Source organism: Sphingobium sp. SYK-6 (genome assembly GCF_000283515.1).
GTDB lineage: Bacteria > Pseudomonadota > Alphaproteobacteria > Sphingomonadales > Sphingomonadaceae > Sphingobium > Sphingobium lignivorans.
Genome location: NC_015976.1, coordinates 1,479,908 through 1,535,798 on the forward strand (window position 1 = coordinate 1,479,908; position 55,891 = coordinate 1,535,798).

General features: G+C 67.3%; 56 protein-coding genes (1 of these 56 only partly in view). 23 read left to right on the forward strand and 33 right to left on the reverse strand.

The window, feature by feature from the left end:
* Positions 1 to 24: 24 nt before the first annotated feature.
* Complete coding sequence (gene rsmD / locus SLG_RS06685; RefSeq protein ID WP_014075686.1) at positions 25 to 564, reverse strand: 16S rRNA (guanine(966)-N(2))-methyltransferase RsmD; 540 nt, start codon at positions 562 to 564, stop codon at positions 25 to 27.
* Between the two features lie 16 nt (positions 565 to 580).
* On the reverse strand, positions 581 to 1,720 hold the full coding sequence (locus SLG_RS06690) for a pseudouridine synthase (protein WP_014075687.1): 1,140 nt from the start codon (positions 1,718 to 1,720) through the stop codon (positions 581 to 583).
* A 131-nt stretch (positions 1,721 to 1,851) separates the two neighbouring features.
* Between SLG_RS06690 and SLG_RS06695 the strand changes: the two genes are divergently transcribed.
* Positions 1,852 to 2,289 (forward strand): response regulator, encoded by a 438-nt coding sequence (locus SLG_RS06695; protein ID WP_014075688.1) that lies wholly within the window; start codon positions 1,852 to 1,854, stop codon positions 2,287 to 2,289.
* Positions 2,290 to 2,407: 118 nt separating this feature from the next.
* Entirely contained in the window at positions 2,408 to 3,766 is a 1,359-nt protein-coding gene (locus SLG_RS06700; protein ID WP_014075689.1) for an AmpG family muropeptide MFS transporter, read from the forward strand.
* A 33-nt stretch (positions 3,767 to 3,799) separates the two neighbouring features.
* Here SLG_RS06700 and SLG_RS06705 read toward each other — a convergent pair whose 3' ends face one another.
* Both SLG_RS06705 and SLG_RS06710 read right to left on the reverse strand, forming a co-directional pair.
* Entirely contained in the window at positions 3,800 to 5,269 is a 1,470-nt protein-coding gene (locus SLG_RS06705) for a serine hydrolase domain-containing protein (protein WP_051003708.1), read from the reverse strand.
* Positions 5,270 to 5,421: 152 nt separating this feature from the next.
* A complete protein-coding gene (locus SLG_RS06710; RefSeq protein WP_083853454.1) occupies positions 5,422 to 5,622 on the reverse strand; it encodes a hypothetical protein in 201 nt (66 codons plus the stop codon).
* 157 nt (positions 5,623 to 5,779) lie between these two features.
* Here SLG_RS06710 and SLG_RS06715 point away from each other — a divergent pair, with 157 nt between their 5' ends.
* Positions 5,780 to 6,367, forward strand: coding sequence for a hypothetical protein (locus tag SLG_RS06715; RefSeq protein ID WP_158512690.1), 588 nt, complete (start codon positions 5,780 to 5,782; stop codon positions 6,365 to 6,367).
* 49 nt (positions 6,368 to 6,416) lie between these two features.
* Here the strand turns inward: SLG_RS06715 and SLG_RS06720 are convergent, their stop codons facing one another.
* From SLG_RS06720 to SLG_RS06750, 8 genes are all read right to left on the reverse strand, one after another.
* Complete coding sequence (locus SLG_RS06720) at positions 6,417 to 7,760, reverse strand: bifunctional folylpolyglutamate synthase/dihydrofolate synthase (RefSeq protein ID WP_014075693.1); 1,344 nt, start codon at positions 7,758 to 7,760, stop codon at positions 6,417 to 6,419.
* A gap of 270 nt (positions 7,761 to 8,030) precedes the next feature.
* Positions 8,031 to 8,885, reverse strand: coding sequence for an acetyl-CoA carboxylase, carboxyltransferase subunit beta (accD, locus tag SLG_RS06725; protein ID WP_014075694.1), 855 nt, complete (start codon positions 8,883 to 8,885; stop codon positions 8,031 to 8,033).
* Positions 8,882 to 9,691, reverse strand: coding sequence for a tryptophan synthase subunit alpha (gene trpA / locus SLG_RS06730; protein WP_014075695.1), 810 nt, complete (start codon positions 9,689 to 9,691; stop codon positions 8,882 to 8,884). Before trpA ends, accD begins: the two co-directional genes overlap by 4 nt.
* Positions 9,688 to 10,077: an endonuclease domain-containing protein gene (locus SLG_RS06735; RefSeq protein WP_014075696.1), complete on the reverse strand. Its 390-nt coding sequence runs from the start codon at positions 10,075 to 10,077 to the stop codon at positions 9,688 to 9,690. Before SLG_RS06735 ends, trpA begins: the two co-directional genes overlap by 4 nt.
* A 72-nt stretch (positions 10,078 to 10,149) precedes the next feature.
* On the reverse strand, positions 10,150 to 11,406 hold the full coding sequence (gene trpB, locus SLG_RS06740) for a tryptophan synthase subunit beta (protein ID WP_014075697.1): 1,257 nt from the start codon (positions 11,404 to 11,406) through the stop codon (positions 10,150 to 10,152).
* Between the two features lie 101 nt (positions 11,407 to 11,507).
* Positions 11,508 to 12,152: a phosphoribosylanthranilate isomerase gene (locus SLG_RS06745; protein WP_014075698.1), complete on the reverse strand. Its 645-nt coding sequence runs from the start codon at positions 12,150 to 12,152 to the stop codon at positions 11,508 to 11,510.
* A 263-nt stretch (positions 12,153 to 12,415) separates the two neighbouring features.
* Positions 12,416 to 12,883, reverse strand: a complete 468-nt coding sequence (locus SLG_RS21265) for a hypothetical protein (protein ID WP_148276473.1) — start codon at positions 12,881 to 12,883, stop codon at positions 12,416 to 12,418.
* Positions 12,884 to 13,440: 557 nt separating this feature from the next.
* On the reverse strand, positions 13,441 to 14,067 hold the full coding sequence (locus tag SLG_RS06750) for a prolyl hydroxylase family protein (RefSeq protein WP_014075699.1): 627 nt from the start codon (positions 14,065 to 14,067) through the stop codon (positions 13,441 to 13,443).
* A gap of 201 nt (positions 14,068 to 14,268) precedes the next feature.
* Between SLG_RS06750 and SLG_RS06755 the strand changes: the two genes are divergently transcribed.
* The 13 genes from SLG_RS06755 (at position 14,269) to SLG_RS06815 (ending at position 26,296) form a co-directional block, all read left to right on the forward strand.
* Entirely contained in the window at positions 14,269 to 15,138 is an 870-nt protein-coding gene (locus SLG_RS06755; RefSeq protein ID WP_014075700.1) for a type II secretion system protein N, read from the forward strand.
* Entirely contained in the window at positions 15,135 to 17,318 is a 2,184-nt protein-coding gene (gene gspD / locus SLG_RS06760) for a type II secretion system secretin GspD (RefSeq protein ID WP_014075701.1), read from the forward strand. Before SLG_RS06755 ends, gspD begins: the two co-directional genes overlap by 4 nt.
* Complete coding sequence (locus tag SLG_RS06765; RefSeq protein ID WP_014075702.1) at positions 17,315 to 18,868, forward strand: GspE/PulE family protein; 1,554 nt, start codon at positions 17,315 to 17,317, stop codon at positions 18,866 to 18,868. Before gspD ends, SLG_RS06765 begins: the two co-directional genes overlap by 4 nt.
* Positions 18,861 to 20,117 (forward strand): type II secretion system inner membrane protein GspF, encoded by a 1,257-nt coding sequence (gene gspF, locus SLG_RS06770; protein ID WP_014075703.1) that lies wholly within the window; start codon positions 18,861 to 18,863, stop codon positions 20,115 to 20,117. The genes SLG_RS06765 and gspF overlap by 8 nt, the downstream gene beginning before the upstream one ends.
* 79 nt (positions 20,118 to 20,196) lie before the next feature.
* A complete protein-coding gene (gspG, locus tag SLG_RS06775) occupies positions 20,197 to 20,649 on the forward strand; it encodes a type II secretion system major pseudopilin GspG (protein WP_041392819.1) in 453 nt (150 codons plus the stop codon).
* Between the two features lie 43 nt (positions 20,650 to 20,692).
* Complete coding sequence (gspI, locus tag SLG_RS06780; protein WP_014075705.1) at positions 20,693 to 21,055, forward strand: type II secretion system minor pseudopilin GspI; 363 nt, start codon at positions 20,693 to 20,695, stop codon at positions 21,053 to 21,055.
* Positions 21,052 to 21,549 carry a GspH/FimT family pseudopilin gene (locus tag SLG_RS20660; RefSeq protein ID WP_014075706.1) on the forward strand — a complete coding sequence of 166 codons (498 nt, stop codon included), beginning with the start codon at positions 21,052 to 21,054 and terminating at the stop codon, positions 21,547 to 21,549. Before gspI ends, SLG_RS20660 begins: the two co-directional genes overlap by 4 nt.
* Positions 21,539 to 22,216, forward strand: a complete 678-nt coding sequence (gene gspJ, locus SLG_RS06790; RefSeq protein WP_014075707.1) for a type II secretion system minor pseudopilin GspJ — start codon at positions 21,539 to 21,541, stop codon at positions 22,214 to 22,216. Before SLG_RS20660 ends, gspJ begins: the two co-directional genes overlap by 11 nt.
* A complete protein-coding gene (gene gspK / locus SLG_RS06795) occupies positions 22,206 to 23,222 on the forward strand; it encodes a type II secretion system minor pseudopilin GspK (protein WP_014075708.1) in 1,017 nt (338 codons plus the stop codon). The genes gspJ and gspK overlap by 11 nt, the downstream gene beginning before the upstream one ends.
* On the forward strand, positions 23,219 to 24,334 hold the full coding sequence (gspL, locus tag SLG_RS06800) for a type II secretion system protein GspL (RefSeq protein WP_041391790.1): 1,116 nt from the start codon (positions 23,219 to 23,221) through the stop codon (positions 24,332 to 24,334). Before gspK ends, gspL begins: the two co-directional genes overlap by 4 nt.
* Positions 24,334 to 24,816 carry a type II secretion system protein GspM gene (gene gspM / locus SLG_RS06805; protein WP_014075710.1) on the forward strand — a complete coding sequence of 161 codons (483 nt, stop codon included), beginning with the start codon at positions 24,334 to 24,336 and terminating at the stop codon, positions 24,814 to 24,816. The genes gspL and gspM overlap by 1 nt, the downstream gene beginning before the upstream one ends.
* Entirely contained in the window at positions 24,813 to 25,535 is a 723-nt protein-coding gene (gene gspN / locus SLG_RS06810; protein ID WP_014075711.1) for a type II secretion system protein N, read from the forward strand. Before gspM ends, gspN begins: the two co-directional genes overlap by 4 nt.
* Before the next feature lie 8 nt (positions 25,536 to 25,543).
* A complete protein-coding gene (locus SLG_RS06815) occupies positions 25,544 to 26,296 on the forward strand; it encodes a prepilin peptidase (RefSeq protein ID WP_041392823.1) in 753 nt (250 codons plus the stop codon).
* A gap of 22 nt (positions 26,297 to 26,318) precedes the next feature.
* Here SLG_RS06815 and trxC read toward each other — a convergent pair whose 3' ends face one another.
* Both trxC and SLG_RS20830 read right to left on the reverse strand, forming a co-directional pair.
* Positions 26,319 to 26,762: a thioredoxin TrxC gene (gene trxC / locus SLG_RS06820; protein WP_014075713.1), complete on the reverse strand. Its 444-nt coding sequence runs from the start codon at positions 26,760 to 26,762 to the stop codon at positions 26,319 to 26,321.
* A gap of 118 nt (positions 26,763 to 26,880) precedes the next feature.
* The gene (locus SLG_RS20830; RefSeq protein ID WP_158512691.1) at positions 26,881 to 27,477 is read right to left on the reverse strand and encodes a TonB family protein; all 597 of its coding nucleotides are present in this window, start codon (positions 27,475 to 27,477) and stop codon (positions 26,881 to 26,883) included.
* 225 nt (positions 27,478 to 27,702) lie between these two features.
* Between SLG_RS20830 and SLG_RS06825 the strand changes: the two genes are divergently transcribed.
* Both SLG_RS06825 and SLG_RS06830 read left to right on the forward strand, forming a co-directional pair.
* A complete protein-coding gene (locus tag SLG_RS06825; RefSeq protein ID WP_014075714.1) occupies positions 27,703 to 28,371 on the forward strand; it encodes a peroxiredoxin in 669 nt (222 codons plus the stop codon).
* Positions 28,368 to 28,745 carry an ArsR/SmtB family transcription factor gene (locus SLG_RS06830; RefSeq protein ID WP_014075715.1) on the forward strand — a complete coding sequence of 126 codons (378 nt, stop codon included), beginning with the start codon at positions 28,368 to 28,370 and terminating at the stop codon, positions 28,743 to 28,745. Before SLG_RS06825 ends, SLG_RS06830 begins: the two co-directional genes overlap by 4 nt.
* A 53-nt stretch (positions 28,746 to 28,798) precedes the next feature.
* Here SLG_RS06830 and SLG_RS06835 read toward each other — a convergent pair whose 3' ends face one another.
* The 17 genes from SLG_RS06835 to SLG_RS06920 all read right to left on the reverse strand — a co-directional run bounded on the left by SLG_RS06835 (position 28,799) and on the right by SLG_RS06920 (position 48,584).
* A complete protein-coding gene (locus tag SLG_RS06835) occupies positions 28,799 to 30,733 on the reverse strand; it encodes a hybrid sensor histidine kinase/response regulator (RefSeq protein ID WP_014075716.1) in 1,935 nt (644 codons plus the stop codon).
* A 4-nt stretch (positions 30,734 to 30,737) separates the two neighbouring features.
* Positions 30,738 to 31,373, reverse strand: a complete 636-nt coding sequence (locus tag SLG_RS06840; protein ID WP_014075717.1) for a chemotaxis protein CheX — start codon at positions 31,371 to 31,373, stop codon at positions 30,738 to 30,740.
* Positions 31,370 to 31,753 carry a response regulator gene (locus SLG_RS06845; protein ID WP_014075718.1) on the reverse strand — a complete coding sequence of 128 codons (384 nt, stop codon included), beginning with the start codon at positions 31,751 to 31,753 and terminating at the stop codon, positions 31,370 to 31,372. The genes SLG_RS06840 and SLG_RS06845 overlap by 4 nt, the downstream gene beginning before the upstream one ends.
* A gap of 83 nt (positions 31,754 to 31,836) precedes the next feature.
* Positions 31,837 to 32,082, reverse strand: coding sequence for a hypothetical protein (locus SLG_RS06850; protein ID WP_014075719.1), 246 nt, complete (start codon positions 32,080 to 32,082; stop codon positions 31,837 to 31,839).
* Entirely contained in the window at positions 32,079 to 33,977 is a 1,899-nt protein-coding gene (locus tag SLG_RS06855) for a chemotaxis protein CheA (protein ID WP_014075720.1), read from the reverse strand. The genes SLG_RS06850 and SLG_RS06855 overlap by 4 nt, the downstream gene beginning before the upstream one ends.
* Positions 33,977 to 34,813: a CheR family methyltransferase gene (locus tag SLG_RS06860; protein WP_014075721.1), complete on the reverse strand. Its 837-nt coding sequence runs from the start codon at positions 34,811 to 34,813 to the stop codon at positions 33,977 to 33,979. Before SLG_RS06860 ends, SLG_RS06855 begins: the two co-directional genes overlap by 1 nt.
* On the reverse strand, positions 34,810 to 35,892 hold the full coding sequence (gene cheB / locus SLG_RS06865) for a chemotaxis-specific protein-glutamate methyltransferase CheB (RefSeq protein ID WP_014075722.1): 1,083 nt from the start codon (positions 35,890 to 35,892) through the stop codon (positions 34,810 to 34,812). Before cheB ends, SLG_RS06860 begins: the two co-directional genes overlap by 4 nt.
* Positions 35,889 to 37,259 (reverse strand): chemotaxis protein CheW, encoded by a 1,371-nt coding sequence (locus SLG_RS06870; RefSeq protein ID WP_014075723.1) that lies wholly within the window; start codon positions 37,257 to 37,259, stop codon positions 35,889 to 35,891. Before SLG_RS06870 ends, cheB begins: the two co-directional genes overlap by 4 nt.
* Complete coding sequence (locus SLG_RS06875) at positions 37,259 to 39,175, reverse strand: methyl-accepting chemotaxis protein (protein WP_014075724.1); 1,917 nt, start codon at positions 39,173 to 39,175, stop codon at positions 37,259 to 37,261. Before SLG_RS06875 ends, SLG_RS06870 begins: the two co-directional genes overlap by 1 nt.
* Before the next feature lie 390 nt (positions 39,176 to 39,565).
* The gene (locus SLG_RS06880) at positions 39,566 to 41,905 is read right to left on the reverse strand and encodes a S9 family peptidase (protein WP_014075725.1); all 2,340 of its coding nucleotides are present in this window, start codon (positions 41,903 to 41,905) and stop codon (positions 39,566 to 39,568) included.
* A 184-nt stretch (positions 41,906 to 42,089) separates the two neighbouring features.
* Positions 42,090 to 42,437, reverse strand: a complete 348-nt coding sequence (gene mnhG, locus SLG_RS06885; protein ID WP_014075726.1) for a monovalent cation/H(+) antiporter subunit G — start codon at positions 42,435 to 42,437, stop codon at positions 42,090 to 42,092.
* Positions 42,434 to 42,709, reverse strand: coding sequence for a monovalent cation/H+ antiporter complex subunit F (locus tag SLG_RS06890; RefSeq protein ID WP_014075727.1), 276 nt, complete (start codon positions 42,707 to 42,709; stop codon positions 42,434 to 42,436). Before SLG_RS06890 ends, mnhG begins: the two co-directional genes overlap by 4 nt.
* On the reverse strand, positions 42,706 to 43,041 hold the full coding sequence (locus SLG_RS06895; protein WP_014075728.1) for a Na+/H+ antiporter subunit E: 336 nt from the start codon (positions 43,039 to 43,041) through the stop codon (positions 42,706 to 42,708). Before SLG_RS06895 ends, SLG_RS06890 begins: the two co-directional genes overlap by 4 nt.
* A complete protein-coding gene (locus SLG_RS06900) occupies positions 43,038 to 44,522 on the reverse strand; it encodes a proton-conducting transporter transmembrane domain-containing protein (protein WP_014075729.1) in 1,485 nt (494 codons plus the stop codon). The genes SLG_RS06895 and SLG_RS06900 overlap by 4 nt, the downstream gene beginning before the upstream one ends.
* Entirely contained in the window at positions 44,515 to 44,889 is a 375-nt protein-coding gene (locus SLG_RS06905) for a sodium:proton antiporter (RefSeq protein ID WP_014075730.1), read from the reverse strand. Before SLG_RS06905 ends, SLG_RS06900 begins: the two co-directional genes overlap by 8 nt.
* 2 nt (positions 44,890 to 44,891) lie before the next feature.
* Positions 44,892 to 47,621: a hydrogen gas-evolving membrane-bound hydrogenase subunit E gene (gene mbhE, locus SLG_RS06910; RefSeq protein ID WP_014075731.1), complete on the reverse strand. Its 2,730-nt coding sequence runs from the start codon at positions 47,619 to 47,621 to the stop codon at positions 44,892 to 44,894.
* Between the two features lie 324 nt (positions 47,622 to 47,945).
* Entirely contained in the window at positions 47,946 to 48,584 is a 639-nt protein-coding gene (locus SLG_RS06920; protein WP_158512692.1) for a TetR/AcrR family transcriptional regulator, read from the reverse strand.
* 95 nt (positions 48,585 to 48,679) lie between these two features.
* Between SLG_RS06920 and SLG_RS06925 the strand changes: the two genes are divergently transcribed.
* Positions 48,680 to 49,435 carry an SDR family oxidoreductase gene (locus SLG_RS06925; RefSeq protein ID WP_014075733.1) on the forward strand — a complete coding sequence of 252 codons (756 nt, stop codon included), beginning with the start codon at positions 48,680 to 48,682 and terminating at the stop codon, positions 49,433 to 49,435.
* Positions 49,436 to 49,490: 55 nt separating this feature from the next.
* Here SLG_RS06925 and SLG_RS06930 read toward each other — a convergent pair whose 3' ends face one another.
* Entirely contained in the window at positions 49,491 to 50,492 is a 1,002-nt protein-coding gene (locus SLG_RS06930; RefSeq protein WP_014075734.1) for a sensor histidine kinase, read from the reverse strand.
* 374 nt (positions 50,493 to 50,866) lie between these two features.
* On the opposite strand from SLG_RS06930, the gene SLG_RS06935 reads away from it, so the two are divergent.
* Both SLG_RS06935 and SLG_RS06940 read left to right on the forward strand, forming a co-directional pair.
* Positions 50,867 to 52,015: a cupin domain-containing protein gene (locus SLG_RS06935; RefSeq protein WP_014075735.1), complete on the forward strand. Its 1,149-nt coding sequence runs from the start codon at positions 50,867 to 50,869 to the stop codon at positions 52,013 to 52,015.
* A 6-nt stretch (positions 52,016 to 52,021) separates the two neighbouring features.
* Complete coding sequence (locus SLG_RS06940) at positions 52,022 to 52,561, forward strand: rRNA large subunit pseudouridine synthase E (protein ID WP_014075736.1); 540 nt, start codon at positions 52,022 to 52,024, stop codon at positions 52,559 to 52,561.
* Between the two features lie 97 nt (positions 52,562 to 52,658).
* Here the strand turns inward: SLG_RS06940 and SLG_RS06945 are convergent, their stop codons facing one another.
* Positions 52,659 to 54,524 carry an ABC-F family ATP-binding cassette domain-containing protein gene (locus SLG_RS06945; RefSeq protein WP_014075737.1) on the reverse strand — a complete coding sequence of 622 codons (1,866 nt, stop codon included), beginning with the start codon at positions 54,522 to 54,524 and terminating at the stop codon, positions 52,659 to 52,661.
* A 479-nt stretch (positions 54,525 to 55,003) separates the two neighbouring features.
* On the opposite strand from SLG_RS06945, the gene SLG_RS06950 reads away from it, so the two are divergent.
* Both SLG_RS06950 and SLG_RS06955 read left to right on the forward strand, forming a co-directional pair.
* Positions 55,004 to 55,657 carry an ABC transporter ATP-binding protein gene (locus SLG_RS06950; RefSeq protein ID WP_014075738.1) on the forward strand — a complete coding sequence of 218 codons (654 nt, stop codon included), beginning with the start codon at positions 55,004 to 55,006 and terminating at the stop codon, positions 55,655 to 55,657.
* Positions 55,654 to 55,891 carry the 5' portion of an ABC transporter permease gene (locus tag SLG_RS06955; protein ID WP_014075739.1) on the forward strand. Its footprint extends 1,025 nt past the window's final position, so 238 of the gene's 1,263 nt are visible here — the first part of the coding sequence; its start codon is at positions 55,654 to 55,656; the stop codon falls past the right edge of the window. The genes SLG_RS06950 and SLG_RS06955 overlap by 4 nt, the downstream gene beginning before the upstream one ends.

Here is a 55,891-nt window from a genome sequence, read left to right on the forward strand (position 1 = left end):
ATGCCGGACAGGCTCACGCTCCCCTCACGCCGCCCGCAGCAGGTGCAGCTTTGCCTTGCCGACGACGCGTTCGGCGTCGATGTCGAAGCCTTTGACGTCGAGCGTTTCGTCGCGGGCGGTTTCGATGCTGATCCAGGTGCCGGGGCCGGTCCAGCCGAAGCGGGAGAGCTTGTCGAGCGCGACGGCGCCGGCGCCGGTGCCGTAGGGCGGGTCCATGAAGATGACGTCCAGCGGCGCGGGGGCGGGGCCGAGGGCGAGGACGTCGCCCTGGCGGATATCCGGCCGGGGGAGGCCGAGCTTCGCCGCGTTGGCACGGATCGCGTCGATCGCCGCGCGGTCCCGCTCCACGAACAGGCAGGCGGCGGCGCCGCGCGAGAGCGCTTCCAGCCCGAGCGCGCCGGAGCCGGCGAAGAAATCCCCCACGCGCAGCTCCTCGAAACTGCCGAGGCGGCTGGTGAGCATGGAGAATAATGTCTCGCGGGTGCGGTCCGCGGTGGGGCGCGTGGCCTCGCCGGCGGGGGCGACGAGCGGCCGCCCGCGCCATTGCCCGGAAATGATCCTCATGTGCGGGGCTCCCTGCTCAGTCCAGTGTCTTGCGGAACTTGACGAGATCGACCCGCCGCACTTCCACCACCTCGCCCGGCTGGGAATCGCCGAGGACGAAGGGGCCGTAGCGCGTGCGGATGAGGCGGCTGACGCGCAGCCCGAGATGCTCCAGCACGCGGCGCACCTCGCGGTTCTTGCCCTCGGTCAGCGTCATCTCGACCCACTGGTTGCGGCCGGTGCGCCGCTCCAGATTGGCATCGATGCGCCCGTAGCGCATGCCTTCGATCTCCACGCCCTCGATGAGATCCTCAAGCTGCGCCTGGCTGACCTCGCCGAAGACGCGGGCGCGATAGGTGCGCTCGACGCCGGTGGCGGGCAGCTCCAGCTGGCGCTTGAGCTCGCCATCGGTGGTGAGGAGCAGCAGCCCCTCCGTGTTAAGATCGAGCCGGCCGACGGGCATGACGCGCGGCAGATCCTTCGGCAGCCGGTCGTAGATGGTCGGGCGGCCTGCCGGGTCCTTCGCAGTGGTGAGCAGGCCGGTGGGCTTGTGGAACAGGAAGAGGCGGGCGGGAGTCGGCTCCTGCACCGGATTGCCGTCCACGGTGACGCCGCGCAGCGAGGTGAGGATGGTGGCGGGCGTGGTGAGCACCGCGCCATCGAGCGCGATGCGGCCCTCGCCGATCATGCGCTCGATATCCCGGCGGCTGGCGATGCCGGCGCGGGCAAGCAGCTTGGCGATGCGATCGCCCTTGTGATCGGCCTTGTGATCGCCGGCGCGAGTCTCGGCGCGATCCCCTTCCGGAGCGCCGTCGCGGGGCTTGCGCGCCCCCGGCTTGCCTGCGGGCCGGGCAGCGCCGCGCGGCGGGCGCGCGGGGCGGGACGAGGAGAAAGCAGGCTTGTCGGTCGCGGGACGTGCGCCCGGCTTGCGAGTGGCGGGGCGCTGGCCGGGCTTTCCGGTGGCGGGGCGCGCGTCAGCCTTTCCGGCCGGTGAGCGCGTGTCCGGTCCGGCAGGCGGACGGGCGCCGGAGCGGGCGTCCGAGCGGGGCTTGTCCGACCGGGCGGGCTTGCGCGCGTCCGGGCCATCGGCGGATGGGCGGCGCCGTCCCCCTGCGGGTCCGGTCGCGCCATTGCGCGGCGGGCGCCGGGGCCCTCTTGGTCCAGTGGCGTTGGCCATGCCTTGTCCTTTTTCGATCTGCTGTGTCGCTCTTGCACTGGCGAATCGCGGGGCGCCATCCTAGCGCCGAAAGGCGCCGGCGATCCTGTGCGGGTCGGCCTGGGTAGTGGCGCAACCGGGATGAGGCGGCAATGTTTTTCTCGAAGAGCGCGCAGCAGATACGCCGCATCCTCCTCGTCGAGGATGAGCCGCTGCTGGCCTTCGATGCCGAGCATGCGCTGCAGCAGGCGGGCTATGAGGTCGTCGCCACGGTGGACCGTTTCCGCGACGCGACAAAGGTCATCCTGGGCCAGGGCGGCATCGATCTGGTGATTACCGACATTCGCCTGCGCGGCGTGCGCTCCGGGGTGGAGCTGGCCCGGCATGCGCGCGAGCTGGGCATCGCGGTGCTCTTCGCTACCGCCACCTGCCCGGAGGAAGCGGCGGGGCAGGGCATCGCGTTCGGCTGCCTCGCCAAGCCCTTCCAGCCGCAGGATCTGGTGCGCGCCATCGCGGTCTGCGAGCGGCTGGTCGGCGGCCTGCCGCCGGGACGCCTGCCGCCGGGGCTGCGGCTTTTCCCGCGCGATTGAACGCGCGATCGCGCCGGTCCGGGCCGTCCGTGCGGATCATCGCCCGGCAACGGGGGCTGGCGAAACCCGCGCGGGGCGCTAAGCAGGACGGCCGGATCGCACAAAGGGGCAGGCAAGCATGTCGCAGACGCTGATTTTCGCACTCATCGTGGGTGCCGTGATTGCCGTGGGCTTCGTGGTGCCCGCCTTCCGGCCCTATCTGCGGCCGATGCCGTTCGTCGCCTTCCTGCTCGGCATTTCCAGCGGCTTCCCGCTCACCCTGCTGCTCGCGACGATGACCTTCTGGCTCTCGAAAGTGGGCATCGACAAGTCGACCATCGGCTTCGCGATCGGCCTCACCACGCCCTATACGCTCAAGTTCCTGTGGGCGCCGCTGGTCGACAAGCTGCCGCTGCCGGTGCTTTCCCGACTGTTCGGGCAGCGGCGGGCATGGCTGTTCTTCATCCAGGCGCTGCTCTTCGTCGCGATCTGGCAGCTCGGCGCGAGCGACCCCGCCAACGACCTCGCGCGGTTCGCGATCTGCGCCATCGCCGTCGCGTTCCTCTCGGCGACGCAGGACATCGTGATCGATGCCTATCGCATCGAGATCCTGAGCGAGGAGGAATTGCCGCACGGCACCGCGATGAACCAGTTCGGCTATCGCACGGGCAATCTGCTGGCGGGCGCGGGCACCATCTTCCTTGCCTCGAGCGAAGGCGCGGGGCTCGGCTGGGCCGTGGCCTATGGCATCACGGCCTTCTGCGTGCTCCCCGCCGCGATCGGTGCGCTGATCGCGGGGCCGGGGCGCTATGTGGCGCATGCGGCCGTGCGGCGGGGCGGCTCGATCGGCAACTGGATGACCGAGACGATCGTCAATCCCTTCCGCGAATTCCTCACGCGTCACGGCGCCTTTCTCGTCCTGGGCTTCGTGCTGACCTACAAGATCGGCGATGCCATGGGGCAGACGATGCTCGCCCCGATGATCGTGGAGCTGGGCTTCACCGACACGGAATATGTCACGGTGAACAAGTTCGTCGGCTTCGCGGCGCTCATCGCCGGCTCGGCGCTGGGTGCGCCCTTCATCGCCTGGCTCGGCATGGGGCGCGCGCTGTTCGTCTCGGGCCTCCTGATGATGTTCTCCAACCTGCTCTTCTGCCTGCTGGCGCTCGCCGGCCATTCCACGCCCATGCTCGCGCTGGCGGTGGGGACCGAGAATTTCACCAGCGGTATCGGGCTCACGGTGTTCGTGACCTATCTCTCCGGCCTTTCGAGCCTCGCCTACACAGCCACGCAGTTCGCGCTGCTTTCCTCCTTCGCGGCGGTCGGGCGGACATGGCTCTCGACACCCTCGGGCTATCTCGCCGAGGCCTTCGGCTGGGTCGGCTTCTGGGCCTTCACGGTGGTGGTGGCGGTACCCGGCATGCTGCTGCTCTGGATCATGTGGGCGAAGGGCTTCGTCGTGGAATCGGTGCGACAATCCAGCACCACGGACGACTGAGGCGGTCGCTGCAGGGCGCGCCCGGTTTGAAGGCTAGGGCGCGGCCGATTTCATGCGGCGCAGTTTCGCGAGGCCCCTGACCGCATAGTCATTGGCTGGATCGAGCTTCAACGAATGTTCGAAAAAGCCGATCGCGGCGGGTCGATCGCCGCGTGCGCTGGCGCTGTCCGCCAGGCCGTCCCATGCGTAGACCAGGTCGGGAAAGCGCTGGAGGCCGGCCCGGAAGATGGCATCGGCTTCCGCAAGTCGACGGCCATCGACCAGATCATAGCCGAGGTCCAGCAGCGTATCGCCATTTGCATCCGCCAATGGCGGGATCTGCTGCCGGGCCTGGTCGAAGCGGGCGAGGGCTGCAGGCACGCCGTCCTGAATCACGACGTCCCAGAGCGCATCGCGAAGCTGCGGTGCCGGCATCTTGTAGGGCGCGCCCAGAGTGATCGCCGAAAGGTTGACCGCCGCCTTTGCCGCCGACATCCTGTCGCCATTGCCGAGGACGATGACCGTCAACCGGTCGTCCGGAAAGCGCAGGATATAGGACGAGAAGCCCCCATCGCTGCCCGAATGGGCGACCGTCCTGCGGCCGAACCGCGTGCCGATCTCCCAGCCATAACCATAGCCGTTCCGGTAAGGCGTGAAGATCTCGTCCAGCGACTGGCGGGAAACGAGCTTTTCCGTATAGAGGGCCTGATCCCAGCGCAGCAGATCGCCGGTCGTCGACACGATGCCGGTGTCGCCCAGCCTCGTCGACGGATCGACGTAGGTCGCAGTGATGAAATCCGTGCCCCTGGAATAATAGCCTGTCGCGGCGCCCGGAATGACGGCCCGGTTGTCGTCATAGCCGCTGTGCGTCATGCCGAGCGGCGTGAAGATATTGGCCTTCAGGAATTGATCGAAGGCTGAACCCGATACGCGCTCGATGATGAGCCCGAGCAGGAAATAACCAGAGTTCGAATAGGAATATTTCTCTCCCGGCGTGAATTCCAGGGGGAGCGCGCGAAACAGATCGACGAATTCCGCCCTGGTGTAGCGCTTGAGGCTCAGCTCGTCGTCCCAGTCGGGGAGGCTGGACACATTCGGGATGCCCGAGCTGTGGGTCAGAAGATGGCGGATCGTGATGGGCTTCCAGGCCGCGGGGCAATCGGCGAGATAGGTGCAGATCGGATCGCCGACTTCCAGCTTTCCGCGATCGCGCAACTGGATGATCACCATGGCGGTGAACTGCTTGGTCAGGGAGGCGACGTGGTACACGGTCTCCGGCGTGTTCGGCACGCCCAGCTCATGGCTCGCCATGCCATAAGCGGTGTCGATGAGCGGCACGCCGTCCCGCGCGACGAGAACCGCGCCGGTGAACTGATCATGGGCAACCGCGGCGCGCATATAGCCATCGGCCCGGGCGCGCAGCTCATCCTGCGACGGCGCCGCCACGCTCGTCGGTGCCGGCGTTTGCGCCATGCCGGGCATCCCCATCATCAGGCCGCCGATCACGGCAGCCGCGCATGTCATTGAAACTCGCTGCATCGAAGGCCCTTTGCCTATCCGGTATCTCTGTCCGTGGAGGAAGCTATAGCGGGATTGAAGGCCTGCGGAATAGCCGCAGCGCGGCGCGTGGACCGGGCCCGAGGCCGGCACCCGCATCGGGCGGCGAACCGATGCCGTCAGCTCTTGAGCGTGACCCAGACCTCCACGGGCGCGACGAACTTGCCCGGGGCGGGCTTGCCGACATGCACGCGATCGGCCGTCACCAGCTCACCCGTGGCGAGATTGAAGCTGGTCCATGGCTTGGGCATACGGCCGAACGTCATTTTCTGGATGGGCTGGCCCGTGGCGGAATTCATGATGGTTGCGATGACACTCATGCGCGTGCCGATAGCCATCGGAGCATGGATCGGTCCAGAAGGAAAGAGGATGGCGCGCCGGTGTTTGTCGTGAGCCTGCCGATGCCCCGGCGGAGCGCTGCTGGTGTTGAGCGAGCGACGTGATTGAACGGAATGGCGGGAAATGGGTTTGGTGTTCATGAGGATGTTTTCGCCTTGCCTGATGGTCTTGTCCTGCCTTGCGCTGGCGGCCTGTGAGCAGAAGAATGGAGAGGGCGCGACAGGTGCGAGCGCGCCCGAGGCTGCATCTGCCCCGGAAACGGCGCGTCCTTTGCCCGAGGGCGATGTCGCGGGAGCGACGAACGATGCCGATGACGGAGCGCCGGACCTGCGGCCCCCTCCGCTGACGCCCGAGGCCGAACGCGGCGTGAAGGGCGCGCGCAATGTCCTTCTCTCCTTCGCGCGGGCGATAGAGCTCGGGGACTATGGACAGGCCTGGGCCATGCTGGGGCCCGCCGACCGGGAGAAATGGACGAAAGCGGCCTTCGCCGCGATCTTCAGCGATCTGGACGATATCGTCGTCGCGATGCCGGACGGCAGCATGGAAGGCGCCGCGGGCTCAAGCTATTACAGCGCGCCGATCAGCGTGACGGGCAAGGACGCTGAGGGTCGCCCCGTGCGCATCGAAGGGGAGGCCATCCTTCGCCGCGTCAACGATATCGAGGGGGCAAGCCCCGAACAGCTGCGCTGGCATTTCGAGACGGTCACGCTTTCCGCGACGCATTGAGGACGGGCCGTGCGGCACCGATAATCCCGGGCCTTTCGCGGATCGCCGCTCAGGCCGGGACCTGATCGTTTGCCACCAGCACCTGGCCGGCGAGATAGAGCGTGCCGGCGATGAGCACCGTGCGGTGCCGGTCCGGCGCGGCGGCGATGTCCGCAAAGGCTTCGCGGATCGTGAGGAAGGCGCTGTGCGGCACATCCCAGTCGGCGGCGACGGCGGCGAAGACCTCCGGCCCGTGATGCTCATGGCCCGGCACGGGCAGCGAGCGGATGGAGCGGACGAGCGGCCGCAGGGGCTCCAGGAAGCCGCGCACATCCTTGTTGGACAGCATGCCGGTGACGAGATCGATGCCATCCGGCGCGAGGCCGCCATCGCTCAGCGCCTTCGCCAGGGCCTGCCCGGCATCGGGATTGTGCCCGCCATCCAGGATGAGCGTGCGATCGGGCAGCATGGCATTGAGCGGGCCGCCCTCCAGCCGCTGCATGCGCGCGGGCCATTGCGCCCAGAGCGGCGCGGCGCGCAGCGCGGCATCGCTGACCGGCAGCACGTCCCGGCTGCGCAGCATGGCGATGGCGAGGCCGAGATTGGCGATCTGGTGCGCGCCGCCGAGGCGGGGCGGGGGCAGTTCCAGCCGCCCTTCCTGATCGCGATAATGGAGCTGGCCCTGATATTCCGCCACGTCCCAACTTTCGCCGCGCGGCATGAAGCGCGTGCCGGCATGGCCCGCGACCCGGGCAATGGTAGCCATCATCGGGCCGGGATAACGCTGGGTGACGAGCGGGGCGCCGGGCTTGGCGATGCCCGCCTTCTCGAACGCGATGCGGCAGAGCGGATCGGCCGGCACGCCTTCTTCCGGCGCCAGCAGGAAGGATTCATGATCGATGGCGAGCGAGGCGATGCCGCAGGCCACGGGCGCCTGCAGCACGTTGGTCGCGTCCAGCCGCCCGCCAAGGCCGACCTCGATGATGCAGGCATCGGCGGGGATGGTGGCGAACAGCATGAAGGCGGCGGCGGTGGTGATCTCGAAGAAGCTCGCGTTCAGATCGCCGCCGATGTCCAGCACTTCCTCCAGCGCGCGGGCCAGCGTCGCATCGTCGATCAGCGTGCCGGCAAGGCGGATGCGCTCGTTGAAGCGCACCAGATGCGGCGACGTGAAGACATGGACGCTCCGCCCGTCCGCCTCCAGCGCGGCGCGCAGATAAGCGCAGGTCGATCCCTTGCCGTTCGTGCCCGCGACATGGAACACCGGCGGCAGCGCCAGATGCGGATCGCCGAGCCGCCGGACCAGCTCGCTGATCCGCTCCAGCCCGAGCACGTCGCGGCCCGGGGAAAGGGCCATGAGCCGATCGAGCTGGGTCTGCACGGCGGGGTCGTCTGAAACGGCGTGGTCAGCCATTGAGGGCTCCGTCAATCCTCCTCCCGCCTGCGGAAGGGGTCAGGGTGGGCATTGCTGCGCAGCGAGGGCCGGCGCCGGATGTGCTTGCCCATCCCGAGGCTTCTCGCAAGCGGGAAAGGACAAGACCTAGGGCGGATCGACATTCAGCGCTGGCGGCCTGCAAAAGGCGGTTTCCCGGGCTTCCGGTGCTCACGTACCTTGAGTACGCTGCGCTCCGGGTCCCGAGAAACCACCATTTTCGCCACGCCATCATCTGAATGTCGATCAGCCCTAGGCGGCGCGCGCCGCCGTCAGATAGCCGATGGTCCTGGCCAGCGTGGCGCGCAGATCCTTGCGGTGCGTCACCATGTCGATCATGCCGTGATCCAGCAGATATTCGGCGCGCTGGAACCCCTCGGGCAGCTTCTCGCGGATCGTGTTCTCGATCACGCGCGCGCCGGCAAAGGCGATGAGCGCGCCGGGCTCGGCGATCTGGATATCGCCCAGCATGGCGTAGCTGGCCGTGACGCCGCCGGTGGTGGGGTCGGTCAGCACCACGATATAGGGCTGGCCCGCCGCGCGGAGCTGCTGGATCGCCACGGTCGCGCGCGGCATCTGCATGAGCGAGAGAATGCCCTCCTGCATGCGGGCGCCGCCGGCGGCGGTGAAGATGACATAAGGGCAACGCCGCTTGACCGCTTCCCGGACGCCCGCGACGAAGGCCGCGCCGACCGCCGTGCCCATCGACCCGCCCATGAAGGCGAAATCCTGCACGCCGACCACGGCCTGATGGCCCTCGATCGTGCCGCTGGCGTTTAGCAGCGCATCCTGCTCGCCGGTCTGCGCGCGAGCGGCCTTGATGCGATCCGTATAACGCTTGGAATCGCGGAATTTCAGCGGGTCTTCCCTGACCTGCGGCGCGGGCAGCAGCTTCATCGTGCCCTCGTCGAAGACCTGGGCGAAGCGCAGCCTGGGGCCAATGCGGCCATGATGATCACAGCGCGGGCAGACGGAGAGATTCTCCTCCCATTCCTTCTGGAAGATCATCTGCCCGCAGCCGGTGCATTTGTGCCAGAGATTGTCCGGCGTATCCGCCTTCCGGGCAATGAAGGGAATGGCGTTGCGGACGCGGTTGAGCCAGCTCATGCGACCTGTTCCTTTGCGTTGAGAGCCGCGCGCAGCGACGCGACGAAATCGCGCACATGCGGCGCGGCCTGTGATCCATGGTTGCCGACGAGCTCGACAATGGCCGAGCCGACCACGACGCCATCGGCATGCGCGCCGAACGCGGCGGCCTGCTCTGGCGTGCGCACGCCGAAGCCGACAGCCACCGGCAGATCAGTCGCCGCCTTGAGCTTGGCAACGGCAGCGCCGACGCTGGCCTGCGCGGCCTGCTGGAGCCCGGTGATGCCGGCAACCGAGACATAATAAAGGAAGCCCGATGCGCCCGCGAGCACGGCCGGCAGGCGCGCCGCATCCGTGGTCGGCGTGGCGAGGCGGATGAGGCTGACGCCGGCCGCGCGCAGGGCAGGGCCAAGCTCGGCATCTTCCTCGGGCGGGATGTCGACGCAGATGACGCCATCGACACCGGCCCTGGCGCATTCGCTCGCGAACCAGTCCGCGCCGCGAATGGTCATGGGATTGGCATAGCCCATCAGGACCAGCGGGACTTGCGGATGGCGGGCGCGGAAGGCGGCGGCGATCTCGAAGATCCTTGCCGTGCTGATCCCCGCAGCCATGGCGCGCAGGTTCGCGGCCTGGATGGCGGGGCCGTCCGCCATGGGATCGGTGAAGGGCATGCCCAGCTCGATGACGTCCGCGCCGCCCGCGACGAGGGCGTCGAGGATGGCGGGCGTGTCGGCCGGCGTGGGATCGCCGCCCGTCACGAAGGTGACGAGCGCGGCGCGGCCTTCTTCGCGGGCACGGGCGAAGGCGGAAGACAGTCTATTCATGCGACACCTATAGCCCTCTCCCCTGCAGGGGAGAGGGTTGGGAGAGGGGGAAGGAGCCGCGTTTCAATCGCAGAAAGGCCCCCCTCCAGATTTCCAACCACATCGGCATTTGCAAACCGGATCACATCATATCCTTGATGCCGCAGGAAGTCCGTTCGCTCGGCGTCATAGCCCGGCTGGAGCGCGTGGCCGTCTCCGTCGACCTCTATAATCAGCGTCGGTTCGCGAGAGGCGAAGTCGACGATATAGGGGCCAACCACCTTCTGCCTGCGAAATTTGTGACCCGCGAAGCGCTTGGCCCGCAGCGCGAGCCAAAGGCGCGTTTCGGCCTCGGTGGCGTTGGTGCGCATCGTTTTGGCGTGCGCGGTCAGGCGAGGGTCACGCATGCCCCTCTCCCAACCTCGGTTGGAGGCACGTGACTCCAACCGACCCCTGAAGGGGAGAGGGCTTGAGGAAAGTCATATCTCGGCCCCCAGCGCCTCGGCCACCGTGTAGATGTCCTTGTCGCCGCGGCCCGAGACGTTGACGACGATGATCTCGTCCTCGCGCATATCCAGTGCCTTGGTCTCGAGTGCTGCCAGGGCATGGGAGCTTTCCAGCGCGGGGATGATGCCCTCGGTGCGGCAGGTGAGCTGGAAGGCGTCGAGCGCCTGCCGGTCCGTCACCGGCAGATAGGTCACGCGGCCGCTCTCGTGCAGCCAGCTGTGCTCGGGGCCGATGCCGGGATAATCGAGGCCTGCCGAGATGCTGTGCGCCTCGGTGATCTGGCCGTCTTCGTCCTGCAGCAGATAGGTCTTGTTGCCGTGGAGGATGCCGGGCTTGCCGCCGGTGAGGCTGGCGGCATGCTGGCCGCTCTCGATGCCATGGCCCGCCGCTTCCACGCCGACCATCGCGACGTCCGGATCGTCGAGAAAGGGATGGAACAGACCGATGGCGTTGGAGCCGCCGCCGACGGCCGCGATCAGCAGATCGGGCAGGCGGCCTTCCGCCTTCATGATCTGCTCGCGCGTCTCCTTGCCGATGACGCTCTGGAAATCGCGCACCAGCTCGGGATAGGGGTGCGGGCCCGCCGCCGTGCCGATGATGTAGAAGGTATCATGGACGTTCGCGACCCAGTCGCGCAGCGCCTCGTTCATCGCGTCCTTGAGGGACTGCGAGCCGCTGGTGACGGGGCGCACTTCCGCGCCGAGCAGCTTCATGCGGAAGACATTGGGCTGCTGGCGCTCGATGTCCTTGGCGCCCATGAAAATGGTGCAGGGCAGGCCGAAGCGCGCGCAGACGGTGGCCGTCGCCACGCCATGCTGGCCCGCGCCGGTCTCGGCGATGATCCGCGTCTTGCCCATGCGGATGGCGAGCAGGATCTGGCCGATGCAGTTATTGATCTTGTGCGCGCCGGTGTGATTGAGCTCCTCGCGCTTGAAATAAATCTTCGCGCCGAAGCCGGGCTGCGCGCGCTCGCGATAATAGGCCGTCAGCCGCTCGGCGAAATAAAGCGGCGAGGGGCGGCCGACATAATGCGTCATCAGGCCGTTGAACTCGGCCTCGAAAGCGGGGTCCTCCTTGGCGGCGCGATATTCGCGCTCCAGGTCGAGGATCAGCGGCATCAGCGTCTCGGCGACATAGCGCCCGCCGAACGCGCCGAAATGGCCGCGCTCGTCAGGCAGTGCGCGCAGGGAATTGGGAAGAGTGCCGGAAGGGCTGGTCGCAGCAGTCATGGTCGTCTCGATCTCGCAGATATGTTGGTCCGTTCGCTTCAGTTCCTCAGGAAGCGATCAGCGCCATCGTACCCCGACGCGCCCGGCATGAGCGGTGATCCTCAACATCGCGAGACCGCTTCGCAGAAAGCCGCGATCCTGTCCATATCCTTGATCCCCGGCGCGCTCTCGACGCCGGAGGACACATCGACCAGCGGCGCGCCGGTGAGGCGGAGGGCGTGCGCGACATTGTCCGCATCCAGCCCGCCCGAGAGGCCCCAGGGCAAGGGCGGGCGGTGGCCGGCGAGGAGCGTCCAGTCGAAGCGATGGCCCATGCCCCCGGGCAGCGCCGCGCCCTCGGGCGTCTTTGCGTCAAAGAGCAGCCGGTCCGCCGCCCCGGCATAGGCATTGCCGGCCGCGAGATCGGCAGCGCTCTTGACCGGAATGGCCTTCCAGGTTTCGAGCCCGGTGCGCTGGCGGATCGCCGCGACGCGGGCGGGCTCCTCCTTGCCGTGGAGCTGGAGGACATGCAGGCCGCCCGCCGCGATCAGCGCGTCGATGATGGCATCATCCGGATCGACGAGCACGGCGACGCGCGCGACATGCTCGGGCACACGCGGCGCCAGATCGGCCAGCGCGGCGGGCGCGAGATGGCGAGGGCTGCGCGGGAAATGGACGAAGCCGACATGGCTCGCGCCGCCGCGCATGGCGGCGTCGATCGCATCGGGGGTGCGGACCCCGCAGATCTTGATGGCGACTTGCGACATGAACGGCCTTTGATGAGGAGCATCATGGCGCCGCAGGGCAGCGCCGCGGCCCCGTTAGAGCATTTCCGCGCCGGATGGAAACATCCTGCGAGATGGAGGGGGCGGTGCAGGGCGCGGGCGGGGGAGGGGATTTCACGCGGCGTGCGAATTCCAAGCCCTACGAGCGTCCGCTTTCAAGGGTCTCTGAGAGCGGTCGGAAAGGCAGCTAAGGGGTGGTGAGGGGACGGTCTGCTATCAAACTTGAAAAAGGAAATAGCGGCCATTTATTCGACGTAGAGATCAACCATTGCGCGCCGCTTGGACGTATCAGTAAGGATCGTCAGAGTGCCCCCGTGCGGCGCATCGCGTGGCGTCGCAATGTAGATTGTCGCGATAGGAAAGTTCTCGCCAGTTTTCGGGCCACAACAATAATCATGGGCCATACCGGCATCAGCCTTATCGACACAAAGACTACTTTGTCCAGTTCGGCAAACCGGTGGCACCTGAAATTTGTGTCCCGACATTAATTTGGAGAAATCGTCAGGCTCTACTTCAAACGAGCACCGCTCAAGGACATCGGTGACGCCAAAGCTGGTACAATCGACTCCTCTGATGGATTGCGGCAACTTCTCTAAGTTCAGCATCGTTGCCACATGGTGGCGATCGTCCCAACGCCAGACGAACACAGCTAACGCGCCAACAGCACCTATTAGCGCAAGGCCTATCAGACTGCGGCGAAGTAGCGTCATCATTGTGTCTGCAATGACCGCTATTAGGCAGTAAATTGCAAGCGGGGAATGACCAGAAAGTCGTCGTGTCCGGAAAGGCCGCTCTTGAGGCCTCGCACCTGATTTCCGGCCGTTCGCCATCGTCTTGTTAACCATTTTTCATGGCCGAATGCGGAGCAAGCGGTTCCGGTTGTAACACCGAAGATGTCGCATAAAAGTGCGAATGTCAGCTTTCAGGACACAGGGCTTGCAGGAGCTATGGCGTAAGCGTCGTGGCGAGCGGACATTTCCACTTTTCGTCATTCCCGCGCATGCGGGAATCCAGCTGAGACATCGCGTACGAGTGCCGGGGTGCAACTGGATTCCCGCGTGCGCGGGAATGACGATGTGGGACGAGGTGACGTCTCTTTTGGCGTCCGGAATGGCCGCTTTTGAGGTCTCGCCCCTCATTTTCCGCCATTGGGGCTCTGCGCTGTTAACCATCATTCATGGACGACTGCTGGACGTCGTCAATGACGAGATAGGGTGCGCCACCATGGCCTCGGAACCTGTCCACACCGCCAAACGGCGCTTCCCCCGCTTCAGCCGATCCAGAGGCGCTCGCGATACCATTTGGTGATGATATATTTGGTGCCTGCGCGCACTTTCATGCCGTGATGGATGGAGGCGGGATTGGGGCGCCCGTCGGGCAGGCGGTTGTTCCAGGCCACCAGCTTCCCGGTCTCCGGCTGGATGGTCTTGCCCAGCTTGGTGAAGCGCGTGGCGCCACCGGCGCCGGGCTCGTTCAGATAGACCATCAACGTCCATGTCCGGTTGCCCGAGCGGGAACAGTAAGTCGCGAAGTCGCGGCCACTGGGCTCGAAATAATCGGTATGGGCCTTGAACTCCTGACCCACGCCGTAACGCTGGCCCTGCAGCGGCTCGCCATGGGCCGGATCGAGGCCGGCATAAGCCGCGAGGCGGGCATTGATGGCCGCCACGAACGGGTCGGCATCATCGAGATCGCAGGTCTCGCTGGTCCGGAAAGCATCATAGCCCATGTCGTCGGCAATGGTGGAGGGGCGGCGATTGGCATCGATCCGCTCGATCAGGCCAGCGCATGCCCCGGCGTCCAGGAAGTCGCGCTTCATGAACAGCACGAGCTCGGGCCGCGGCAAGCGCTGAATGCCCGGCTGGGCGGCGAGAAGAGGCGCGTCCGATGTCGACATGATGCGATCGGCTGATTAGCAAGTGGATCATGTCCCGATCAACCGCGATGATCGTTAATGTTTGTTAACGCGGAAAGATTTCGGACCGTTAAATTCGATGATCATGGACGCGATGTCATTTTTTGGTAACCTTGATGTCGCGGATCGGTCATAGAGCGAGCATAGGCAACGCGGGCTTTGCTGGGAGGGCCTGACTCTAAGATGCGGTGGACCGAACTCATTCGGCGTGCGCGGCGGTCCCGATCGCCTGAATCGTCCGATCTCGGCCAGTGGATCGAGGCGGCGCTGCTCGTCATGCTGCTCATCCAGTTCGCTCGCCTGCTCTGGGCACTGGTGACCCCCGTCGGCCTCTATGGCGACTGGCGCGCGCGCGAGCCGGTCGTGGTCAGCGCCGATGCCCGCAAGGCCCTGTTCGCCGGCTTCGATCCGTTCTTCCGCGCGGGCGTCGCGGCGGGGGCAGGCGAGGGCGGCGCGCAGCAAGTGACATCCCTGCCGCTCCAGCTGTTCGGCATCAGCCTCAACGAGGCATCGGGCGGGGGATCGGCCATCATCGCCAGCGAAGGCGGCGAGCAGACAAGCTATGCGGTCGGTGACGAGATCGCGCCGGGCGTGACGCTCAAGTCCGTGCAGTTCGATCATGTCGTGATCGAGCGGGGCGGGGTCACGGAAACGCTTTATATCGATCAGTCTGGCGGTGACGGAAGCGGCGATGCGGCCGGCGCGCCGGATGGCGGCGCTCCCGCCGACAATGCGGCGCAGCCCGGCCCCGGCGGCGGCGCGGGCGCGCTTACGCCTGAGGGCATTCTCGGCGCCGTCAGCATGGTCCCGCGCTCGGAAAACGGCCGGGTGACCGGCATCGTGGTCGGCGCGCAGGGCGATGCCGGCATTCTCTCGCGGGCCGGCTTCCGTCCGGGCGACATCATCGTGCAGGTGAGCGGACAGCCGGTGCGCTCGGCGGGCGACATCCAGGCCCTGCAGGAATCGCTTCGCCCCGGCGCGCGCCTGTCCCTCATGGTCGAGCGCGGTTCGGCCACCGTGCCCATTTCTCTCATACTTCCGGAAAATAGATGACAGTCCTGCCAAAATTCCGCCGACTTGCCGGAACTGCCGTTCTCGCGCTGCTGTGCGCAGTGCCGGCGCTGGGACAGCTGAGCCTTAATGTCCGGGACGCGGACATCCGCGCCTTCATCCAGGATGCCGCGCGCGTCACGGGGCGCACGTTCATCATCGACAACCGGGTGCAGGGCAAGGTCTCGGTCGTCACCGACCGGCCGCTCACCCGCTCGGAATATTTCGAGATCTTTCTCTCCACGCTGCGGGCCAACGGGCTGGTGGCAGTGCCCGCGACGGGCGGCGCGTTTCGCATCCAGCCGGCGGAAGGCGTCGCGGGGCAGCCGGGGCAGGTCGGCGGCTCGGCGCATCGCAACCAGTTCGTAACCGAAGTCATCCGCTTGCGTTCGATCGACGCGCAGTCCGCGCTCGAGACGCTGCGGCCGCTGGTCAGCCGGGACGGTTCGATCACCGCGAACCGCTCCGGGCGGTCGATCGTCGTGGCGGACTATGCCGACAATATCACGCGGATCCGGCAAGTGCTGGCGCAAGTCGATACGGATGGCTCGTCCACCACGCTCATTGCGCTCAAGAATGCCGGGGCCCGGGAGATCGCCCAATCCCTCCAGGCGCTCGTCGCCGGGGGCGGGGAAGGCGCGCCGGCCGGCGCGACCGTGGTCGCCATCGACAGCTCGAACAGCATCGCCATCCGGGGCGACGCCACGACCGTTTCGCGCCTCTCGGCCATGGTGCGCGAACTCGACACGCGTGCCGCCACGGGCACGGAAATCCGCGTCTACTGGCTGCAGCATGCCGATGCGGACAAGATGGTGCCGGTGCTCCAGCAATTGCTCGGCCAGGCAGCCACCACGGGTGGATCGACCGCTGCCTCCACCCGGCAGAGTGGCGGAAATGGCGGCAACACGCCGCCGCCGGCAGCCGCGACGCCGGTCTCCGCGACATCGGGCGAGGGCGGCGTGGCCGGTCGTGGACCCGCTGTCGTGACTCGCTATGACGGCGCGAATGCCGTGATCGTCGCCGCCAATGGCGATACCCAGCGAATGCTGGGCGAAGTGATCCGCCAGCTCGATACGCGCCGGGACCAGGTGCTGGTCGAGGCGATCATCGTCGAGATCGGCAACAACGCGGCGCGCCAGCTGGGCGTGCAGTTCCTCATCGGCAGCACCAAGACCGGCTTTGCCGCCACCAATTATTCGAACGCCCAGCCCAACATCCTGACGCTCGCCGGTGCCATCGCGGCCGACCGGCTGAGCACGCAGGAAACGGTGGTCGTGGCGCCGGACGGCACGCGCACCACGACGACGACCACGGAGAATGGCGGCCTCGTCAGCGAATTGCAGGGCGCCGCGGTCGACTCGCTGCGCAGCGCGCGCGGCGGCTTCGGCGGGATCGCGACGGAGATCGGCAAGAACGGCATCTTCGGCGCCATCATCAACGCGGTGCAGGCCGATACGGAAAGCAATGTGCTTTCCACGCCCTCGATCACCACGCTGGACAACCAGCAGGCGCGCATGCTCGTGGGCCAGGAAGTGCCGGTGGCGACCGGCGAGGCGCTCAGCCCGAATTTCGACAACCAGTTCCGCACCGTGCAGCGCCAGAATGTCGGCATCATGCTGGACGTGACGCCGCAGGTCAGCTCGGACGGCACGATCAAGCTCTTCCTCAAGCAGGAAGTGAGCAGCGTCGCCGGGCCGGTCTCCAACGACAGCAGCGACCTCATCATCAATAAGCGCGAGTTCGAGACGACCGTGCTGGTCGATGATGGGGATATCCTCGCCATCGGCGGCCTGCTGGACGACAATGAGCGGCGCACCATCGAGAAGATCCCGCTGCTGGGCGACCTGCCGCTGCTGGGCAATCTCTTCAAGTCGCGCAGCCGGGCGCGGGCGAAGACCAATCTCATGGTCTTCATCCGGCCGACGATCCTGAGCAGCAAGGCGGATGCGCAGGAACTGACGGCGCGGCGCTACGGCTATATTCGCGGGCGGCAGGCGCTCGCCAATCCCGGCGTGGAACCATCCATCGACGAACTCGTCCGTGACTATATGGGCGCCGCGCTGCCGGTGAGTGCCACGGCGCGCCCGGACGATCAGGTGATCGACGGGCGCATCACGCCCATCGAGGAAACGCGCTCCCAGGCGGTGGTGACCACCCAGGACGAGAAAGGCGGGCAGAAATGATCGATCCGTCCCGGAACGATCCCGAAGTGCCTCCCGGCGAGGGACCGGACCGGGCCGTGCTGCCGATCGACATCCCCTATGGCTTCGCGCGCCGGCACGGCGTGGTCATCACCTCGCTGGCGACCGGCGACGACCCTGCCGAGCGGATCACGATCGCCTTGCGCGAAGGCGCGGACCCGCGCGTGCTCGTGGAGGTGCGGCGGCATCTGGCGCGCAGCTTCGACGTGACCATCGCCAGCGCGCAGGCCTTCGAGAAGCATCTCTCCGACCATTATGCGATGGAAGGCTCGGCCGCCGCCATGGCCGGATCGCTGGCCATGGGCGGGGACGATCTCGATTTCATCGCCGGCGACCTGCCGACCGCCGAGGACCTGCTGGACAGCGGCGACGACGCGCCCGCCATCCGCCTCATCAACGGCATCATCGCGGAAGCCGCGCGGCAGGGCGTCTCCGACATCCATATCGAGCCCTATGAGACCGGCCTCGTGGTGCGCATGCGCATGGACGGCGTGCTGCGCGAGACGCTGCGCATGCCGGCCCATGTCGCGCCCGTGGTGGTCAGCCGCGTCAAGGTCATGGCCCGGCTGGACATCGCCGAGCGGCGCGTGCCGCAGGACGGGCGCATCGGCCTGACGCTCGGCGGCAAGATGCTGGACGTGCGCGTCTCCACGCTGCCGAGCCGGGCAGGCGAACGCGTGGTGCTGCGTATTCTGGACAAGGAGAATGCGGGCATCTCGCTCGATATTCTCGGCCTCACCGGCATCGCCGACTCCGTCTTCCGCAGCGCGCTGGGCGAGCCCAACGGCATCATCCTCGTCACCGGCCCGACCGGCAGCGGCAAGACGACGACGCTTTATGCCGGGCTGCGCCAGCTCAATGACGGCAGCCGCAACATCCTCACGGTCGAGGACCCGGTGGAATATGCCATCGAAGGTGTCGGGCAGACGCAGGTGAACGCCAAGGTGGGCCTTTCCTTCGCGGCGGGGCTGCGCGCCATCCTGCGGCAGGACCCGGACGTGGTGATGGTCGGCGAAATCCGCGACCGGGAGACGGCCGAGATCGCGGTGCAGGCATCGCTCACCGGCCATCTCGTGCTCTCCACCGTGCACACCAATGATGCGGTGGGCGCGATCACGCGCATGCGCGACATGAAAGTGGAGCCCTTCCTGCTCGCTTCCACCCTGCGCGCGGTGATCGCGCAGCGGCTGGTGCGGCGGCTGTGCCCCCATTGCCGCGAACAGGTGCAGGCGGACAAGTCGGTCAGCGCGCTGCTCGGCATCGACGAAGGCGCGCTCATCTACCGTCCGCGCGGTTGCGAGCACTGCACCGGCAGCGGCTACAAGGGCCGCGTCGGCGTGTTCGAGGCGATCCGCGTCGACGACACCATCCGCCGGATGATCAACGAGGGCGGCGATGAATCGCTGATCGCTCGCCATGCCTTCCTCCATGCGCCCAATCTCGTCTCCTCGGCGCGGGCGCTGGTGCTGGGCGGCGAGACGAGCGCGGAGGAAGCGATCCGGATCTCGCGCCGCGAAACGATCGATGCCTGAATTCGACTATGTGGTGATCGACGGCTCCGGGCGGGAGAAGCGCGGGCTGCTGCGGGCGGATTCGATGAACGACGCGCGCGATGCGCTGGCCGCGAAGAAGCTGTTCGTGGTGCGGATCGCGGAAGGGCGCGGGGCGAGCCGTGGCGCCGCCGAGGCGGGGAAGGGGCGCGCGCTCTCCGGCCGCAGCCTGTTCACGCTGGAGCGCAACCGCCTCTCGACCAAGGACCTCACGCTGTTCACGCGGCAGCTCTCGACGCTGGCGCAGGTCTCCCCGCTGGAGGAAGCGCTGCGCACCATCACGCGCCAGAGCGAGAAGCAGCATGTGCGCGACATCGTCTCGCGCGTGCATTCCGGCGTGGTCGAAGGACGCAGCCTCGGCGAGGCGATGGCCACCGAGCCCAGGAGCTTCCCGGGCCTCTATCGCGCGATGATCGCCGCCGGCGAACGCTCCGGGAGCCTGCCCGCCTTGACCGAGCGGCTCGCCCTGCTGCTCGAACGGCAATCGGAAATGCGCTCCAAGATGCTGACGGCGCTGGCTTATCCCACCGTGCTCGCGGTGTTCGCGGTGATCGTGGTGGTGTCGCTCATGATCTTCGTCGTGCCGCTGGTGGTGGAGCAGTTCGATACGCTGGGGCAGCAACTGCCGCTGCTCACGCGGATCGTCATGGGCATTTCCAATGTGCTGGCGCGCTGGTGGTGGGCGATCCTGATCGTCCTGGGATTGCTGGGCTTCCTCGGCTGGCGCGCGCTGCGCAACGAGGCGGTGCGCCTGCAGGCGGACGGCATGCTGCTGCGGACGCCGTTTCTGGGCCGGCTGCTGCGCGATCTCCATGCCGCGCGCATGGCGCGCACGCTCGCCACCATGGTCGAGAGCCGGCTGCCGGTGATGGAAGGGCTCGCGCTCACCGTGCCGACCGTCCATAATCGCGTGCTGCGCGCGGCGACGGCGGAGATCGTCGAGGCCGTGCGCGGTGGCGGCAGTCTCTCGGCAGCGATGCGCCGGGCGGACGTCTTCCCGCCCTTGCTCGTCTATCTCGCCGCCAGCGGCGAGAGCGCGGGCCAGCTCGACCTCATGCTGGAGCGGGCCGCCGATTATCTGGAACGCGAGTTCGACGGCTTCACCGCCGCCGCGCTTTCCATGCTGGAGCCGCTGATCATCATCGTCATGGGTGGTATCGTGGCGATCATCATTCTCTCGATTCTGCTGCCGATCATGCAGCTGCAGAATCTCACAGGTGCCGGAGTCTGACATCATGAACGCCGCTCAATCCGACCATGCCGCACAAACCCTCCCGATCTCCCCGCGCGCGTCGGGGCTGCCGGAAGCGATGGCGCGATCCCTCGCCGGGCGACTGAAGCGGGGCGGGGAACAGGGCTTCACCCTGATCGAGCTGCTGGTCGTGATCGTCATCATCGGCCTGCTCGGCACCATCGTCGCCATCAACGTGTTCGGCGCGCTCGGCACCAGCAATGTCGCCAAGGCCAAGGCGGACATCGCCACGCTGGAATCCGCACTGGAACAGTATCGGCTCGACAATCTCACTTATCCGAGCAGCAGCGACGGCCTCAATGCGCTGCTCTCGCCGCCGCCGGGCCTGATGCAGCCCGAGCGCTACCGGCAGGGCGGCTATATCAAGAAGCTGCCCAACGACCCCTGGAACCGGCCGTATCAATATGCCGCGCCGGGCCGTCGCGGGCCGTTCGACGTCTATTCGCTCGGCGCGGATGGCCAGAGCGGCGGCGATGGCGAGAATGCGGACATCTATTCGAGCGATCTCTAGGCCCGCGCGGCGGATCGGCGCGCGCCGGAAGGATGCACGGGACATGATGCGGAGCGGCCAGCGCGGCTTCACCCTGCTCGAGATGCTGGTCGCGCTCACGATCTTCAGCATCGCCGGGCTCGCGCTCGTGCGGCTGCAGGCGGTCTCGGCCCGCACCTCGGTCGATCTGCGCACGCGGACCCTTGCGCAGATCGTGGCGCGCAATCTCATGGTGGAGCGCCTGACCGACCCCGCAGCGCCTGCGCTCGGCACGAGCGAAGGCACGGCGGAGAATGCCGGCGCGCAGTGGCGCTGGGCGCAGCAGGTGGAGGAAGGCGACGAAGGCAGGCTCGTCGTCATCACCCTGCGGGTCGATGGCGGGCCGGGCCAGTCCCCGGCAGTGCTCACCTTCGGTCGCGCGAAATGAGGACGCGCCGTCCCGGCACAGGGCGCGCGTGCGCCTCCGCACCCCGGTTCGGCGCGGCGCAGCAGGGCTTCACGCTGGTCGAGCTGATGGTCGTGATCGTCATCATCGGCCTCATGTCCGGCGCGGTGGTGCTCACCATGGCCGATCCTCGGGGGCGCATTTCCGGGGATATCGATCGCTTCGCCGGGCGCGTGCGCGCCGCGCGCGACGATGCCGTCATCAGCGGGCGGGCGGTTGCGCTGTGGGTCTCGCCGACTGCCTATGGGTTCGAGCAGCGCGCACGCGGGCAATGGCAACCGGTGCGGGAAGGGCCGCTGGCCTCGCAGGACTGGTCCGGCGGCGCCAGCGCGGACCTCGGTTCGGCGGGGCAGGCCCGCATCGTGTTCGACAGCGTCGGCCGCGCCGACCAGCCGCTGCGGTTCGTGCTGCGGCGCGACGACCAGCAAGTAACGCTGCGCATGGACCTCGACGGGAATGTGAGCAGTGGTGACTGAGCCGGGTCCACAGCTTGCGCCCGGACGGCGGGACAGCGGCTTCACGCTGATCGAGCTGCTCGTCGCGGTGATGATCTTCGCGATGCTGGCGACGGCTGGCGTCGCCCTGCTGCGCAGCAGCGTGGACGGGCAGGCGGCGGTGCGGACGCATCTGGACGCGCTGGCCGACGTGCAGCGCGGCCTCGCCACGCTCGACGCGGATCTCTCGCAGGCCGTGGTGCGGATCAGCCGGACGGATGCCGGCACGCTCGCGCCGGTCTTCTTCGGGCGGGCGGCGCAGGGGGATGAGCCGCTCATGCAGTTCGTGCGCGACGGCTGGGCCAATCCCGGCACGCTGCGCCGCCCCAGTCTGCAGAAAGTCGAATATTGGTGGCGGGACGGGCGGCTCGAACGGATCGGCTATGCAGCGGTGGACGGCGCGCCGGCGCCCGAGCCGGCCGTGCTGTTCGACGACGTGACGGCACTGACGCTGCGCTATCGCGCGCGCAACGGCGCCTGGCTGGAGCGCTGGGCGCCCGCACGACCGATCGACATGCCGACCGCCGTCGAGATCGCGCTCACGCGGCGCAACGCGGCGCCGCTGACGCTGCGCTTCCTCGTCGGCACGGCGATGAGCCAGCCGCCCGTCGACGACGCCGCAGCCGGAGGCCTTGCCGATGGTCAATGAGCGCGCATCCGAGCGCGGGGCGGCACTGCTCACCGTGCTGCTGCTGGTGGCGATCCTCTCGGTCATCACGGCGGTCGCGCTCGAGCGGCTGACGCTGGCCAGCCGCATGACCCGCAACATCGTCTCCGCAGATCAGGGCCGCGCCTATCTGCTGACGGCCGAGCAGATGGCGGCGATGCGCGTGAGCGACCTTGTCGCGATGCGGCCGGACCGCACCACGCTGGAAGGCGGATGGCTGGGGCGCGATCAGGTGATCGCCGTGCCCGGCGGCACGGTGACGGCGCGCATCATCGACCGGGGCAACTGCTTCAACCTCAACAGCCTCGTGAAAGGCCCGGACGACGGCGCCGACGAGGCGGCTTTCTCCGGGGAGGAGACGCTGGTGGCGCGGCCGGAAGGCATCGAGCAGTTCGCCGGCCTCATGCGCCTGCTCGGCATCGAGCATGGCACGGCGCTGCAAGTGGCGATTACGGCGGCGGACTGGATCGACAGCGATTCAACGCCCGGCAATGGCGGGGCCGAGGACCAGTTCTATGCGGGCTTCTCGCCGCCCTATCGCGCGGCCAACATGCTGATGGCGGACCCGAGCGAACTGCTGATGGTGGGGGCCGTCACCCCGGAAATCTACCAGCGCCTGCGCCCCTGGATCTGCGCGCTGCCGACGACGGCGCTTTCGCCCATCAACGTGAACACGCTGCTGCCGGGGCAAGCGGTGCTGCTCGCCATGCTCGCGCCCGAAGCGCTGGGGCTCGAGCAGGCCCGGCAGGTGCTGGCGCAGCGGCCGGTTGGAGGCTATGGCAGCCTCGTGACGTTCCGGAGCCTGCCGGCACTGGCAAGGCTCAATCTGTCCGATTCCGCCTGGGAGCAGCTGGCGCAGAAGACACGCTGGTTCGAAGTGGCGCTGAGGGCCGATCTCGGGGGAGACACGGTGGAAGAGATTGTGCTGATCGATGCGGGACGTAGGCCGGCGCGGCTCGTGCGCCGCCAGTGGGGCGAGGATTCTTGAGACACGACTATATCATCCTTCTGCCGCCCGAACGGGACGCGTCGCCGCTCTGGTATCGCGTCGCCGATGACAGGATCGTGCGGCGCGGGCGCGGCACCGAGTGGCTGCCACCCGATCAGGCCGACGAGCCGGAGGCGGGCATCGGCGAGGTCATGCTGGTGCTGCCGCCGCAGGCCACCACGCTGCACTGGATCGCCTGCCCGGGCATGACGCCCCGGCAGGGCGCGGCCGCGGCGCGGCTGATGGCGCTGCAGGCAAGCATCGGCGAGCCGGACCAGCTCCACGCGGCAGTCGCGGCCAATGACGATCCCGACGCGCCGCATGTCGTGGCGGTGACGAGCCAGAGCGCGATGACGCACTGGCTGGACTGGGCCGCGACACATGGCGTCGGTCGGGCGAGCATCGTGCCCTCGGCCCTGTTGCTGCCCGGACCGGCAAGCGGGTTCGTGCGCGGGCAGGTCGGGGCCGGCGAGGTCGTGCGCGGCGTCGACACGGCGTTCGACGGCGAGGAAGTGATCGCTCCGCTGATCATCGGCGATGCGCCGGTGACGCCGGTGTCCGACGAGGAAGTGGACGCGGCTCTGCTCTCGGCGCTCGACGAACCGCCGCTCGACCTGCGGCAGGGCAATTTCGCGCGGCGCGCGCCGGCACTGATCGATTCCGCGCGGATGCGGCGCATCGGTCTGCTGCTCGGGCTCACGGGCCTGTGCATGCTGCTCGTCTCTCTCGTGACCATCATCCGCTTGAATGCCGAATCCTCGCGGCTGGACGCGCAGACCGTGGAACTGGCCCGCACGATCGATCCCTCCGTGAGCGACCCGGACATGGCGGACGGGCGCATGACGGCGCTGCTCGCCGCCCGGGGCGGGCGGGGCGGCTTCACCGGCATGATGGCCGGGCTGATGGCCGCGATGCAGGCCAATGCCAATGTCGTGCTCACCAATGTCAATCAGGGCGGGGATGGAACGCTGCGCGTCCAGCTCGCCGCCGTCCGCGCCGAGGACATCAACGACGTGCTCATCGCCATACAGGAAGCGGGCTGGCGGATCAGCGCCAACGCGGTACAGCAACGGGGCGGCCGTGTGATCGCCGATATCATGGTGGTGCGCTGATGTTGCAGGCTATGCGGGCATGGTGGGCCAACCACAGCGAGCGCGAGCAGCGCTTCATGGTGGTGCTGGGCGTCATCGCATTCGTGATCTTCCTCTGGCTGGGCGTGCTGCGGCCGATCGGCGGGGCGCTCTCGGCGGGCTGGGAGCGGCAGCGGCTGGCGCTCGACCGCTATGCCTCCGTGCGCGACAAGGTGGCGGAACTGCGCCAGCGCCCGGCCGAGCGCCAGCAGGCGGACCGCGTGCCGCTCGATCAGCTCGTCGGCCAGAGCGCGGCGGAAGCGGGCTTCACGCTCGACCGCGCGACGCTGCAGGGCGAGGGGCGCATGTCGATCAACATGGGATCGGCCCGGGTCGGCCCGCTCCTCCAGTGGATATCGACGCTGGAGCAGGCCGGCGTGATGGTGCAGACGATCAGCATCGTGCCCGGCGCGGCCGAAGGCACGGTCGCCGTCCAGGCGGTGCTCGAGGAGATCAGGCCATGATCGGCTGGACGCGCACCACCCGCGTGAAAATCATGCTGGTGATCATCCTTGCCATCGGCATCCTGATCACCTGGCCGTTGCGAGCGGCGTTCGGCATCTTCGGGCTCAAGGAAATGGGCGTCGCCGCACGATCCCTGCGCGGGCCGATCTGGTGGGGCGGCGCCGAGGAACTGCAGGTGCGGGGCGTCAATCTCGGCACGGTCGACGTGTTTCTCAATCCCGTCCAGCTGCTCATCGGGCGCGTGCGCATCGATGTCGCGCGGCGGCGCGGCAATGCCGACGACATCGCCGGTGCCTTCACGATCGGCTTCGGTCGCCGGGGCATCGATGACGTGACGGGCGCGCTGGCCCTTGCCGCGCCGCTCGCGCCGCTGCCGGTGAGCCGGGTCGAGTTCGAGGACCTGACCGTCCACTTCACCGGCGGTCTGTGCACGCGCGCGGAAGGGCAGGTGCGCGCCCGCGTGCCCGCCCTCATCAGCGGCCTTGCGCTGTCCAACGGCTTTTCCGGCCAGGCGCGCTGCGCGGGCGACGTGGTCGAGCTGCCGCTGGCCAGCCAGTCCGGGCAGGAGCAGCTCAACATCCGCATCAAGAGCGACGGCAGCTACGAAGCCGCGATGCGCGTGCGCACGAGCGACCCGCTGCTGATTGCCGCGCTGGGCGCCAATGGCTTCCGCCCCGTGGGCGACGAGCAGATATTGCGGACGGTCGGCCGGTTGTGAATCCCGCCATGCAGGACGGCCTGCGCATCCTGCTCGGCGCGGGGGCGGGCGCGATCATCGGCAGCTTCCTCGGCGCGATCGTGACGCGCTGGCCCCGGGGGGAGTCGGTGGTCAGGGGACGATCGCGCTGCGACAGCTGCGGGCGCACCCTGGGACCGCTGGAGCTGATCCCGCTGCTCGGCGCGCTTCTCGCGCGCGGGCGGTGCAGAAGCTGCGGCGCGCGGATCGACCCGGCCCACATGGTCATGGAAGCGGGCGCGGCGCTGATCGGCGGTGTCTTGTTCTGGTGGCTGCCGTTGCCCGCTGCGCTGTTCTTCGCCGCCGGCGGCTGGCTGCTGCTGACGCTCGCCATGCTCGATGCGCGTCATCACTGGTTGCCGGACGCACTCACATTGCCGCTCGCCGCTCTCGGGCTGACGATCGGCGACTGGTTCCTGCCGGCGAGTTTCGAGGCGCGGCTGATCGGCGCGGGCGCGGGCTATCTGTGCCTCTTCGCGCTCGCGCTCGCGTATCGACGGACGCGCGGGCGGGAGGGACTGGGACTGGGCGACGCGAAGCTGCTGGGCGCGCTGGGCGCCTGGCTTGGCTGGCCATCGCTGCCGCTTCTGCTGCTGATCGCCAGCGTGGCGGGGCTGCTCTGGGCCCTGACGCTGAAGCTGACCGGCCGCGAGATCGATGCCACGACCCGGCTGCCGCTGGGCACGTTCCTTTGCCTCGCGGTCCTGCCGGCTGCCTGGGCGGGGCGGGCGATCGGGCTGTGACGGGGCGGCGCGCCGGGGCGGGTCAGGCGCCGGCGAGCGCCTGTCGCGTCCATGCGACAAGCTGGGCCTGATTCATCGCGCCCGCCTGCCGCGCGATCTCGCGGCCATCCCGGAAGAGAATGAGCGTGGGAATGGAGCGGATGCCGTAGCGCGCGGCAATGCCTTGCTCGGCCTCGGTATCGACTTTCAGCAGCCGCACATGCGGCTCCAGTTCGGCGGCGGCCGCCTTGAAAGCCGGCGCCATCGCCCGGCACGGCCCGCACCAGCTTGCCCAGAAATCGACCAGCACCGGGAGGCTCCCCCGGCCGACATGACGATCGAAGGCGCTGGCGGCGACATCCGTGGGCCGACCCTCGAACAGCCGCTCGCCGCAGCGCCCGCATTTGGGCGCCGCACCCATCCTCGCGGCCGGCACGCGATTGGGACTGGCGCATGCGGGGCAAATCACAAGCTCGGGATCGGACATGGGCGTGCTCCGGCTGGACAGGGCTCAGGGGTGAACAATTCGGTGCTATTGTGGAAGATGGTTATACGGCATTTTCGTCCGGAAGCAGCCTTTCGGGAGATGACGGTGTTGGGGGCATTCAATGTACGATAAATTCGATCTGAGCCCAGCGAACATAAGTAATTGGATTACCGGCCATATTTCTCTCCGGCGCAGGTTGCCAAACGCGCTTGATATGATCGCATGCGTTTTCGATAAGTGATGCATCCGACTCAATGTCCGCCGTTCCACATCCTAGGAAGTTTCCACTATCGTCTACACTTACGATGGTCCTGACCTCGGCTGACTTACGAATAGAAGGAGGGGCATCAAGTCGAATCTTGAAATTTGAAGTTTCCTCTGGTTTTAGGGCAGCAGTCCATCCAGGTGGCAGCATGACCGCTCGTCTTTGCCAAATCCCGTAGGTGGGCTTTCCTGTCTCGGAAATCGGGGGTTTGAAGCGTAATCGCTTCATAGAAAGATCGCAGACGATCTTATTGATGACTTCATTTCCTGAGCTTGAAACTATGAGGCATTGCTCCGGGACGCCCGTTGGAGCGATGATGACCTTCACAACAGCAACGCCGCCTCTGCCCTGACGCAATTCGTTCGACGGATAGTCAGAGAAATCAAGCCATCGCTGTCGTTCGCTTGTGGGTTCCAAGACCATTCCAGAAGCAACGAGTGCAGCAACCAACGTTACTAAAGGCATTCCGATTTCCCCATAGACGCCCTTGGAATTTCGTCCTTCCTAACACGGGCCTCCAGGTTGGCAATGTCGACCACAACTGATGCTGACCGTCATGACGCCCGAGCAGCGGCCGTCCTGTCAGGTCCAATCGGTCCCCAAGCTTAGTCGTTTACGCTCATGGTGTAAGCGTCTAGGAAAAGGGTTTCAGGATTTGCCCCAGGGAGCAGGCGTTTGAGTTCCAGTGATGCATATGCCGGCGAGCCGGTGAGGGCGCTCCAGATCGGGGATCCGGCGCCCAATTTCCGGGCCCGCACGACGATGGGCGACCTCAACCTCTCCGATTATCGGGGGCGCTGGTTGCTGCTTTTTTCGCATCCGGCGGATTTCACGCCCGTCTGCACCAGCGAGTTCATCGCCCTGTCGCGTGCCAGCGCGCGTTTCGAAGCGCTCGATTGCGCGCTGCTCGCGATCTCGGTCGACAGCGTTTATGCCCATCTGGGCTGGATCCGCGCGATCCGCGACCATTTCGGCGTGACGGTCAGCTTCCCGATCGTCGAGGATCCCTCGCTTGTCATCGGCCGCGCCTATGGGATGCTCGCACAGGATGCGCCGGACGCCGCGACGCTGCGATCGACCTTCTTCATCGATCCCGACGGGATCATCCGCGCGATGCTCTGTTATCCCGCGACGGTCGGCCGATCGGTGGAGGAACTGCTGCGCGTCCTCGCCGCGCTGCAGCGGGTGGACAGCAAGAATGTGGTCACCCCGGAGGGTTGGCGGCCGGGGGATGACGTGCTGCTCCCGCCGCATCAGGACCAGCGCTCGGCGCTCGCGGAGGCGGACGAAGAGTGCTGGTTCCACCGCACCCAGCCCGACGCACCGGGAGGACGCGGCGCGTGACGAGCTTCACGGATGGCGAGCTCGACGCGATCACCATTGTCCTCAAGGCGCTGGCACATGATGTGCGGCTGCGGCTCATGCGGACCTTGCTCGACCATGGCGAGACCTCGGTCAGCGAGCTCGAAGCCCTGACGGGCGTGGGCCAGCCCGGCCTCTCGCAACAGCTTGCCGTGCTGCGCAAGGCGGAGCTCGTGCAGACGCGGCGCGAGGCGAAGCTGGTTTTCTACAGCCTTGCGCCGCAGGGGCTGCATGGGGCGGCGCAGCTGCTGGCGGCGCTTTCCCGGACGGCGCCGGGAGAGGCGAGGCCACGGCCGGGCGGCACGCAGGCGCGCGTGCGCGGATCGGCAGCGACTTTCGCGCGGATGCTGGAATAGTCTGCGCCGACGGTCCGACGCACAGGCGCCGCTCCCGTCCGGTTCGGCAGAGCTTATTCGCTCATCGCGCGATTGATCGCATCCTCCAGTTCGGCCTGCGAGAAGGGCTTGCCGAGCTTGACGACCCGCAGCGTACTGTCGGTGGGGACCTCGCCATAGCCGGTGGCCAGAATGACCGGCAGGCCGGAGCGCTCGGACACGGCCTGTTCCGCGAGCTGGATGCCGGTCATGTTGGGCATCGCATGATCGGTGATGAGCAGGTCCAGATCGGGCGTGGTGCGGATGATCTGCAGCGCATCGGCACCCGATGCCGCTTCCCACACGCGATGGCCGAGATCTTCGAGAAATGCGGCGGTGTTCATGAGGATCAGCGAATCATCGTCCACGGCCAGAATGTTCAGATTGTGCCGCGCGACGGGGGGTGAGGGCTGAGCCGGCGCCGCGCCCGGAGAAGGGGTGGCATGCCGGGATTCGGGGAGCCAGAGCGTCGCGCTGGTGCCCTCGCCGATCGCGCTCTGCAGCGTGAACGTGCCTTCGAGCTGGCGGGCCAGCCCATGGATCATCGAAAGGCCAAGGCCCGTCCCTTTCCCCACGCCCTTGGTCGTGAAGAAGGGCTCGGTGGCGCGGGCCAGCGTCTCGGCATCCATGCCCGAGCCGCGGTCGATGACGCTGATCCGGACATAATGCCCCGGCGCGAGATCGGTGAGTTCGCCCGCCTCGACCGTCGAGAGATCGGCGTGGATGGAGATGGGGCCGCCGCGCGGGGCGGCATCGCGCGCGTTCACCAGCAGATTGATGAGGGCCATTTCCAGCTGGTTGGGATCGGCGAGAACGGGCGGCAGATCCTCCGACCAGCGGAAATCGAGCGGCCAGGATGGGCCCAGTGTCCGCTGGGCCAGCTCCCTCATGCCCGCCAGCAGCTCCGGGACGGCGATCTGCTCGGGCGAGAGGTCCTGCCGCCGCGCGAAGGCGAGCATGCGCTGGGTGAGGGCGGCACCGCGCTCGGCACCCTGCAGCGCATTGTCGATGAGCCGGGTGAGGCTGGGATCGTCCGGCAGGCGCTTGCTCAGCAGCGCGAGGCTGCTCGAGATTGCCATCAGGAGATTGTTGAAGTCATGCGCGACGCCGCCGGTGAGCTGGCCGATCGCTTCGAGCTTCTGGGCCTGGCGCAGGGCCTCTTCGGTCTGCTGCCGCTCGACGACTTCCCGCTGGACTCGCTCTTCCAGCGTCTCGTTGAGATCGCGCAGCGCGCTTTCCAGTGCCCGGGCCTTGGTGACATCGTAGATCACGCCGATCAGCCGGTAGCCCGATCCCTCCGGCAGTATCTCGCCCCGCCGCGCAATCCAGCGGCGCTGGCCATCGTCATTGCGAATGATCTCGAACTCGGCGTCCAGCGTCTCGGGAACATGGCTGCTGCGGGCATCCGGCAGGATGGGCTGCGCGCCGGGGACGAGGACGGCGTTGATCGTCTGGACCGGCAGGACCGACGCAGGATGCAGGCCGAGCAACCGGCAGAATTCCGCCGAGACCGCCGCCGTCGCATGCCCGTCCACGAACTCGAAGGTGCCGACGCCGCCGGCCGTCTGCGCGATGCGCAGCCGCTCCTCGGCGCGCTTGCGCTCGGTGACGTCGACAAGCAGGCCGATGAAGCGGCGCGGCTGGTCATAATCGTCGCGCTCGCACTGGCCGCGCCCGTGCATCCAGAGTGTCGTCCCATCCGGGCTGACGACCCTGAATTCCTTGGAGAAAAGCTCGGCGCCCGCCATCATGCCGGCGACCGCGATCTTGATGCGTGCCCGGTCCGCCGGATGAATGGCCTTGAAGAAGGCCTCGGTCGGCAGTCCGGTCAGCGCCTGCCCGGCATCCAGACCATGGAGCGCCGCGAAGCGCTCATCCACATCGAGGCTGTTCTCGCCGATGTTCCATGCCCAGGTGCCGCTCGCGCCCATCGCAGCCAGAGTGAGCTGTGTCTGCTCGAAGCCCAGCATGGTCTCAGAAGTCTTCGCCGACAACGCGCATGATGAACTCGCCGAGCAGTTCCTTGAGCGCGGCCATGGAGGGCAGGTCCAGGATCATCGCGATGTAGCCGCGAATGTCCCGGCTGCGCACCGCGAAATCGATGTAGAGAAAGAGCACGAGCCCCTCTGCCCCGTCATGCTCGGCGTCGAACAGGCTCCCGCCCGAACCGCGCACGACTTCCGGGATCGTCATGACCAGCGATCGCTTGAGCATGTTCGCCATGGTCGCGAGGCAGGAGTTGAGGATGATATTGCCCGTCTCGGCAAGCGCTTCCTGCTCCAGGTCGAGGACTTCCTGAACGCTGAGTTCGCCGCCGGTCACAGCGCGCACCAGCTCAAGGCTGTTCGTCTCGGGAAAGATGAGCAGGGCGCGCCCCGAGAAGGAGCCGGAAAAATCCTGCCGGACCGCGACCAGCTCGCTCACTTCGCGCTCGCTGATGAGGCGTGCGGCGCGGCGCTGGCTCACGACTTCGATGGACGGGACGGACAGCAGGACCTGCTCGCCGATCATCTTGCGCAGGCTCGACGCCGCGCGGCTCACCCCGATATTAACGATCTCCGTGAGGGCATCACGCTCCAGTTCGGACAGGATGAGAGTCTCGGCGCTCACACGTTTTTCGATCTGAGCCGAAGGGCCGCGCCGGAAATGAAGTTCGCAAGCCCCTCGCTGGTCACCGGCTTGGCGATGAACGCCGCGCCGACCTCGCGGGCACGGGCAATGACCTCGTCCTGGATATTGGCTGTGATGATCGCGAGTGGCATATCTGGTCGCATAGCGCGCAGCTCGGCGGCAAGTTCCAGCCCATCCTTCTCCGCCATGTTGAAATCGATCAGCGCGACGTCGACCGAGGCGGTCTCGAGAGTCTCGAGAGCCTGTGCGGCGCTGCCGGCTTCCAGCTTCTGCCAGTCGGGCTGAATGGCGGCCAGTGCCTTGCCGGCCACGATCCGGGCCAGCTTGCTGTCATCGACGATCATTACGGTAACGGCCATTCGAGGGCTCCAATAGTCTATTCTGCCTGGCGGCTATATTTTCCCCCTATAGTGGGGCGAAATTTACCCGATACTCTTTTTGTTCACCCCGTGCCTTTTCTCAGTTCGGGCAGGACGAAGGTTTCCAGGAAGCCATTGGCGCAGGATCCGACGAGGTTCGGCCGCGTCGCGAACAGCACCTGGATGACGGCAAGATGCGCAGACGCGAGCGCGCTGATGTCGACCGACCGGCCCGGCACCTGCTGGAGCGCGATGAGCAGCGTCTCGGCCTCTTCGACCGGGCAGGCGCCTTCGAGGCGGATGACATCATCCGCGATATGCACGCTCATGCCGCCAGCTCCGCAAGATCGAGGACGAGGAGCACGGTTCCGTCGGCGAGCAGGGAGGTCCCGATGACCGCGGGCAGGCGCGCGATCAGGCCGCGCCGCTCGCTCACCACGGCATCGAGCCGCTCGCCGAAGGCCGCGACGCGGAAGGCGACCGGCTCGCCGGCGGCCTGGCTCACGATCAGCCGTGCATGACCGGACTCTTCCCGGCCGCCCCCAAGCGCTTCGCCGAGATCGACGACCGGGACGGTGCGATCGCGGATCACGCAGGCTTCGCCCCGGCCCAGCTGCTGAATCCCGGACGCGGGCAGCCGGACGGTCTCGGCCACCTGATCGAAGGGCACGGCATAACGCTCGCCCCCGGCATGGATGGTGAGCAGGCGCGTGGTGATGGCGGCGAGGGGAAGCAGGAGACGGATGGCCGTGCCGGTGCCGACCGCGCTCTCGATCTCGATGGTGCCGTGCAGCCGCTCGACCGCCGCGGAGACGGCATCCATGCCGACACCGCGTCCCGAAACGTCGGTCACATGCGCAGCCGTGGAGAAGCCGCGGGCAAAGATGAGGCGAATAGCCTGCATGTCGGTGAGGTCGGCTGCATCGGCCGCGTCGATCAATCCCCGGGCCACCGCACCCGCCCGGATCTGGTCCGCCGATATCCCGCGACCATCATCCGTAAGGCTGATGACGAGACGCTCCCCCCGCGCCGCGATGGCGAGCGTGACCTGTCCCTGCGCGGGCTTGCCGGCCGCTGCCCGCTCTTCCGGCGTTTCGAGGCCGTGGTCGATGGCATTGCGCACGAGATGGAGCAGCGGCTCGAACAGTCCGTCGGCGATCTGCTTGTCGACCCGCGTGTCGTCGCCAGTCAGGGTGAAGTGGAGCGGCTTGCCGAGCGTTGCGCCCAGCTCGCGCGCAAGGCGGGGCAGCCGCCGCAGGATGGGCTGCAGCGACACCAGCCGGACATCGGCGACGGACTGTCGCAGCGCCGTGCTTGCGCGCTCGATCCCGGCCTGCGCGCGGCGGAAGGCCATGCCGAGCGCCGGATCCCGGGCGGCGATCTCGCTCGCCAGCGCCTGCAGGGCGTGGACCGCGACGACAAGTTCGCCGGTCTGGGTCGCAAGCCGATCCAGCCTCGCGCCATCGACGCGCAGCACGGATTCGCCGCTCCCGGCGGTAACGGCTATGCCGTCGTCCGGGTCAGGGCCCGTGTCGGGCTTTGCTTCTTGCGCGGCCTCGATTTCGATCTGATCGGGCACGAGCCGGAAGGCGGCGCGCACGGCATCCGCGCTCGCGCTGCTCGTGCCCTCGAACCGCACCATGCAGCGAAAGGGATCGAGCAGATCGAGCGGCGGCCATGGCTCTGCCGGCAGCATCTCAAGGGAAAGAAGGCCCGGCACGGCGGCCAGAGTCGCGAGCGGATCCTCCCCGCGAAAGAAGCATTCGGGATCGGGCGTGAAGCGGAAAGCCGTCATGGCGCCCGGCTGAGGGGCCTTCGGTTGGGGCGCTCGCGCGGCCTGAGCGGAGCCGTCCTCAGCCAATGCCGCGACGAGCTGCGCGGCGATGGCCGGCGCATCGTCACTGAGCGCCCCTTGCGCTTCCATCGCGTCGATCCATCGATCGACCTGATCGATTACCGCGACCAGCGCCTCCATCTGGCGCGCCGTCAGTGCCACGCCCGTCCGGCGGGCGCGGTCGAGGAGCGTTTCGGCCGCGTGGAGCAGCGCTTCGGCCGGCGCCATGTCGAACAGCGCGACGGAGCCCTTGAGCGTGTGGGTGGCGCGGAACAGGCTGTCGAAGGCCCGCGCATCCGCCATGTCCGCCGAAAGAGCGCGCAGATCCCCATGGGCCTGCCCGACGAGATCCCGCCCTTCGATCAGAAACTGTACGAGCAGATCGTCCATCAGTCGCGACGATAGACGATTGCGTCGTCAAGTCGAACCATCGTGAACCGGTCGTCGATCCGGGCCATGGATTCGCTGTGGCCAAGGCACAGATGGCCACCCGGATGGAGCGCGGAATGCAGATTGGCCGAAGCCTGCTGCCGGGCACTCTCGTCGAAATAGATGAGAAGATTGCGGCAGAGGATGACGTCGAACCGGCCGAGCGCCTCGACCGAAGCGGCGTCGATCAGATTGGCTTCCCTGAAGATCACGGATTCGCGCAGATCCTCGATGATCCGGTTACGATCCCGTGGCTCGGGCGTGAAATAGGCCTGCCGCACGCCATGAGGCAGGCGGGCGAGCGCGCGCGCGCCGTAGCGCCCGGCGCGGGCTGCGGCGATCGCGTCGCTGTCGATATCCGACCCCACGATCTCGACATGATAGGCATCCACCAGCGGCCAGTGCTCCAGCAGCCAGATCGCAATGGAATAGGGCTCCTCGCCGGTGGAGCAGGGCATCGACCATATCCGCAGCAGGTCGCCGGGCTGCTTGGTGCGGGCGATGGCGGGGAGGATCGTATTGCTCAGCGCCGCGAACTGATAGGCCTCGCGGTAGAAATAGGTCTCGTTGATCGTGAAGGCATTGATGAGCGACCGGCGCTCGGCCGTGTCGTGCAGCAGGGCGGCGAGATAGCCGTCCACGTCCGGGCTGCCAGTGCGGCGCATGCGCTCGGCGACCCGGCGTTCCACATAATAGCGCTTCTTCTCGCCGAAGATCATGCCGGTCCAGCGATGGAGCAGGTCGCCGAGCCGGGCGAGCTGGTCCCCGGTCAGCAGCGGCGGCTGGTCATCGCTCATCCGACGGCCCAATCGATGAGCTGCGGCGCGATCTCCGGCAAGGGCAGAACGAGATCGGCGCCGTCAAGCGCGACCAGCGTACCGGGCATGCCCCACACCACCGATGTCCCGGCATCCTGCGCGATGACATGGCCGCCACCCTGGCGCAGCGCCGCCATGGCTTTCGCGCCGTCCGAGCCCATGCCGGTCATCAGCACGCCCACCAGAGCCTGCGCACCCAGCGCCGCGATGGCGCTCTCGACCAGACGGTCCGCATTCGGATGCCAGTGCAGATCGGGGCGGGCAGGCGCGGGCATGGCGACGACCCCGCCGGAACGCCGCGAAATCAGCAGGTCCGCATCGCCCCGGCCGATATAGGCGTGGCCCGGCTGGAGCGGCATCGGCCGCGTCACCTCGACAACGCTGATCGCGCAGCACCCATCGAGGCGGCGCGCGAGAGGGCCCGTGAAGCTCCGGGGCATGTGCTGCGCGATGACGATGGGCCAGGGGAAGTCCGCCGGAATGGGTTGGAGCAGCATGTCGAGAGCGGGAGGACCGCCCGTCGAGACGCCGACCAGCACGGCCGCGATGCCTGCGAGCCTGTCGCCGGGCTTGGGTCTGGGGGCGGGCTTCGCTGGCCGGGCGGGTCGCGGCGGCCTTGCCGTGCGCAGCCGCACCCGGTCGGTGAGCCGGGCGGCGCGCGAGAGACGCGCCCCTGCTGCGGTCCGGACCTTCTGCACCAGCAGGCCCGCGACATTGTCGATCTCGAGCGAGAGCGGCCCGCGCGGCTTGGCGACGAAATCGACCGCGCCGAGCGAGAGCGCTTCGAGCGTTTCCTCGGCGCCTTCCTCGGTCAGCGAGGAGACCATGACCACGGGGGTGGGCCGCTCGACCATGATCCGGTCAAGGCAGGCAAGACCGTCGAGGCTGGGCATGTGAATGTCCAGCGTCACCACGTCGGGCGCGAAGGCATGCACTTGTTCGAGCGCCTCGCCGCCATCGCGGGCGACCGCGAGATCAAAGCCGCCGGCCTCGGTGAAGATCTCCGTCAGGAGCTTCCGCATCAGCGGGGAATCGTCAACGATGAGGAGTTTGGTCACGCGGGTTCGGCCAGTGTCCGCTCGAAGGCCTGCAGCAGATCGGCCTCGACCTGATCGAATAGCGCATCCGCCGACAGGACGAGCGCGAACCGCTCCCCGCCATCGAGGGCGAGCACGCGCTCGAACGGCCGGGTGCGGTTGGTGCCGAGCGTGCCTGCGTCGCGCAGCAGTTCGGCCGGGGCGCGGACAATGCCTGCCACTTCGTCGACCTTCAGGCCGGCGGGGGCACCGGCGATGCGGCACAGAAGAACGGCTCCGCCGCGCACGGGACGGGCGACTTCTCCCAGATGGACCGGCAAGTCGACGATCGGGGAGGATTCGCCGCGCAGTCGGCCGAGCCCGGCCAGGAAAGCCGGTGCGCCCGGCAGTCGGGTGATCCTGTCGGGGACGCGCGCGACACCGTCGATCGCCGCAAGCGGAAAGCCGAGCCGGTGGCCGCCAACGCGTACCAGCAGCAGTGCTTCGGTCTCGGCCCGTGCGCCCGGCGCTGCCGGCGCTTCCGGCCGGGCGGGCGCGAGGCGTGCGATCTGGTCGCGGCTGAGCAGGTCCCCTGCGGCGAGGACGGAGACGAGCCGTTCCCCGGCAACCGGCCGATAGATGCCTGCGACCACCGCTTCGGCCTCTCCGCGCAGCAGAGCGGCCGGCACGGGATCGATGCGCGAGACCGGGGCATGAATCACGCGATCGACCGCATCGACCAGCAGGCCGACGCGCTGCTGCCCGATCACAGCGACCAGAATGCGCGCCCCGCTGGTCTCTCCGCGCGGCAAGGCCAGCAGCGCCGCGAGCGACAGCAAGGGCAGAAGGCCGCCGCGATAATCGAGCGTGCCCAGCGCGACACCGTCGCTGCGGGGAAGGCTGGCGACGGCCTCGGGAACGCGCAGCACCTGCTCGACCTCGTCGAGCGGCAGAGCGAAATGCTGGTCGCCGAGCATGAAGCGCAGGAGGGGCAGGCGATCCTCATCCTGCACTGCTTCGACGGCGCGGGTCGCCGCCGGGCCCCGGCCGCCAAGCGTCCTGCGGTCCGGAAAGATGTCGGCGAGGCGTGTCTCGAGCGGAGGGCATTCCGGCGCATCGTCGGGGCCGACCACTCCCTCGACCGTGTCGATCGCCAGTGCGAAGCGGCTGCCGTTCTCGATCAGCAGGAGCCGGCTGGGCGCGCCGTCCGGCCTGTCCAGCAGACGCGACAGGGCAATGACGGGGGTGGCTTCCCCGCGAAGATTGGCCAGCCCGATCAGCGCGGGCGGGGCGAGCGGCACCGCCGTGAGAGCGGGCAGGGGAGCCACCGCGCGCACCTGCGCGGCCGGTATGCCATAGCGCACGCCGCGGGCATGAAAGGCAAGCAATGGCTCGGCGGCCTGCGCCATCAGCCTTGCGCACCGACCAGCGATGCCGCGAGCGCCGCAATATCCTCGATGGCCGCGGCAAGATCCTCGGCGACCTGCGCCTGCTGCGCGGCGGCCGAACCGGCCTCGCGCGCGGCCGTCGCGGCGAGTTCGGCTGCCATGGCGATCTGGTCGCAGCCCTGCCGGACCTCGGTCGCCGAGCGAAGGATCGCGTCGGCGCGGTCCAATATCGCCTCATTGGCGCCGCGCGCGTTTCCGAGGTCGAGAGTCATGGCGTCGAAGCGCTGGATCATCGCTTCGTTGCGGCCGATCTCGGCCTCGCTTGCCGCCACGCTCTGGTCCAGATCGCGCTGCGCCGTAGCGAGCTGGTCCTGGATGGAGCGCACGACATCCTTGGCATCCTCGGCATTGGCCGCGCCTTCACGGGCGAGCTTGCGAATGTCGGCCGTGACCGTCGCGAAACCGGCGCCCGCCTCGCCGGCACGCGAGGCTTCCACCGTGCCGCTGACCGCGAGCATGTTGGTCTGCAGCGCGACCAGAGCGAGCCCGTCGCCGATCTTCTCGATCCGGCGGGCCGTGGCGCCGGCCGTCGCGAGTTGCTGCAGGACAGCCCGCGTCTCGGCCACGCCGTTGGAGACATTGGCGGCGAGCGTTCCGACGCCGCTGCGCGCTTCGGTGACCCGCGTCACAAGGTCGCGGACGGTAGCGGACGCGTCGCTGGCGAGGCCATGCGCGCGCCCCGCGCTGCTCTCGATCTGCGCCATTGCCGTGCTGGCCTGCAGGGTCGCGGCGCTCTGCACCTGCGCCCCGCGCGCAATCTGCTCGAGCGCCACGAGGATCTGGCTGGAGGCGCCGGAGAGCTCCTGCACCATGGCAGAGAGCTGCTCGGCGGCCGTCGCGACCTGCTCGATCAGCGTCTGATCGCCTTCGCTCGCTTCCAGGCCGTTGGTCAGCCCGCCGAGCGCCTCGGCAATCTGCTGGCTCTGCTCCAGCGAAGCGGCCTGCTGCTCCATGGCCTGCTGTGCCTCGGCCCCCGCGGCGGATTGCTCCTCCGCCGCGCTGGCCACCTGCTCCGCGCCCCGCTCCGCCTCGTTGGCGGCGATATTCGCTTCTCCCGCCGCTGCCGCGATCGCCCGGGCGCCGGCCAGCAATGCGTCGAGCTGGCCACGCCCCTCCTGCAACGACGCGGAGATCGCGGCACCATTCTCGGCTTCGCGCGTCGCCGCTTGCGATATGGCGCGGATACGGTCCGCCGCGGTGCGAATTTCCGTCACGATATCGGTCGCGAGCTGGCGGATGTCGCGGGCGCTGTTGTCCGACGTGTCGGCGAGCTCGCGCACTTCGTCCGCGACGATGGCGAATCCCTTGCCGCCGTCTCCCGCGCGCACGGCCTCGATGGAGGCATTGAGCGCCAGCATGCCGGTCTGCTCGGAAATGTCGCTCACCGTCTCGCCCACCGCCGCGATGCGATCGGCGGCGGCCTCCAGTCGCTCGATGATCGCGACCGAACCCAGCTGGCGGCGCGCGTTGAGTGCGATGGCCGAGATGGAGGCATCGATCTGCATGGCCGCATCGCTGAACCCGGCCTGCAGCATTTCGGTCTGGCGCAGCGCGGCGCCGGCCTGCTCGGCCGCATGCGCAAAGGCGCTGCGCAGCTCGCCGATCGACCCGAGCGATTCCTGTGCCGCCCCGGCCGCTTCCTCGGCCCCGGTGGAAATCTGATCGACGGCGCGCTGGAGTTCTCCCGCCGCCGCCGCCGCTTCGCCAAGGCCGCTGGCCAGTTCCTGTGTCGCCTGATCGATACGATCGACCGCGCTGGTCGCGCGGCGCGACCGGGGCTTGCGCGACGGGGGAGGCGGGGGAGGCGTCGGTTCGCCCGCTGGCGCTTTCGCCATGGAGCCGCGCTTTGCCAGCGTGGCCTTCTTCACCAATGCCATGGTCGTTCGTCTTTCATTCGATGCGGAAAGAGGGGAGCCCAATGGCGCTTTCCAGACGCGCCATTGCCTTGCAAGCGTAGTCCGAGTGAAGGGCAGGGACCATGCGGGGATCCAACCATCACGATTAATCCGGGGCAGCGCAAGTGCGTTTGTCGGCGGGGTGGTGGTGAGATGGGGCGGGACCGCATGGAGCAGGCGCATCCCATCGCTATCCGCAGAGGGACTTTCGGTTCCAGCCGGCCGGACCCGGCGATCTTCAGGCAGCCGGATCCCGGATCGAGTCCGGGATGACGTCGTTCGGGACGAGATAGGCTCGCTCAGTTGCGGTCTTCCGCCGGGCTCGGCCGCCCGGCGCCGCCTATGCGCCAGGGCGGGTTTCCGGACGGGCGCTCAGTGGGCGACCGGCACGGTTCCGCCCGGGGCCGATGCCGGCATCCTGTTCCAGTCCGGCGTGCCGACGCCGGCGAGGTGGCGGAGGAAATAATCATAATGGCGGCGCAGGCCGTAATCGACGGGGCCGACCGAGCGCAGCACGCCATGCTCGCCGCCGGGCACGGTGAGCATGTCGAAATCCTTGCCTGCGCGGATGAGCGCGTCGGCCACCTGATAAGTCGATGCGGGGTCGACGTTCATGTCGAGCTCGCCGACCACCAGCATCAGCTTGCCCTGAAGGCGCCAGGCATTGTCCACGCCGGAGGAGGCAGCGTAGCTCTCGTCGAGCGGCCAGCCCATCCAGGCCTCGTTCCAGCTGATCTTGTCCATGCGATTGTCGTGGCAGCCATTATAGGCGATGCCTACCTTGTAGAATTCGGGGTGGAAAAGCATCGCCATCAACGTGTTCTGCCCGCCCGCCGAGCCGCCATAGATGCCGACGCGGTCGATGTCGTACCAGCTGTATTTAGCGGCTGCGGCCTTGTGCCACAGGATGCGGTCGGCAAGACCGGTGTCGCCGATGTTCTTCCAGGCGACATCATGGAAGGCCTTGGAGCGGTTGAGCGTGCCCATGCCGTCCATCATCACGACGATGAAGCCGAGATCGGCGAGCGACTGCATGCCGATCGTCTTGTCGCCGCTGGACTGGTAGCCGAACGGCCACCATTTCTTGGGCACGAAGCTGGAATGCGGGCCGGCATAGATGTTCTCGACGACGGGATATGTCTTGTTGGGATCGAAATCGCGCGGGCGCACGATGACGCCGTAGATGTCCGTCTTGCCGTCGCGGCCCTTGGCGACGAACGCTTCGGGGGACTTGAAACCCGCCGCGACGAGGCGGCTGATGTCGGCCGTCTCGACCGTGGCGATCATCGATCCGTCACTGGTGCGGCGCAGCTCGGAAACCGGCGGCAGGTCGATGCGGGAATAAGTGTCGACATACATCGACATGTCCGGCGAAAATGCGACGTCGTGATAAGCATCGACCGTGGTGATCGGGGTCAGGTTCCGCCCGTCGAAATCGATGCGGTAATAATGCTGGAGATAGGGGTCCTCTCCGGGCCGCATGCCGCCGGCGGCGAACCAGATCTGCCGTTTGGCATCGTCCACCTTCACCACTTCGCGCACGACCCAGTCGCCCCGGGTGATCTGGTTCTTCACTTTCCCGGTGCGGCCGTCGATCAGGTACAGGTGGTTCCAGCCATCGCGCTCCGACATCCAGATCACCTCGGCGCCGAGCTCGCCGACTTCGTGGTAGAACTCGCGACCCGAGCCGGTGTTGATGAAGGTTCGGGCGCGCTCCTCCACCGCCGTGCGCGGCGTGCCGTCCCGCGCATCGACTTCGATCAGGCGGCCCACCTGATGGCCGCGCTGATCGAAGGTGAAGCTGAAGCTGGCGCTGTCCTTGCGCCACTTGAACTTGCCCATGCGATAGGGATTGGCGAACAGCGCCTCGGGAATGGCGATCTGCTTCCCGGTCTCCGCGTGAAAGAGCACCGGCCGGTCGATGTCCACGGGGTCACCCGGCTTGGGATAAAGCTGTACGATCACTTTCGGCTGGACCTGATCGCTCGGCGAGGTGATGACGCGCGTCACCTCGCGGCGATAGCCCGGAATCACGCGATAGGCGGCGAGCTTCTTTGAATCAGGCGACCAGACGATGGACTCCGGATCGTAGAAATTGGCTTCCGACCCATCGAAGCTGATCCGCTTCCATTGGCCGCCGACGGGACGGATCGCGATGTTGAAATTCTCGACATAGGCTTCCCACTTGCCGTCCGGGGAGCGGCGCGGCGTGTTGATCGCCGGGACCGTCAGGTCGCGGACGACGCCGAAGCCGCGCGGCTGGCTGGTGCGCGGTGCCTGCGCGCAGACCGAGTCCGCGATGGTGCAGCGCCAGCCGTCCTCGGCGTAGCGGAATTCGAACGCCTTGCCGTCCGTCGTGTAGCTGATCCGCTCGAAGGGCAGGCGCAGCGGCTCGAATGTCTGGTTCATCGCCCTGCTGAGCGAAGCGGCGATCGCCGTCTGGTCGAAGGCCGCGCGCTTCGTGTTCGTGGCGCTGTCAAAAGTGACGAAAGCGAAGCCGCCCTCCACCGTCTTGCGATAGGTGAAGCCCTGGCCGCCTGGCAGCCATTGGGCCGGCTCGGCGACGTCGCGAGTCAGGTAGAGCCAGGACTCCTGGAGATGAACCGAGCGCTGGATATCCTCCGCGCTCACCTGCGCGCCGGCGGGCGTGATGCTCGCGAAGGCCAGAAGGGGCGCCATGGCCATCAATGCCAACCGGTTCATTCTCATCATCGCCCCTGTCCTGCGTCTGGCGGAAATTCGTATGCAATATACGATTGTTTAGCAAGGCGGATGTGGGATCTCAGGCGGTTTGGAGAAACTGGAGAAGCGGGATCCCGGATCGAGTCGGGATGACGCAGGAAATGGCTGAAAAGCGCGCTTTTCTCGCGCCAAGTCTGCGAACTCCTCCTCGCCGCTATGCCGTTTCCTCCGGCTGGTCTTCCGCCCGCTCCAGTTTGCCTTCCAGCGGATCCTGTTCCAGCCCTTCGAGCTTCGTGCCGGAGACATAGGCGGCTCGTCCGAGCAATTGCGCGCCGATCGGCAAGGTCAGCAGCAGGAAGAGAATGACGAGCGCGCCGGTCATCATCCCGTCGAGCGTGCCGGACAGCATGACCCCCAGCAGCATCAGTGTGGCGCCGAGCGTGCCGGCCTTGGTGGCGCTGTGCATGCGCTGGAGCGGGTCGGGAAGCCTGAACACGCCGATCGCGGCCACCAGCAGGAAGAGCGCCCCGAGCGAGAGGAGCAGCATGGCAAGCAGGATCAATCCTTCCTCCTCTTGCGTTCGAGGAACACCGCGAAGGCCGCAGTCGCCACGAAGTTGATGAGAGAGATGCCGAGCGCGAGATCGAGAAAGGCGCCCCGGCCCGTGCCGATCGTCCCGATCGCGGCGAAGCCCACCGCGATTGCCGTCAGCATGTCGAGCGCGACGAAACGATCGACGAAGCTGGGGCCGCGCACCATGCGCCAGCCCGCGAAGAGCAGCGCGAGGGCGAGCACGATGGCAAGATAATCCGCGAGGGCAGGCAAATCGATCATCGCTCGAGTTCCCTGATCCAGCGCTCATAGAGATGCTTGAAGCGCGCAACGGTGGCCTCGGCATCGGCCGTGTCGAGCACATGGACATAGAGGCGCTTGCAGTCCCCGGAGACGTGAAGGCAGGTGGAGCCGGGCGTGAGCGACGTGAAATAGGCGAACAGCGCCACGGCCCACGGCCGTTCGAGCGCCACGGGCACGACGACGATCGCGGGGGCGGTGCGGATGGCGGGGGAAAGGACGATGCGCGCGACGCCGAGCGAAGCGACCAGCAGATCCCACAGGAAAATGAGCGCCAGCAGCAGCACGGCACGGGCACGGCGCAGGAGCGTCATGAGGCGCCTCCCGAAAGCGCGCCGATCGCCTGCGCGGAGAGCCGGGCAACGATCCAGAGCCATTGCGGCATCAATCCGATGGCGAGGGTCGCGGCCGAGAGGATGGACATCGCGACAAGGCCCGCGAGCGGAACACGCCGCACGGAGCGCCCATGCGGTTCCTTCCAGCACGCGTCCGACCAGAAGACGGATACCGAGACGATCGTCATGAACCCGGCAATGAGCGCGATGCCGCCCAGCCACGCCATGCCCGCGTCCAGGCTCTCGCGGATCACGATGAACTTGGCCCAGAAGCCGGAGAGCGGCGGGATGCCCGCGAGCGAGAGGAGCGGTACGGCCAGCACGGCCGCGAACAGCGGATTGGTGCGCACCATGCCGCCGGCCCGCGTGAGATCCCAGCTGCCGCTCGTGCGCCGGATCAGCCCGGCTCCCAGGAACAGGTTCGCCTGCACGATGATCGAGTGGATCATGTAGAAAACGGCAGCGGCAATGCCGTCGGCCGTCGCCAGCGCCAGCCCGGCCATCATGTAGCCGACCTGCGCGACGACATGATAAGAGAGGATGCGCCGCATGTCGGTTTGCGCCAGCGCCCCGGCGACGCAGACGATCATCGTCGCCGCGGCGATCCAGCCCAGGAGCGGGACCAGTTGCGCGGCACCGACGCCGCCCGTGCCGATGCCGAATATACCCGCCAGAACGATCAGCAGGGCATAGAAACCCATCTTGGTGAGCAATCCGGCAAACACCGCGACGGCAGCCGTCGGCCCGGTATGATAGGATGCCGGAAGCCAGAGGTGAAAGGGGAAGAGCCCTGCCTTGAGCGCAAAGCCCCCCAGCAGCAGGGCCGCAGCCACCGCCGAGGCGAAACTGGGCGGGCGATGGGCGAGCGCCGCGCTTGCCGCACCGATATCGAGCGTGCCCGTGATGCCGTAGATGATCCCGACGCCCAGCAGGATGAAGGTCGCCGCGAGCATCGCGAAGCTGGCGTAGCGGATGGCGCCATCGATCTGGGCCGGCTTCCGATCGATGGTGAGGAGGCCCAGCGCGGCGATCAGCGCGAGTTCGAACCATACATAGAGGTTGAACAGGTCGTGGGTGAGGAACGCGCCGTTCACGGCACCGATCAGCGCCAGCGTGAGTGCGTCGTAACCGGCCCGGCGGCGGCGGGGGCCGACATCGACAAGCGCATAGAGGGCAGCGGCGAGCGCGACGAGCGCGGTCACGACGACCAGCGCGACACCGGGCAGCGCGGCCGTGAAGCTGATCCCCATGCCCGCCGGCCAGTTGCCGAACACGATCGCCGGCACGCTCCGGCTTTCGCTCGCCCGGACGAACAGCAGGATGGACAGTGCCAGCAGGGCCGCCGAGACAGCCACATTGCCCGCCGCCAGCACGGCCACATGCCGGCGAAGGATGAGCGCGGCCACGGCGCCCAGCAGCGGCAGCAGGATGGGCGCGACGAGCAGCCAGCCGTCAGTCATCGACAGCCTCCCGCTCGCGGGTCGTGCCGAGGCGCTCGGCCGCATCCACGTCGCGCGCGTCGACCGAGCGAACGGACCGCCAGGCCCGCAGCACCAGCACGGCGAACATAACGGTGAGCGCGAAGCCGATCACGATGGCGGTCAGGATCATCGCCTGGGCGATCGGATCGGCAGCGTCGCCCAGCACCTTCTCACCGTCCCGGATGATCGGGGGCTGGCGGCTCGCCAGGCGGCCGGTCAGGAACAGCAGCAGATTGACGCCCGTGGCAAGGAGCGACAGGCCGAGCAGCATCCGCACGAGATTGCGGGACAGCACCATGTAGAGCGCGCAGGCCAGGATCCCGGCGCCGGCAAGGGCATAGAGCATTGTCACCGCGTCGCCTCCCGCTGGAGGCCGAAATGGAAACTCAGCATGGCGCCAAGGACGACGAGATAGACGCCCAGATCGAAGATCATCGTGGTGCCGAGCTTGGGGAGCCAGCCTTCCGGCTCCCACCACAAATGGGTCAGGAAGGGCTGGCCCGACGCCATGCCGGGAAGGCCGCTCAGCAGCGTGCAGGCCATGCCGATGCTGACCAGCGTGAGCGGAGAGAGCCGCAGGGTTCGCTCCGCCTTGTCCACGCCATAAGCGAGGGCAATCAGCGCGAAGCTCAGCGCCGCGACCAGCCCGCCGACGAAACCGCCGCCCGGCTGATCATGCCCGCGCCAGAGGATGACGAGGGACGCGACAAGGAGAAGTCCCGCGATCCAGCGTCCGGTGACGGCCAGCGAGAAATGCACCGGCGGCGGACCGGAGACCGGCGCATCGCCGCTGCGCGCGGCAAGCAGGGAGCCGGCAAGCACGGCGGCCACCGCGATCACCATCGTTTCGCCCAGCGTGTCGAAGCCACGGAAATCCACGAGGATCACGTTGACGACATTATGCCCGCGCGCGGCGACATAGCTCATGCGCCCGAAGAAGCTGCTTGCCGCCGACACATGCTCGCCGGCGGCCATGTCGAGGATGCCGAGGCACAAAAGCCCTGCCAGAGCGGTGGCGATCAGTGCATCGCGCCCTCGCATGGCCGGCGCGCGCGTGGCAGGGGCGGCGAGCGGCACGGCAAGCAGCAATGCGGTCAGCAACACCACCAGCAGCGCCTCGACCGTGAACTGGGTGAGCGCCAGATCCGGCGCACCATGAGCCATGAAGCTGATGGCGATGGCGAAGCCCGAGAGACCGGTGGCGATCATCGCCGCCAGCAGCGTGCGCGCGCGGGCAGCCATGAACGCACTGGCCAGCCCCACCAGCACCACGATCGCCTCGCCGATGCGGACCGGTTCGGCAGCCGGCAAGCGCGGCAGGGCGCCGGCCGCAATCACCGACCAGCCGACCAGCAGGGCGACGCCGCCGATCACCATGGCCAGATAGCGGCGCAGATCGCCATGCTGAAGGCGCTCGGTCAAAGCGCTGGAGGCAACCGTCAGGCCTCTGAGGGATTCCTCCCAGATCGGCTCGATCGCCATGGCATCGATCCGCCTTGCACGGCGCAGGCGCAAGTGGATCGGCCCCCAGAAGCGCACGATCAGCGCCCCCGTGGCAATCACCACCGCGCTCAGCAGAAGCATGGGCGTGACCCCGTGCCAGACGGCGATATCGACCTCGACCGCGCGGCCATAGACCGCCGCGACCGCCGGGCGCAGGGCGATCCGGGTGATCCATTCGGGGTCCAGGCTGATGGTGAGGCCGGCCAGCGCGAGCACCAGAGGGGGCGCGACCAGCGAGAAGGTCTCCCCATGGCGGATTTCCGTGATCTTGCCGCGATTCAGGAAGAAGGGCCGCATGGTGACGACGCCGGCAACGCCCACCATCACCGCGTTGACCATGACGGCGATGGCGAGAGGCGCCAGCTCCCAGCTGCTCTCCAGCTGCGCCTGGAACAGGAATTCCTTGGAGATGAAGCCCATGAATGGCGGGATGCCCGCCATCGACAGGCTGGCCCCCAGGCAGGCGAGCGCGGTGAGGGGCAGGAAGCGGGCAAGCCCTCCCATGGCGCGGAGGCTGTACAGGCCGGTCGCGTGCAGCACCGACCCTGCGCAGAAGAACAGCGCCGCCTTGTAGAGAGCGTGGGCGAGCAGGAAACCGATCATGGCGACCGAGGCCGCCGGGCCATCCAGCCCCACCAGCATGACGAGGATGCCGAGCGAGGCGATGGTCGAATAAGCAAGGGCGGACTTGAAGTTCTCCGCGCGCAACGCCTGTATGGCGGCAAGCAGCATGGTGATGCAGGCGACCGTCACGAGCAGGCTGCGGCCCCAGCCGGTCACGCCGATCACCGGCTCGAAACGGGCAAGCAGGTAGATGCCGAGCTTCACCATGGTCGCTGAATGCAGGAAAGCGGAGGCCGGCGTGGGCGCTTGCATCGCATTGGGCAGCCAGAAGTGGAACGGGAACTGCGCGGACTTGGTGAAGGCGGCTATGAGGATGCAGACCACGACCGCGTCCCCCCAGCCGCTGGCCATGAGGTCCCGCCGCCGGTCGATCGCTTCCGCCATCGAATAGCTGCCGAGCGCATGGCCGATCATGATGACGGCAGCAAGCAGGGCAAGGCCGCCCAGCGCCGTCACCTGCAACGACATCAGGGCAGCGCGCCGCGCACGGGCACTGCGACCATCGAAGCCGATCAGCAGGAAGGAGAAGATGCTCGTCGCTTCCCAGAACAGCACCAGGACCAGCAGGTTTTCAGCGAGAACCGTCCCCAGCATCGCCGTCATGAAAAGCAGGATGTAGGAGAAGAAGCGCGCCCGGTCCGTCCGCGACTTGTTGGTGAGATAGCCGCCCGCATAGATGGTGACGAGGCCGCCGATGCCGGTGATGAGCAGGCAGAACAGGAAGGAGAAGCCATCCAGTCGCAGGGTGATGTCCGCGCCAAGCCAGGGGGCCCAGTTTCTTCCCTCGCCGCGCACCCAGCCGCGCTCCACGATCGGCGCCAGCGAGAGGAAGGCCGCGAGGAGACCGAAGGGCAGCAGGGAAATGACCAGACCGGCGCCCCGGCCGATCAGGCGGGCGGCAAGCGGCAGCAGGGCTGCCCCGATCAGGGAGGCGAGCAGGATCAAAAACATACGCGCCCTTCCTTTGACCGGAGCCGCACATAAAGGCCAACAAAATAAAGGCTAAATCCTCCGGTGCACCGCGCAGCAGACGTCGCGGCGGGTTTCGGCGCGATGCTGGGTGATGATGGCAAGGGGTGGGGCGCTGGTCCGACTAGCAGCCGTCGCCTCGAGGGACATGGAGGACGGCTGCCAGCCGGTGGGGCCGGTCTCGCGGGGGAGGGCGAGAAGGTCGGCCTTCACCCTGATACCCACTGGGCGTTTCCGCAGGGATGCCGTTGGGTAACAAATGATGGCCGGACCGTTGCGATGACGCGCATGGGCCTTGCCGGCTGCTCACGCGCCAGAGGCAAGGCCACGGGCGGGGTTTTTGCAAGCGACCAGCTGCAGATAGCCGAGGCAGGCGCGCGGCAGTTCCTGGCGCAGCCGCTCCAGATCCTCTTCCGCGGTGCCCGCCTCCATCACAACGCGAACCGTGCCGCCCAGCAGCGCCGCGAGCATGAACGCCGCTGAATCCGGATCGGCGAAGCGCGCGTCGGGAACAGACCTGAGCAACGGGCTGATCGCCCCGACCATGAGGTGCTTCGCCCGGTTCATCAATTCCTCGAGATTGAACTCGGTCGCGATCCCGTAAATGGCGCGCGAGGAGACCAGGTCGGCCATCTTTGCTTCGAGCCACGCGGCGGCAAGGCCTTCCGCGACGCTTTGCAGATCGCGTCCTTTCAGACGCGCGGCGGCCTCCAGCATGGCCGTCACGATCAGATCGAGCTGCCGCTCGACGATCGCGAAAAGCAGCGCCTGCTTGTGCGGATAATATTGATACATCGTCCCGACCGAGACACCGGCCCGTTCCGCCACGCGCGTGGTCGTGAGCCGCCCGACCCCATCCGACAGCAAAACCTGAATGGTCGCGGTGTGGATCGCCTCGATCGTCACCGCCGAGCGCGTCTGCCGCGGCGTTTTCCGGGGTTTCAAGAGGTCGGGTGAGGGGCGGTTCATATGCGAATTCCAAAACTGAAGGATCATTCATATCTTAGCGACGCAGACCCCCCATCACAAGGACAGACATCATGAAGACCATCCTCATCACCGGCTGCTCCACCGGCTTCGGCCGCGAGACCGCCCTCTATTTCCTCGAACAGGGCTGGAATGTCATCGCGACGATGCGCGACCCTGCCGCCAGCAGCCTGCCGGTGTCGGAGCATCTGCGCGTCCTCCCGCTCGACGTCACCAATCCGGAGAGCATCGCCGCCGCCTTCGCGCAGGCCGGCGCGATCGACGTGCTCGTGAACAATGCCGGCATCGGCTGGCTGAACGCCATCGAAGGGACGACGATGGAGGTGGTGCACCGGATCTTCGAGACCAATCTGTTCGGCACGATCGCCACGATGCAGGCCGTGCTGCCGGGCATGCGCGAGCGCCGATCGGGCGTGATCGTGAATGTAAGCTCCAGCTCGACCTACAAGCCCCTGCCGCTGCTCTCCGTCTACCGGGCAAGCAAGGCCGCCGTCACATCGCTGACGGAATCAGCGGCGCTCGAACTGGCGCAATTCGGCATTCGCGCAAGGGTCGTCGTCCCGGGCATGGCGCCCTCGACCAGCTTTGCCGACGGGCTGCAGGCGGAAATCATGAAGGGAGGCTGGTTCCCCCCGGCTTACCAGGACTTCGCCGACGAGACGATGGCGGCTCTGCAGGCGGCCGGAGCAGGGGAAGTCACGACGGCGCGCGACGTCGCCGAGGCGGTCTTCCGCGCCGCGACCGATGCGGACTGCCCCATGGTGCTTCCGGCCGGAGCCGATGCGATCGCCTGGGCGAGAGGCGAGTAACGGCGCCTGTCGGGCGGGCGACGAGCCCGATGCGACGCAGGCGAGGGGCGTCCGGTCAGGAGGCGAGGCGGTCCCGTTTCATTCGCAGCGTCACGATCAGGCCGCTTTCCGCCCATTCGTAATCGATGGCGCCGCCAAGCTGGCCCGTGACGCTGCGTTGCACCAGCTTGCTGCCGAAACCGTTGGTCCCGGAGGGCTTCTGCACCTCCGGGCCGCCATGTTCGAGCCAGGTCAGGACGATGTCCTCCTCTTCGGTGATGCTGGACACGTCGAGCGTGCCCGTCGGCATGGAAAGCGCCCCATATTTCATGGAGTTGGTTGCCAGTTCGTGCACGACGAGGGCCAGCGCCGTCGCAGCCGATTCCCCTACGCCCATGCGCTCGACCGCAACCCGGATGCGGCCCCGGTAAGCCCCCTTGTTCTCGTAAGGCGCCAGCAGGACCGACAGCAGGTCGCCCAGCAGCGCCGCATTGCCCTGGCCCTTGGGCAGAGGCCGGACCAGATCATGGGCCCGCCCCAGCGCCGACAGACGCTCGATCAACTCATGCGCCATCTCCTCGCGGGTCCTGGTCGAGCGCAACGATATCGTCGTGAGACCCGATGCAATCGCGAGGAGATTCTTGACCCGGTGGCTCATCTCCCCGGCCAGCAGCTCGTTGCCTTCCTGCGCCTGTTTACGCCCGGTGACGTCGAGGAAGATGCCATACATCGTGCGGCCGACGATCCCGACATCCTCTCCCTGCCCCCTGGCCGCGATCCAGCGCACCTCCTTCTCGACGAGGATGCGGAAATCCGTCTCATAGGGTCCGAGAATCTCGCGTGTTGCCCGGAACGCCGACCGGACGCGATCCCGGTCCGCGGGGTGGATCCGGGCGGACAGCTGCTCGAACGTGACCTTGTCCTTCCTGGGCAGGTCCCACAGCGAGAAGCCCGTGTCATCCATGGTGAACGCGTCGGTATCGACATTCCACGCCCACAGGGCGACGCCGGCGGCCTGAATGGCCCGGTGGAGCTGTTCAGGTCGCCACTGATGGGCCTCGGGCATCTCTGAAGCCAAGATCGGTATCCTCAATGCTTTCGTTCAGACCGGCACAGTCGATCTGGGTTTCATCGGCAAAATCGGAAGATGGGCGAAGCGTTCCCGCGGACAGTCCGTTCACGTGAAGGGATGACTGGTTATATGCGGGAGGGGCAGGGTTTTGCGCGCATCAACCGAAAAGTCGAAAGTGGCTCCTGATGCGCTGTCTGCGCTCCGGGTTGCGGCGCTGCACGTGCGCGCGTGCAAGCGGAGTACGAAAATGCTTGTTCAGGGTCTGCCGGCGCAGGCATTGACCCTGTCACGCAGGACGTCCACTGGAGGCTGGCTTGTCGGGTCAGGGTCACGTCTGCCCGCGATCAGCATAGAGTTTCCTTCAGTCCTACAGGGTGGCCATGCAGCTTGCTGGGTTCGATATTGGCCGGTTTCTGGCCGAGCACTGGCAGAAGCGCCCGGTGCTGATCCGCAATCCGTGGGTGAACTGGCGCAATCCTCTCGATCCCGATGACCTGGCGGGCCTTGCCTGTGAGGAGGGTGTCGAAGCGCGCCTGATCGTCCGGGATGGGGCAGGGCTGTCGGTGGAGCAGGGGCCCTTGCCGGAAGCACGCTTCGGCGAGCTGACCGATGATCCCTGGACCCTGCTGGTGCAGGCGGTGGATCATTATGTCGATGAGGTCGCCGCGCTGGTCGAGCCGTTTCGGTTCGTGCCGAACTGGCGGATCGACGATGTCATGGTGAGCTATGCCACTGACGGCGGCGGCGTCGGCCCGCATTTCGACCAGTATGACGTTTTCCTGATCCAGGGTCTGGGTCGGCGGCGCTGGCGCGTCGGGCCGCGATGCAGCTCGGCGACACCCTTGTTGCCGCATGAGGACCTGCGCCTGCTCGCGGATTTCGACGCCACCGAGGAATGGATATTGGAACCCGGCGATATCCTCTATGTGCCGCCGCTCTTCGCTCATGACGGTGTCGCGCTCGGCAAGGACTGCATGACCTATTCGATCGGTTTCCGGGCGCCGTCGCGGGCCGAGCTGATCGACGGCTGGAGCGGGCATCAGGCGGATCTGCTCCCCGATGAAGACCGTTATGCCGACCCCGATCTCGATCTTCAGGCCAATCCGGGTGAAATCACAGCCTCGGCGCTCGATCGCCTGCATGCCATGACGATCGAGGCCTTGTCCGATCGCGATGCGTTTGCCCGCTGGTTCGGGCAGTATACCAGCCTGCCCAAATATGCCGAGGCGGACTGGCGACCGGAGCAGCCGATCGAGCCAGCTGAACTGCGCGGACTGCTGGCCGAAGCGGCGGCGCTGTACCGCAATCCCGCCAGCCGTTTCTCCTTCATCCGGCAGACCGGGGAGACCCTGCTGTTCGTGGATGGCCAATGCTTCGAATGCGCGGGCGAGGTTGCCGCACTCGCCGAGCATATGTGCAAAGCGCCCGTGATCAAGGTCGCTCCTGCGCTTGCTGCATCGCAGCCGGTCCTGACGCTGGTCGCCGCGCTGGTCGATCAGGGCAGCCTGACATTCGACGGCGAGGCGTGAGCGGCGATGGCCCTCATCCTCTTCAACAAGCCTTATGGCGTTTTGTGCCAGTTCACGGACGAGAGCACAGGCCCGCCGCGCCGGACGCTGGCCGATTTCATCGATATCCCGGGCATCTATCCCGCCGGGCGGCTGGATCTCGACAGCGAGGGCCTGCTGCTGCTGACCGATGACGGCCGGCTGCAGGCGCGGATCGCGGACCCCCGGTTCAAGACGCCGAAAACCTATCTGGTACAGGTGGAGGGCGACGCGGACAGCGCCGCGCTGGAGGCATTGCGGCGCGGCGTGCGCCTGAAGGACGGGCCGACCCTGCCCGCCGAAGTGGAGCGTATCGACGATCCCGGGCTATGGCCGCGCGATCCGCCGGTTCGCTTCCGCAAAAGCGTGCCGGATTGCTGGCTGCGCCTGACGATCCGCGAAGGCCGCAACCGGCAGGTCCGGCGCATGACGGCGGCGGTGGGGCATCCAACGCTGCGGCTGGTGCGATGGCGCATCGGCGAGTGGACGCTCGATGGCCTGCAACCGGGCCAATGGCGCGCGATATGAAGGCGGACGCCGGCATCGCCATCACTATCAATCGGTAGGCCGGAAGCCAGCGAATGGGTGAGGGGCCCCATGCGATTTCGCACTGGTCCCCGGGCGATCAGGCGCTGATCGCCTCCAGGGCTTCGCTCGCTTCCATCCATGCGATCTCGGCTGTCTCGATCATCGTGGAAAGCCGGCCGCGCTCCTTCATCAGTTCGGCGGGGGACAGGCTGGAGAACGCCGTATCGGCCTTCCGCGGATCGGCCAGGGCTTCGTCGATCCTGCCGCGTTCGGCCAGCAGGCGAGCGAGGGCGGCTTCCGACTTGTCGGCGGCCTTGCGCAATGTCTGCTGCTTCTCCCGGGCATCGGCCGCGAGGCGCTTGGCTTCCTTCCGGTCGGCGCCGGACGCCTTGGAATCCGTGCCCGGCTTGCTCAGGACGAAGGCGATATAATCGTCCAGCGATCCATCGAACTCCTTCGCCGTCCCGCTATCGACCAGCACAAGACGATCGGCCGTCATCTCGAGCATATGGCGGTCGTGGCTGACGACGATCACCGCGCCGGAATAAGCGTTGAGCGCCTGGATCAGGGCCTCGCGCGCATCGACATCCAGATGGTTGGTCGGCTCGTCGAGGATCAGCAGATGGGGCGCATCGCGCGTGATGAGCGCCAGCGCCAGCCGCGCGCGTTCGCCGCCGGAGAGCTTGCCGACGAGAGTCGTCGCCTTCTGGGCCGGGAAGCCGAAACGGCCCAACTGCGCACGTACCGCCGACTGGCTGGCGCCCTTCATCAGCGCGGTCATGTGCTGAAGCGGCGTTTCGTCGCGGTCCAGCTCCTCGACCTGATACTGGGTGAAATAGCCCACGCGCATCTTGCCGCTGCTGTTCATTGCGCCTTCCATTGGCGCAAGCTGCGCGGCAAGCAGGCGCGCGAGAGTCGTCTTGCCGTTGCCGTTGCGCCCCAGCAGCGCGACGCGATCATCCGGGTCAAGCCGCAGATTGAGCCGCCGCAGGATCGGCGTCTCGTCATAGCCGACCGCCGCCATGTCGAGCGTGATCAGCGGGGGGCGCAGCTCATCGGGATCGGGGAAGTCGAAGGTCAGCGTCGGATCATCGACCAGTTCCGCGATCGGCTGCATCCGGGCAAGGGCCTTGGCGCGCGACTGCGCCTGCTTGGCCGTGGAAGCGCGCGCCGAATTGCGCGCGACATAATCGCGCAGCTTCTCCCGCTCCGCCTGCTGCTTCGCCTGCGCCGAGGCGAGCTGCGCCTGTCGTTCGGCCCGCTGCCGCTCGAAGGCATCGTAGCCGCCGGGATAAAGCGTCAGCTTGCCGCTGCCCAGATGCAGGATATGGTCGACGACATTGTTCAGGAAATCGCGCTCATGGCTGACCAGCAGGATCGTCGCGGGATAGGCGCGCAGGAAATCCTCCAGCCACATCACCGCTTCCAGATCGAGGTGGTTCGACGGCTCGTCGAGCAGCAGCAGGTCGGGCTGTGAGAACAGCAGGCTGGCGAGGGCCACGCGCATCCGCCAGCCGCCGGAAAAGCTGGAAAGCGGGCGCTGCTGCGCCTCCTCGTCGAAGCCCAGTCCGTTCAGGATCTGCGCCGCGCGGGACGGGGCAGTGTAGGCATCGATCGCCATCAGCCGATCGTAGATTTCGCCCAAGCGGTCGGGGTCTTCGGTCGCTTCGCTCTCGGTGAGCAGGGCGGCGCGCTCGGTATCGGCATTGAGCACGGTTTCCAGCGGCGTTTCCTCGCCGCCGGGCGCTTCCTGCGCGATATAGCCCAGCCGGGCGCCGCGCGGCATCTCGACCGAGCCGATGTCCGGCTCCAGCATGCCAGCGATGACCCGCACCAGGGTCGTCTTGCCCGCGCCATTGCGGCCGACCAGCCCGACGCGTCCGCGCGGGGGCAGCTTGGCCGTGGCAGCATCCAGGATGGTCCGCCCGCCGAGGCGAACCGTGATATCGTTGAGATTGAGCATGCGCGGCCCATTAGCAGAGCGACGCGCTGCCCCCAAGTGGGGATGTCAGCATTGTGAATGCGCGCGCTGCCCGGCCCTTGCGCGATCGCCCGGGGCTCGCTGCGGCCGCCGGAAAAAGAGACCTTCCCATTGGGTTGATTGATGATATGATACAGCATATCAAAAAATGGAGACTCGTCATGCGGACCTTTCATGCCGGTCTGGCTCTGTGCCTGTTCATTGTTCCGCCTGGCGCTTCGGCTTGCGAACTGGAGGCTATGGGTTTTGGCCGTTTCTCGCCGTTTCACGATTATATGCGGCAAACCACGCCGGCTGCGGCATCCGGGGCACCCGCGTCCACGGAGAATGAGAGCCGCCCTGAGCCACTGCCTCCCTCCGGCGCGACTTATGTGGCCATTTCGACCCAACCCCGGGACGACGCCAGCCCGGTTCGGAAGGAGCCGTCGGCCAACTAGAATGACTGTTTGCGTGGTTATGCCATGATCCTTTCCATCAGCGGCCTGTCGCATGGCTTTGCCGATCGTCCCGTCCTGCGCGGCTTCGCGCTCGACCTCGCGCGGGGCGAACATATGCTTCTCCTCGGGCCATCCGGCTCGGGCAAGACGACACTCATCAATGCTGTCGCCGGCCTGCTGACGCCGGACGAGGGCGTGATCGCCATCGAAGGCGAAGTCATCAATCAGCTCGGCGCGGCCGAGCGTGATCGACTGCGTCGGCGCAGGATCGGCATCATTTTCCAGTCCCTGCGTCTGGTCTCGGCGCTTTCCGTGCGGGACAATCTGCGCCTCGCCCAGCGCCTCTCTGGCGGGGGTGTCGACGAAGCGGCCATCGCGGCCTTGCTCGATCAGGTCGGTATCGGACATCGAGCCGATGCCAAGCCGCGAGCGCTCAGTCAGGGCGAGGCACAGCGTGCCGCCATCGCTCGCGCCCTGGTCGGCAAGCCGGCCCTCCTGATCGCCGACGAGCCCACCTCCGCGCTCGACGACACCAATGCCGAGCGGGTTGCGCGTCTCCTGCTGGAGACGGCCGACCACAATGGCTCGACCCTGCTTGTCGCGACCCATGATGCGCGCCTCAAGGCATTCATTCCGCGCAGCCGCACGCTGGCGCCCGCGCTGTCGGAGGCCGCATGATCCGCCTTGCCTTTGCCTATCTGCGTGATCGGCCGCTGATGACGGCGCTCAACGTGCTTCTTCTCGCCTTCGCCGTCGCGACGCTGGTCATCCTGCTCTCGGTATCGACACAGCTCGGCTCGCGCTTCGAGCGGGATGCGCGCGGCATCGATCTGGTGGTGGGCGCGAAAGGCTCGCCGCTGCAGCTGATCCTTTCCAGCATCTACCATATCGACGCGCCGACGGGAAACATCC

Bases quoted from the DNA above. Each gene is read 5' to 3' on its own strand.
- rsmD (WP_014075686.1), bottom strand. From the start codon at position 564: ATGAGGATCATTTCCGGGCAATGGCGCGGGCGGCCGCTCGTCGCCCCC.
- SLG_RS06690 (WP_014075687.1), bottom strand. From the start codon at position 1,720: ATGGCCAACGCCACTGGACCAAGAGGGCCCCGGCGCCCGCCGCGCAAT.
- SLG_RS06695 (WP_014075688.1), top strand. From the start codon at position 1,852: ATGTTTTTCTCGAAGAGCGCGCAGCAGATACGCCGCATCCTCCTCGTC.
- SLG_RS06700 (WP_014075689.1), top strand. From the start codon at position 2,408: ATGTCGCAGACGCTGATTTTCGCACTCATCGTGGGTGCCGTGATTGCC.
- SLG_RS06705 (WP_051003708.1), bottom strand. From the start codon at position 5,269: ATGACATGCGCGGCTGCCGTGATCGGCGGCCTGATGATGGGGATGCCC.
- SLG_RS06710 (WP_083853454.1), bottom strand. From the start codon at position 5,622: ATGAGTGTCATCGCAACCATCATGAATTCCGCCACGGGCCAGCCCATC.
- SLG_RS06715 (WP_158512690.1), top strand. From the start codon at position 5,780: ATGAGGATGTTTTCGCCTTGCCTGATGGTCTTGTCCTGCCTTGCGCTG.
- SLG_RS06720 (WP_014075693.1), bottom strand. From the start codon at position 7,760: ATGGCTGACCACGCCGTTTCAGACGACCCCGCCGTGCAGACCCAGCTC.
- accD (WP_014075694.1), bottom strand. From the start codon at position 8,885: ATGAGCTGGCTCAACCGCGTCCGCAACGCCATTCCCTTCATTGCCCGG.
- trpA (WP_014075695.1), bottom strand. From the start codon at position 9,691: ATGAATAGACTGTCTTCCGCCTTCGCCCGTGCCCGCGAAGAAGGCCGC.
- SLG_RS06735 (WP_014075696.1), bottom strand. From the start codon at position 10,077: ATGCGTGACCCTCGCCTGACCGCGCACGCCAAAACGATGCGCACCAAC.
- trpB (WP_014075697.1), bottom strand. From the start codon at position 11,406: ATGACTGCTGCGACCAGCCCTTCCGGCACTCTTCCCAATTCCCTGCGC.
- SLG_RS06745 (WP_014075698.1), bottom strand. From the start codon at position 12,152: ATGTCGCAAGTCGCCATCAAGATCTGCGGGGTCCGCACCCCCGATGCG.
- SLG_RS21265 (WP_148276473.1), bottom strand. From the start codon at position 12,883: ATGATGACGCTACTTCGCCGCAGTCTGATAGGCCTTGCGCTAATAGGT.
- SLG_RS06750 (WP_014075699.1), bottom strand. From the start codon at position 14,067: ATGTCGACATCGGACGCGCCTCTTCTCGCCGCCCAGCCGGGCATTCAG.
- SLG_RS06755 (WP_014075700.1), top strand. From the start codon at position 14,269: ATGCGGTGGACCGAACTCATTCGGCGTGCGCGGCGGTCCCGATCGCCT.
- gspD (WP_014075701.1), top strand. From the start codon at position 15,135: ATGACAGTCCTGCCAAAATTCCGCCGACTTGCCGGAACTGCCGTTCTC.
- SLG_RS06765 (WP_014075702.1), top strand. From the start codon at position 17,315: ATGATCGATCCGTCCCGGAACGATCCCGAAGTGCCTCCCGGCGAGGGA.
- gspF (WP_014075703.1), top strand. From the start codon at position 18,861: ATGCCTGAATTCGACTATGTGGTGATCGACGGCTCCGGGCGGGAGAAG.
- gspG (WP_041392819.1), top strand. From the start codon at position 20,197: ATGGCGCGATCCCTCGCCGGGCGACTGAAGCGGGGCGGGGAACAGGGC.
- gspI (WP_014075705.1), top strand. From the start codon at position 20,693: ATGATGCGGAGCGGCCAGCGCGGCTTCACCCTGCTCGAGATGCTGGTC.
- SLG_RS20660 (WP_014075706.1), top strand. From the start codon at position 21,052: ATGAGGACGCGCCGTCCCGGCACAGGGCGCGCGTGCGCCTCCGCACCC.
- gspK (WP_014075708.1), top strand. From the start codon at position 22,206: ATGGTCAATGAGCGCGCATCCGAGCGCGGGGCGGCACTGCTCACCGTG.
- gspM (WP_014075710.1), top strand. From the start codon at position 24,334: ATGTTGCAGGCTATGCGGGCATGGTGGGCCAACCACAGCGAGCGCGAG.
- gspN (WP_014075711.1), top strand. From the start codon at position 24,813: ATGATCGGCTGGACGCGCACCACCCGCGTGAAAATCATGCTGGTGATC.
- SLG_RS06815 (WP_041392823.1), top strand. From the start codon at position 25,544: ATGCAGGACGGCCTGCGCATCCTGCTCGGCGCGGGGGCGGGCGCGATC.
- trxC (WP_014075713.1), bottom strand. From the start codon at position 26,762: ATGTCCGATCCCGAGCTTGTGATTTGCCCCGCATGCGCCAGTCCCAAT.
- SLG_RS06835 (WP_014075716.1), bottom strand. From the start codon at position 30,733: ATGCTGGGCTTCGAGCAGACACAGCTCACTCTGGCTGCGATGGGCGCG.
- SLG_RS06845 (WP_014075718.1), bottom strand. From the start codon at position 31,753: ATGGCCGTTACCGTAATGATCGTCGATGACAGCAAGCTGGCCCGGATC.
- SLG_RS06850 (WP_014075719.1), bottom strand. From the start codon at position 32,082: ATGAGCGTGCATATCGCGGATGATGTCATCCGCCTCGAAGGCGCCTGC.
- SLG_RS06855 (WP_014075720.1), bottom strand. From the start codon at position 33,977: ATGGACGATCTGCTCGTACAGTTTCTGATCGAAGGGCGGGATCTCGTC.
- SLG_RS06860 (WP_014075721.1), bottom strand. From the start codon at position 34,813: ATGAGCGATGACCAGCCGCCGCTGCTGACCGGGGACCAGCTCGCCCGG.
- SLG_RS06870 (WP_014075723.1), bottom strand. From the start codon at position 37,259: ATGGCGCAGGCCGCCGAGCCATTGCTTGCCTTTCATGCCCGCGGCGTG.
- SLG_RS06875 (WP_014075724.1), bottom strand. From the start codon at position 39,175: ATGGCATTGGTGAAGAAGGCCACGCTGGCAAAGCGCGGCTCCATGGCG.
- SLG_RS06880 (WP_014075725.1), bottom strand. From the start codon at position 41,905: ATGATGAGAATGAACCGGTTGGCATTGATGGCCATGGCGCCCCTTCTG.
- SLG_RS06890 (WP_014075727.1), bottom strand. From the start codon at position 42,709: ATGATCGATTTGCCTGCCCTCGCGGATTATCTTGCCATCGTGCTCGCC.
- SLG_RS06895 (WP_014075728.1), bottom strand. From the start codon at position 43,041: ATGACGCTCCTGCGCCGTGCCCGTGCCGTGCTGCTGCTGGCGCTCATT.
- SLG_RS06900 (WP_014075729.1), bottom strand. From the start codon at position 44,522: ATGACTGACGGCTGGCTGCTCGTCGCGCCCATCCTGCTGCCGCTGCTG.
- SLG_RS06905 (WP_014075730.1), bottom strand. From the start codon at position 44,889: ATGCTCTATGCCCTTGCCGGCGCCGGGATCCTGGCCTGCGCGCTCTAC.
- mbhE (WP_014075731.1), bottom strand. From the start codon at position 47,621: ATGTTTTTGATCCTGCTCGCCTCCCTGATCGGGGCAGCCCTGCTGCCG.
- SLG_RS06925 (WP_014075733.1), top strand. From the start codon at position 48,680: ATGAAGACCATCCTCATCACCGGCTGCTCCACCGGCTTCGGCCGCGAG.
- SLG_RS06935 (WP_014075735.1), top strand. From the start codon at position 50,867: ATGCAGCTTGCTGGGTTCGATATTGGCCGGTTTCTGGCCGAGCACTGG.
- SLG_RS06940 (WP_014075736.1), top strand. From the start codon at position 52,022: ATGGCCCTCATCCTCTTCAACAAGCCTTATGGCGTTTTGTGCCAGTTC.
- SLG_RS06945 (WP_014075737.1), bottom strand. From the start codon at position 54,524: ATGCTCAATCTCAACGATATCACGGTTCGCCTCGGCGGGCGGACCATC.
- SLG_RS06950 (WP_014075738.1), top strand. From the start codon at position 55,004: ATGATCCTTTCCATCAGCGGCCTGTCGCATGGCTTTGCCGATCGTCCC.